Annotated in this window: 30 protein-coding genes, 1 tRNA gene and 1 rRNA gene; 3 read left to right on the forward strand and 29 right to left on the reverse strand. The window is 50.0% G+C overall.

Going from position 1 to position 40,431, the window contains the following annotated elements:
• Positions 1–123 (reverse strand): 16S ribosomal RNA (locus tag OLM33_08990); the annotation flags it as partial.
• Between the two features lie 391 nt (positions 124–514).
• On the opposite strand from OLM33_08990, the gene OLM33_08995 reads away from it, so the two are divergent.
• Entirely contained in the window at positions 515–2,818 is a 2,304-nt protein-coding gene (locus OLM33_08995) for a PBP1A family penicillin-binding protein (GenBank protein ID MCW1713791.1), read from the forward strand.
• A 7-nt stretch (positions 2,819–2,825) separates the two neighbouring features.
• On the opposite strand, the gene OLM33_09000 is transcribed toward OLM33_08995, so the two are convergent.
• From OLM33_09000 to OLM33_09085, 18 genes are all read right to left on the reverse strand, one after another.
• Positions 2,826–3,848, reverse strand: coding sequence for a deoxyguanosinetriphosphate triphosphohydrolase (locus tag OLM33_09000; GenBank protein ID MCW1713792.1), 1,023 nt, complete (start codon positions 3,846–3,848; stop codon positions 2,826–2,828).
• Positions 3,849–4,163: 315 nt separating this feature from the next.
• The gene (gene ppdK, locus OLM33_09005) at positions 4,164–6,800 is read right to left on the reverse strand and encodes a pyruvate, phosphate dikinase (protein ID MCW1713793.1); all 2,637 of its coding nucleotides are present in this window, start codon (positions 6,798–6,800) and stop codon (positions 4,164–4,166) included.
• 59 nt (positions 6,801–6,859) lie between these two features.
• Positions 6,860–8,920, reverse strand: coding sequence for a glycine--tRNA ligase subunit beta (glyS, locus tag OLM33_09010; GenBank protein ID MCW1713794.1), 2,061 nt, complete (start codon positions 8,918–8,920; stop codon positions 6,860–6,862).
• On the reverse strand, positions 8,920–9,825 hold the full coding sequence (glyQ, locus tag OLM33_09015; GenBank protein ID MCW1713795.1) for a glycine--tRNA ligase subunit alpha: 906 nt from the start codon (positions 9,823–9,825) through the stop codon (positions 8,920–8,922). Before glyQ ends, glyS begins: the two co-directional genes overlap by 1 nt.
• Before the next feature lie 47 nt (positions 9,826–9,872).
• On the reverse strand, positions 9,873–10,598 hold the full coding sequence (recO, locus tag OLM33_09020) for a DNA repair protein RecO (GenBank protein ID MCW1713796.1): 726 nt from the start codon (positions 10,596–10,598) through the stop codon (positions 9,873–9,875).
• The gene (gene era, locus OLM33_09025) at positions 10,595–11,524 is read right to left on the reverse strand and encodes a GTPase Era (protein ID MCW1713797.1); all 930 of its coding nucleotides are present in this window, start codon (positions 11,522–11,524) and stop codon (positions 10,595–10,597) included. Before era ends, recO begins: the two co-directional genes overlap by 4 nt.
• On the reverse strand, positions 11,514–11,945 hold the full coding sequence (locus tag OLM33_09030) for a cytidine deaminase (protein MCW1713798.1): 432 nt from the start codon (positions 11,943–11,945) through the stop codon (positions 11,514–11,516). Before OLM33_09030 ends, era begins: the two co-directional genes overlap by 11 nt.
• On the reverse strand, positions 11,935–12,450 hold the full coding sequence (ybeY, locus tag OLM33_09035) for an rRNA maturation RNase YbeY (protein ID MCW1713799.1): 516 nt from the start codon (positions 12,448–12,450) through the stop codon (positions 11,935–11,937). Before ybeY ends, OLM33_09030 begins: the two co-directional genes overlap by 11 nt.
• A complete protein-coding gene (locus tag OLM33_09040; protein ID MCW1713800.1) occupies positions 12,440–14,518 on the reverse strand; it encodes an HDIG domain-containing protein in 2,079 nt (692 codons plus the stop codon). Before OLM33_09040 ends, ybeY begins: the two co-directional genes overlap by 11 nt.
• Positions 14,484–15,497, reverse strand: a complete 1,014-nt coding sequence (locus OLM33_09045) for a PhoH family protein (GenBank protein MCW1713801.1) — start codon at positions 15,495–15,497, stop codon at positions 14,484–14,486. The genes OLM33_09040 and OLM33_09045 overlap by 35 nt, the downstream gene beginning before the upstream one ends.
• Positions 15,498–15,508: 11 nt before the next feature.
• Positions 15,509–15,742 carry a NifU family protein gene (locus OLM33_09050; GenBank protein MCW1713802.1) on the reverse strand — a complete coding sequence of 78 codons (234 nt, stop codon included), beginning with the start codon at positions 15,740–15,742 and terminating at the stop codon, positions 15,509–15,511.
• Between the two features lie 296 nt (positions 15,743–16,038).
• Positions 16,039–16,851 carry a nucleoside triphosphate pyrophosphohydrolase gene (gene mazG, locus OLM33_09055; protein ID MCW1713803.1) on the reverse strand — a complete coding sequence of 271 codons (813 nt, stop codon included), beginning with the start codon at positions 16,849–16,851 and terminating at the stop codon, positions 16,039–16,041.
• A gap of 34 nt (positions 16,852–16,885) precedes the next feature.
• The gene (locus OLM33_09060; GenBank protein ID MCW1713804.1) at positions 16,886–20,017 is read right to left on the reverse strand and encodes a helicase-related protein; all 3,132 of its coding nucleotides are present in this window, start codon (positions 20,015–20,017) and stop codon (positions 16,886–16,888) included.
• Positions 19,998–20,588 (reverse strand): aminoacyl-tRNA hydrolase, encoded by a 591-nt coding sequence (gene pth, locus OLM33_09065; GenBank protein ID MCW1713805.1) that lies wholly within the window; start codon positions 20,586–20,588, stop codon positions 19,998–20,000. The genes OLM33_09060 and pth overlap by 20 nt, the downstream gene beginning before the upstream one ends.
• A 24-nt stretch (positions 20,589–20,612) precedes the next feature.
• Positions 20,613–21,284, reverse strand: coding sequence for a 50S ribosomal protein L25 (locus OLM33_09070; GenBank protein ID MCW1713806.1), 672 nt, complete (start codon positions 21,282–21,284; stop codon positions 20,613–20,615).
• A 97-nt stretch (positions 21,285–21,381) separates the two neighbouring features.
• Positions 21,382–22,341: a ribose-phosphate pyrophosphokinase gene (locus OLM33_09075; GenBank protein MCW1713807.1), complete on the reverse strand. Its 960-nt coding sequence runs from the start codon at positions 22,339–22,341 to the stop codon at positions 21,382–21,384.
• Positions 22,342–22,354: 13 nt separating this feature from the next.
• Positions 22,355–23,752, reverse strand: a complete 1,398-nt coding sequence (gene glmU / locus OLM33_09080; GenBank protein ID MCW1713808.1) for a bifunctional UDP-N-acetylglucosamine diphosphorylase/glucosamine-1-phosphate N-acetyltransferase GlmU — start codon at positions 23,750–23,752, stop codon at positions 22,355–22,357.
• A gap of 92 nt (positions 23,753–23,844) precedes the next feature.
• Positions 23,845–23,918: transfer RNA gene (locus OLM33_09085), tRNA-Gln, on the reverse strand.
• A 166-nt stretch (positions 23,919–24,084) separates the two neighbouring features.
• On the opposite strand from OLM33_09085, the gene OLM33_09090 reads away from it, so the two are divergent.
• Entirely contained in the window at positions 24,085–24,513 is a 429-nt protein-coding gene (locus OLM33_09090) for a transcriptional repressor (protein ID MCW1713809.1), read from the forward strand.
• A 14-nt stretch (positions 24,514–24,527) separates the two neighbouring features.
• Positions 24,528–25,646 carry a hypothetical protein gene (locus OLM33_09095; protein ID MCW1713810.1) on the forward strand — a complete coding sequence of 373 codons (1,119 nt, stop codon included), beginning with the start codon at positions 24,528–24,530 and terminating at the stop codon, positions 25,644–25,646.
• A 58-nt stretch (positions 25,647–25,704) separates the two neighbouring features.
• Here OLM33_09095 and OLM33_09100 read toward each other — a convergent pair whose 3' ends face one another.
• The 10 genes from OLM33_09100 to OLM33_09145 form a co-directional block, all read right to left on the reverse strand.
• The gene (locus OLM33_09100) at positions 25,705–26,586 is read right to left on the reverse strand and encodes a UTP--glucose-1-phosphate uridylyltransferase (GenBank protein MCW1713811.1); all 882 of its coding nucleotides are present in this window, start codon (positions 26,584–26,586) and stop codon (positions 25,705–25,707) included.
• Positions 26,587–27,957: a phosphoglucosamine mutase gene (glmM, locus tag OLM33_09105; protein ID MCW1713812.1), complete on the reverse strand. Its 1,371-nt coding sequence runs from the start codon at positions 27,955–27,957 to the stop codon at positions 26,587–26,589. It lies immediately after the preceding gene.
• A gap of 411 nt (positions 27,958–28,368) precedes the next feature.
• Positions 28,369–29,682, reverse strand: a complete 1,314-nt coding sequence (locus OLM33_09110; GenBank protein ID MCW1713813.1) for a CdaR family protein — start codon at positions 29,680–29,682, stop codon at positions 28,369–28,371.
• The gene (cdaA, locus tag OLM33_09115; GenBank protein MCW1713814.1) at positions 29,672–30,502 is read right to left on the reverse strand and encodes a diadenylate cyclase CdaA; all 831 of its coding nucleotides are present in this window, start codon (positions 30,500–30,502) and stop codon (positions 29,672–29,674) included. The genes OLM33_09110 and cdaA overlap by 11 nt, the downstream gene beginning before the upstream one ends.
• A gap of 95 nt (positions 30,503–30,597) precedes the next feature.
• Positions 30,598–31,440 carry a deoxyribonuclease IV gene (locus OLM33_09120; protein ID MCW1713815.1) on the reverse strand — a complete coding sequence of 281 codons (843 nt, stop codon included), beginning with the start codon at positions 31,438–31,440 and terminating at the stop codon, positions 30,598–30,600.
• Positions 31,440–33,197, reverse strand: coding sequence for a pyruvate kinase (gene pyk / locus OLM33_09125; GenBank protein MCW1713816.1), 1,758 nt, complete (start codon positions 33,195–33,197; stop codon positions 31,440–31,442). Before pyk ends, OLM33_09120 begins: the two co-directional genes overlap by 1 nt.
• Positions 33,194–33,457 carry a trp RNA-binding attenuation protein MtrB gene (gene mtrB / locus OLM33_09130; protein ID MCW1713817.1) on the reverse strand — a complete coding sequence of 88 codons (264 nt, stop codon included), beginning with the start codon at positions 33,455–33,457 and terminating at the stop codon, positions 33,194–33,196. The genes pyk and mtrB overlap by 4 nt, the downstream gene beginning before the upstream one ends.
• A gap of 32 nt (positions 33,458–33,489) precedes the next feature.
• Entirely contained in the window at positions 33,490–36,909 is a 3,420-nt protein-coding gene (locus OLM33_09135; protein MCW1713818.1) for a DNA polymerase III subunit alpha, read from the reverse strand.
• On the reverse strand, positions 36,906–38,606 hold the full coding sequence (dnaX, locus tag OLM33_09140; GenBank protein MCW1713819.1) for a DNA polymerase III subunit gamma/tau: 1,701 nt from the start codon (positions 38,604–38,606) through the stop codon (positions 36,906–36,908). Before dnaX ends, OLM33_09135 begins: the two co-directional genes overlap by 4 nt.
• A gap of 266 nt (positions 38,607–38,872) precedes the next feature.
• Positions 38,873–39,982 (reverse strand): M48 family metalloprotease, encoded by a 1,110-nt coding sequence (locus OLM33_09145; protein MCW1713820.1) that lies wholly within the window; start codon positions 39,980–39,982, stop codon positions 38,873–38,875.
• Between the last annotated feature and the right edge of the window lie 449 nt (positions 39,983–40,431).

The raw sequence follows: 40,431 nt of genomic DNA on the forward strand, positions 1-40,431 counted from the left end.
GTTACTCACCCGTCCGCCACTAAAGTATCTCTAAAGCAAGCTTCTTCAATACTCCCGTTCGACTTGCATGTGTTAAGCACGCCGCCAGCGTTCGTCCTGAGCCAGGATCAAACTCTCCGTTTGATTCCTGATCTCGTTCGCTTATTTCCTTACGTACTGTATTCTATTGGCAAGGTTCAGTATCGCCGTGTGCCGGAAATAACATCTGTTCGCAACGGCGACAGGTGGTAATATACTACGCTTTTGAGGAAAATGCAAGCCTGTTTTTGATTTTTTTTTGGGAAAAGCCGGCCTAAAAGTAAAAAGAACCTCCAAACTTGTTCAAATGGCTGATATTTTCAGTTTTTTTGTCCCGTTCAGATCCCCATCTGTGACAGATACTGTCATTCTTGCCGTCAGATTTGCAAATTTTACCGTGTTATAATTCACATATAAATGGTAGCTTACTCTGACCAAGATCAGTGATCCGCTGAAACCTGCCGGATCCAATTTATGACTGGAGGCCATAATTATTATGCCTTTGATGCAGTTCAATGACAAAAATTTTTCTCTCGACAAGAAAAAGAAACAGGGAAAGAAAAAAAAGTTTTTTTTAAACAGTATATTTTCACACATAGCCCTTATCGCGGCGATGGTCGCGGCTCTGCTGGCCGTTTTTCTTGCCCTGTTTATCAGGGACATATCTCAGTCGCTTCCCTCCACCGAAGAGATACTCGGGCACGAACCCAGCCTGGCAACAATAGTATACGACAGGAACGAGAAGGTCATCACTAGACTTTTCCAGGAGAACCGGAACTGGGTCAAGCTTGATGTTGTCTCGCCTTGGATGGTAAAAGCAATCCTTGCTGCTGAAGATGACAGATTTTATGACCATTCGGGAATAAGACCTGTTTCGATATTCAGGGCAGGAATAGTAGATATTTTCCATCGCGGTGCAAGGCAGGGCGGAAGCACGATAACACAGCAGCTGGCTAGAAATCTTTTCCTGACTAAGGAGAAGACCATCGTGAGGAAGGCAAAAGAGGCCATCCTCGCACTTCGGCTTGAAAGGATATATACCAAGGATCAGCTTCTTGAAATGTATCTGAATACCATCTACATGGGTCACGGCGCTTACGGTATAGACTCAGCATCTAAAAATTATTTCGGCAAATCACCCTCCCAGCTTACGATAACCGAGTCCGCTGTGCTTGCGGGCCTTGTAGCCGCACCTGAAACATACAGCCCTTTCAGAAATTCAGAGATGTCCGCCGGAAGAAGAGAATATGTACTCAAGAGGATGCTCGACCTCGACTGGATATCGAAATCAGACTATGACGCGGGCATTAAGGAACAGCCAAAACTGGTTAAAAGAGAAGCAAACAAAAGCAGCCTCTTCCTCAAAGACTCACCTCACTTCGTTTCCTACATCCTTTTCAACAAACTGCTCCCGAATTATGGTACGGAACAGGTTTACAGAGGCGGACTTCGCGTTTACACCACCATAGACCTGGACCTCCAAAAGAAGGCTGAAGAGCTTGTTTCAAAGATGAAGCACGAGGGAGCCCTCGTAGCGATAGACCCAAACACAGGTGAGATCCTGGCCCTGGTCGGCGGCAGGGACTTTGACGCAAGCAAATTCAACAGGGCTACCCAGGCATTCCGTCAGCCCGGTTCAGCTTTTAAGCCTATAGTATACGCGACCGCGCTGGAAAACGGTTACAGGGCGGTAGACCATCTCCTGGACGCACCGCTTCTCTTCCCCAACGGATGGGAACCCGGAAACTACGGAGACAAGTATGACGGAGAAGTGACCCTTATGGATGCTCTGGCAAGATCAATAAACACAGTGGCTGTGAGGCTTGCACAGATAGACGGCGTAAGCAGGGTGGTAGACATGGCCAGAAGGATCGGAATAAGTACTCCCCACCTTCCGGAAGACCTTTCTCTCGCTCTGGGTACGGCAAGCGTGACTCCTCTTGAAATGTCTGTTGCCTACTCAACGTTCGCAAACAACGGTTACAAAATAGAACCATACGGGATCAAAGAGGTCAGGGGAAAAAACGGTGAGTCGATCGAACAGAACGGCCCCAAGCTTGCAAACGCCATTTCAGTGACAACTGCAGTCGCCACAAGGTCGATGCTTGAGCAGGTGGCCCTCTGGGGAACCGGGGCAAAGGCAAAGGTGGAGGGATATCAGACATTTGGCAAAACCGGAACGACGAATGACTGGACCGATGCATGGTTTGCAGGCGGCATACCCGGGCTCGTCGTTGTGGTTTACGTGGGGAACGACGACCATACGCCGCTCGGAGGCAGGACGACCGGCACAGTAGCTGCCGTGCCTGTCTGGAAGGATTTTGTCTCCTTTGCGGTAAAAAAACTTAAACTCCCCCAGACTTTCATCCTGCCGCCTGACGCGGGCGTCGAGTCTGTGACCGTCTGCAAGAAGACCGGATTCCTGGCTTCGGGCGGCTGTCCTGCGACAAACATACTGCTTCCCGCAGGGCACGCGCCCACATCACACTGTCCGTGGCACGGAGGCAGCCTCTCTGCGGCAAGATCCGATGAAAATGCCCCGCAGCTTATCCTCGCTCCTGTTGATGATGAAATGACGCATTACAAATTCGCGATGAAAGGTCTGCCTCAGGAAACGCCGGCCTCAGAAGTTCCGGGGCCGATTGCTGATACGCCCGTTGCCACTAAGAAGACAAAGGATACAGAGCACGCAAAGGCTCCGGAAAAAAATTCGGATCCCTATAAAAAGGACCCGAGCGAGGCAGCACAGATGGAAGCCAAGTACCAGGAACTCCTCAAGAGGTATAAGATCATCGAATAGATCGTCCTCAGTCCGACTGATGTGTCCTTCCCTTTGGCCAGGGTGATGGAACATAAACATCCTGAAAGAGCTGAAGTGCAAACCTGTCTGTCATGCCTGAAATAAAATCTACTGCTCCCTGAGGGTCTTCTTTGCATTTTTCTACGCGGTATCGGAACAGCGCGGCCAGAACATGCTCCACTCTTGAGTCTTCGATCTGAGCGTTTGCGTGCCGGTAGACACTCCCATAAAGGAATCCCCTCAGTGTCTCTATAGAGGCAAGCATGGAAGGACTGAATGTCGGCCTGCTCTCTTCGCTGTTTTCAATAATGTCCATTATCAGGGAGTTGATCCTCTGCGCATGGGAAGCTCCCATTTTTTTGATAACACTCTCCGGGATGTCGGGATCTGATACGATCCCTGCCCTCAGTGCATCGTCAAGGTCATGGTTTAGGTACGCCACAGAGTCGGATATCCTAACTACCCATGCTTCGAGCGTCGAGGGTTCGGCAAGGCCGAAGCCTGAGCGTACATCGACCTGCCCCTTGGAGTGCTGTATAATCCCCATCCTGACTTCCCATGTGAGATTTAACCCCTTTCCGTCCTTTTCCAGATGATCTACCACCCTGAGACTCTGTGCAGCATGGTGGAACCCGCCAAGCCCATGCTCCTTTGCCAGTGAATCAAGCACTTTTTCGCCCATGTGGCCGAACGGGGTATGACCGAGATCATGACCGAGAGCTATAGCTTCTGTAAGGTCTTCGTTGAGCAAAAGGGCTCTCGATATAGTCCTTGCTATCTGGGATACTTCAAGCGTATGGGTAAGCCTTGTCCTGTAATGGTCTCCCTCAGGGAGCAGAAGGACCTGTGTCTTGTATTTTAGCCTTCTGAATGATTTGCTGTGGATTATCCTGTCCCTGTCCCTCTGAAAGCATGTTCTTACAGAGCACGGGGCTTCCTCTGTTTGTCTGCCTCTGCTCTGCGAAGACAGAGCTGCATGCGGAGAGAGTATTTGTTTTTCGATCTCTTCCCAACGAAGGCGGGTGTTCAAAATGACCATCTCCCAAATAGGGGCTAGCTGCCGAAAAAATCGGCGTTAATATGCGACAAAAAGATGCCGCGTGAAGCTGCCGAAAAAACATCGGCGTGAAACAATGGTGCAGTTGTTAAAACTGGCAAGCTATAGGCGAGCGGTAGGCAAGCAATTGTCAAACCCAGAGGCCTAAGCCTTTTATCGTCTGGATTCCCACTAAGGTCCATACGAGAATGACGGTGATTTTAGTTCTTAGCATTAACTTTTTTACAATTGCTTGCCAATGTTTGCCTATCGCTTGCCAACTGCTTGCCGGCACTTTCTCAGTCCCTACTATTTGAGTATTCCAAGTGCGGAATGCGCGGCCGCAAGCCTCGAGACGGGGACCCTGAAGGGCGAACAGCTTACGTAGTTCAGGCCGAGTTTATGGCAGAAGGACACGCTGGAAGGGTTGCCGCCATGTTCACCGCATATACCCAGTTGTATTGACGGGTTGACTTTACGGCCTCCGGCAACGCCGATCTCCATCAATCCGCCGACTCCGTCACGATCGAGGACTGCGAATGGATTTTGAGGCAGTATTCCTGCAAATACATACTGCCCCAGGAACTTTCCTTCCGCATCATCCCTTGAATAGCCGAAGGTCGTTTGCGTGAGGTCGTTCGTCCCGAAGCTGAAGAACTGCGCATGCTGAGCAAGCTGGTCAGCGACCATTGCCGCCCTGGGAAGCTCTATCATAGTACCTACCATGTATTCCACCTTACAGCCATGTTCCTTCATTATTACGGGAGCGATACTGTCTACCATTTCCCTGAGTATCCTCATTTCCTCTTTTGTTGCTACGAGTGGGATCATGATGTCGGGTACCGGATCTTTGCCCTCTTTTACAAGCCTGCAGGCGGCTGTGAATATGGCCCTTACCTGCATTTCATAAATCTCCGGGTATATGATCCCGAGGCGGCATCCCCTGAAACCGAGCATCGGGTTAGATTCGTGAAGCTCGTGTACCCGCGCTATTGTGATCTTTACAGCCTCTGCTTCGGGGCTTCCCTCGGGAAGGTCCTTCAGTTCCTTCTTAAGGTCAGGAAGCTTCGGAAGGAATTCGTGAAGCGGAGGATCAAGGAGCCTGACCGTTACAGGCAGACCGTCCATTGCATCGAAAATGCCGTAGAAGTCCTCTTCCTGCATCTTTTCAAGTTTTTTAAGGTATTCGAGTCTGTCTTCAAGGGTCGATGCAACTACCATGTCCTGCATGACGGGGAGCCTGTCCTGCGCCATGAACATATGCTCGGTGCGGCAGAGTCCTATGCCTTTTGCCCCGAAACTTCTCGCTCTTCTTGCATCCTCCGGAGTATCTGCGTTTGCCCAGACATCAAGCGTTGAGATCCTGTCCGCCATCTTCAGCAATTCGCGGAAATCATCGTCGAACTGAGGTTCCATGAGTTCAACTTTTCCAAGTATGACTTCTCCTTTGGTGCCGTCTATCGTTATAAAATCATTCTTCTTGACCGTTGTCTTACCGACAGTAAAGGTCTCTGCGGTGAAGTTGATTTTAATACTCTCGGCGCCCGATACACATGGTTTTCCAAGCCCCCTTGCCACAACTGCCGCGTGACTTGTCATACCGCCATGCGCCGTGACTACGCCCTGGGAGGCAAAGAGACCATGGATGTCGTCCGGTGTGGTTTCCGGGCGGACAAGGATGACCTTCTCGCCCTTCTCCCCGCGTTCCGCGGCCTCGTCTGCGTCAAAGACAACAAAACCGGCCGCCGCTCCGGGCGAGGCAGGAAGACCCTTAACGAGCGGGACCACCTTTGCCTTCGGGTCTATCTGCGGATGGAGAAGCTGTTCGACCTGATCGGGAGCGACCCTTTCTACAGCGGTCCTTTCATCTATCAGGCCTTCCCTGTACATGTCCATCGCTACTTTGACCGCTGCCGCAGCTGTTCTTTTCCCGTTTCTTGTCTGCAGTATGTAGAGTTTGCCTCGCTCTACGGTAAACTCTATGTCCTGTGCGTCTTTGTAATGTTCCTCAAGAAGTTTGGCGATCCTGCAGAATTCTATGTAGACATCGGGCATTGCCGTTGCAAGCTGCGAGATCTCAACAGGCGTCCTGATCCCTGCAACGACGTCTTCCCCCTGTGCGTTGATCAGGTATTCGCCAAAAAGCCTGTTTTCGCCGGTCGAAGGGCTCCTCGTGAAGCAGACTCCTGTACCGCAGTCGTTCCCGAGGTTCCCGAAGACCATTGTCACAACGCTCACAGCTGTACCGTATGACTCCGGTATGTTGTTGATCTTTCTGTATGTCACCGCCCTGGGTGTGTTCCAGCTCCTGAATACGGCGTCGATCGCAAGCCTTAGCTGCTGCCAGGGATCGGCAGGGAAGTCTTTCCCCGCTTCCTTCACTATCGTCTTGTATTCCCCGACAAGCTCCTTCAGCGCGTCCGCCGAGAGCTGGTTGTCATCTTTGACGCCGTTTTGGGCCTTTTTTTCGTGAAGTTTTTTCTCAAAACTTGCGTGATCGACCTCCATTACAACGTCAGAGAACATCTGGATAAAACGGCGATAGCTGTCATAAGCGAAACGCTCATCCCCGGCTGCTTCAGCAAGAGCTGTGACTGTTCTGTCGTTGAGGCCTAGATTGAGGATAGTGTCCATCATGCCGGGCATAGATACCGGTGCTCCCGAACGAACTGAGACAAGCAGGGGATCGTTTTCTCCGCCAAATGTCTTTCCGGCAAGAGCTTCGACCCTGGCAATGGCAGCCTTCACATCATCCCATATGTTCAGGATGAAGTCCTGTTCCTTCCAATACTCATGGCATGCTTCAGTCGTAATTATGAAACCCGGAGGCACCGGAAGCCCGATCTTCCACATCTGGGCAAGGTTCGCACCCTTGCCGCCAAGCAGGATCTTCATCCCTGCGTCACCTTCACTGAAATCATAGATATACTTTTTAGCTTCGAGCATCATGTGACCTCCCAAGTTTAAGTATGACGGGCATGTCCCCTATATTAATATCGTTTAAATTATTTTAAAAGACTGAAATCGCCGACCAGCAAGAAGAAATCACTGCACTTGCCAAGAAGGGCAAGCCTGTTGTTCCTCACAGAAAGGTCTTCGTCCATAACAAGGACGTCATTGAAAAAACCGGCAATAACGGGCGCAAGCTCCGCAAGCACTGATGCCAGTTTTTCCCAGTCACAGCGATCAACTGCACTTTTTGCATCTCCCTCAAGCATGAGAAGTTTTTCAAAAAGTTCCTTTTCGGCTCTTTCAGCCAGCATTAAGGGGTCCACCTCTTCGGATATGCTTCCGGCTTTGTTCAGAATATTTTTGACCCTGACAGCAGCTGTGATAAGGTCAGCGAACCAGACCTCATCGCTCCTTTTCTGCAGCGTCTCAGCCATTCTGTAAGCCTGAAGGGGACGGTTTGAAACTGTCTGTAGGACAAGTTCGACGACCTCATGCCTGAATCCCTTTTCCCTGAGCTGGACCTGGAGGCGCTGGCGCACAAAGGTTTTGATCCTGTCAAGAGTCTCCCTCTCCATACCAAATGGTGAAGCTGCCTTTTCCAGCAGGAGGTATATGTCTATATCAAGCGGGAATCCCCATATTATTTCGTTGATGCACCTCGCGGCTCTTCTCAGTCCGTAAGGGTCCTGAGATGATGTCGGTTCGAGTCCGATTTTATAGATAGCAGCGAGGGTGTCCGCACGGTCTGCGATACCTATGAGTGCTCCTGCCGGAGCTGAGGGTATGCTGTCCCCTGCGAATCTCGGCAGATACTGCTCATAAAGCGCCAAAGCGACGGCCTCCGGTTCTCCTGCTTTTCTCGCATACTCGCGTCCCATTACTCCCTGGACATCCGCAAATTCATAGACCATGCTTGTAACAAGGTCCGCCTTTGCGATCTCGGCAGCCCTTTCAACAACAGGTATGCTCTCCCTGAAGAAAAGTTCCTCCGTGAGCCAAAGCGCAAGTTTTTTTGTCCTCTGGACCTTGTCGTAGACAGAACCCAGCTGTTCCTGATAAGTTACTGACTTCAGCTCTGCTGCAAGGTCGTGGAGGGACTTCTGAAGATCCTCTTTCCAGAAGAAGGCGGCATCATAGAGTCTTGCCCTGAGGACTCTCTCGTTTCCCTCCCTTACGACGCTCATATCTTTTGCGATGTTGTTGCTTACCCCTGCAAAGTTGGCCATCAGCCTGCCCTCTTTATCCCTTACGGGGAAGTACCTCTGATTTTTTGCCATCGAAAGTACGAGTACCTCTTCCGGTATTTCAAGGAATGCCTTGTCAAAGCTTCCGTAGAACACTACAGGATATTCGTTGAGGTGAACGTTCTCTTCAAGAAGCTCGGGGTCTATCTCTACCCTCGCGCCAAGTTCTTTTTCAACATAGGCTATGCCCGCGAGGATCATTTCTTTTCTCTCTTCGGGGTCGGTAATGACAAAATTTTCCTTCATATATCTTTTGTATTCTGACGGATCTTTGATCGTCACCGAATCGGATCCCATGAACCTGTGCCCTCTCGACCGGTTCCCGCTTTCAACTTTTCCGAATTCAACTTTAATGGCTGATTCGCCGTAAAGGGCCACCAGCCATCTGACCGGACGGGCGAAACGGACTGAAGGATCGGCCCAGTACATACTCTTCTGGAACGAGAGGCGCCTGATGATCCTGTCCAGTATCTGAGGAAGGACAAGCTCCGTTGCCTGACCTTTTTCCCTCTTTTCCGCAACGACATACTCCGCGCCGTTTATCTCTTTCACTTTAAGGTCCGCTGTCTCCACACCCCTGCTGCGGGCAAATCCCTCAGCCGCCCTGGTAGGCTTTCCGTCGCTGTCAAATGCCTGAGTTTTGAGAGGGCCTTTTGAGACCTCGACACTGTCGCTCTGGGCAGCGGAAAGTTTTTCAACTGTGAGTACGATCCTGCGCGGGGTGCATTCGGTCTTTATACCGGAATGTTCTATATGTGCGGAGGCAAGCTCTTCTTCCGCATATTGGCGGATATCAGCCAGTGCTTTGGGCATAAATCTGGCAGGGATCTCCTCCGTGCCTATTTCAAAAAGAAGGTCTTTTGCGGACATTATCTTGCGCCTCCTTCAGCTTTTTCAAATTTGTCAAACTTTCCCATCAGAGGGTGTCCCATCTTTTCCCTCTGTTCGAGATACGCCTGGCAGCATGCACTGGCAAGCGCCCTGACCCTTCCAATATAGCCGGTGCGCTCCGTTACGCTTATGGCGTTCCTCGCGTCAAGCAGGTTAAAGGAATGAGAGCATTTGAGCACATAATCATAAGCAGGAAGGACAAGTCCTCTTTCAAGGATCTTCCTGGACTCAGCTTCGTACATGTTGAAGAGCTGGAACAGCATATCCGTGCTCGCGACTTCGAAGTTGTATGTTGAATGCTCAACTTCACCCTTGTGGTGAACGTCTCCGTATCTGACATTGCCGACCCATTCGAGGTCATAGACGTTGTCCACCTTCTGGACGAACATTGCGATCCGTTCAATTCCGTACGTCAGCTCCGCAGGCACGACATCCATGTCAAGTGAGCCCATCTGCTGGAAGTAAGTGAACTGAGTCACTTCCATCCCATCAAGCCACACCTCCCACCCGAGGCCCCAGGCTCCGGTGGTCGGATTTTCCCAGTCGTCCTCGACGAATCGTATGTCATGCTCAGCAGGGTCTATCCCAAGCACCTTGAGGCTTTCGAGATACATCTCCTGAATATTGTCGGGAGCGGGCTGGATTATTACCTGATACTGGTAATAGTGCTGAAGTCTGTTCGGGTTCTCACCGTACCTGCCGTCAGTCGGTCTCCTGGATGGTTCCACATAGGCCACGCGCCACGGTTCGGGGCCAAGGACCCTCAGAGTTGTGGCTGGGTTCATCGTTCCGGCCCCGACTTCTATGTCGTAAGGCTGTTGGACGACACATCCCTGTGATGCCCAAAAACTTTCAAGGCGCATTACAATTTCCTGAAAATTCACTATCTGCTGCCTCCTTCAGATATTACAAAAACTATATTCGATGAATTTTAATCCATATCAGTGAAAAAAGTAACCAGTTTTTTTAATTGACCGATAAATAATGACGATTTTTCTCTGCCTTTTGACCAACCGATGAATTTGTCATGGCTCAGCATTGCAGCAAACCTCAGACAGGATAGTTCTTCCCTGCCGATATCCTCTCTGCCGGAAGCAGAACATGAGGAACATATAAGGCCGTCCCTTGTCCATATTGCTCCGCTTTCAAGTTTGGCACCGCACTTGACGCAGTATTGGAGCGACGGTGCAAGGCCGGTCTCTTTCAGAAGCCTCCAAGTAAATCTGTACTCAACAATATCTGCCGGGCAGTTTTCTTTTAGTAATATCATTGCAGACCACAAAAGGGTAAGGATATTGTTGCTTTCATGACTTGTAAGCAGCACACTTGTCAGTCTCTTGTACAGCCTCAGCGCCGTCTTGAGTTTCTCCGCCGAAGACCTGAGTGATATGAAGTCCTCCCTGATCTCAGCCCCCTGAAGGTATAGCCTGGACGGACTCTGATATAGGCTGAACTCTGCCCACACAAGCGGTTCCGTGGCGCCTCCGAACCTGCACTTAGTCTTTGAGGCAGGGGCGCTTACCCAGACCGGCCCCATGTCCCTTAAAAACAACAGAAGGGACTGCCCCTCTCCTGAGGAATCCCTTCTCTGCAAGACGGTCCCTGTTTGTGAATAGTACCCCTGTGGAAGCTTGTCCTTTTCAAATGATGATATCAAAAACTATACCCCAGTCGCCTGAGTTCTTCCTGTGATTTTCTCCACCCCGGTTTTACCTTGACCCAAAGCTGGAGATAAATGGGGTAACCAAACTTCTCTTCGAGGTCCTTCCTTGCTGCCATGCCTATCGTTTTGAGCTTTGCGCCGCCCCTGCCGATAATTATCGCCTTCTGGCCCTCGCGGTCAACTACTATAGTAGCCCTTATCTCGCATGTCTTTAGTTCGGGGTACTCCTCGGGACTCTTAAACTCTTCAACGACTACCGCCGTTCCGTGCGGCACCTCCTGATCCGTGAATGTAAGGATCTTTTCTCTTATCACCTCGGCGGCAAGGAAGCGTTCTGTCGTATCCATGAGCATGTCTGCAGGATATATAGGGGGCTGTACTGGAAGCATCCCGCTCAGTGTATCGATAAAAACATCCATGTTCGTCCCTTTTTTGGCTGAGATCGGGACAACAGCAGCCGGCATTATCCGCGTCTCATACATTTCGACCGTTTTCCAGAAAAACCCGGGATCAGACAGCTTGTCGACCTTATTGACCGCAAGCACTATAGGAAGACCGCACTTTGAAAGTATCTCTATTATCAGCTCTTCCTCCTTCCCTATACGGCTGTCCCCAGCCTCGACCACAAAACATATCAGGTCCACCTGGGCAAGCGCTTTTCCGGCTTCGTTCACCATATAGTCGCCGAGCACGTTCTTCGGTTTGTGTATACCGGGCGTGTCCACAAATATTATCTGTTCCTTTTCTGTGGTCAGTATGCAGCGTATGGCGTTCCGGGTCGTCTGAGGCTTGGATGAGACAGCAGCCACCTTTTCCTTGAGGAGGGTGTTGATCAATGAGGACTTGCCTACATTCGGCCTGCCCAGAAGAGCAACGAACCCGCACCTGTATTCCAGATCTTCGCTTTTTTTATCTGCCATCTTCAGTCTCTCCTTTCCCGGTCAGTCTGAACTGCAGCGGAAGCAAGTCGCTAAGTTTGTAAATAACAGTCTTTCCTCTATCTTCGAGAACAACGTGCATTTCTCCGTTGAATTCCGACAGAAACTGTCTGCAGGCTCCGCACGGAGGACATAATGTGCCTTCTGTTCCGACAACGGCTATAGCTGTCGGCTTGAGGCGGCCTTCGCTTACTGCCGTGGTCATCGCATTTCTTTCTGCGCATATGGAAAGGCCGTAGCTTCCGTTTTCAACGTTGCAGCCTGAGACAACTCTTCCATCTTCGAAAAGGATGGCCGCACCAACGGGAAAATCGGAGTATGGCGCATAGGCGCTTTCCACAGCCTTCTTTGCCTTGCGCAGAAGGGCTTCAGCATCAAAATTGATACTTTCATTATCTGCCATTTCCGTCATCCTCTCCGGCGAAAAACTTATCGACCATTCTATCCTGTAACGCCCACATAGTTCTCTCGGAATCTTCGTCGCAATGGTCATATCCTATCAGGTGCAGGAGACCATGAGAGAGTACGAGTACCAGTTCTTTCATGAAGCTCCTGCTGTTTTCGGATGCGTTTTCCATTATTTTGTCCGGACATATAACTATGTCTCCAAGCGGTATGCTTTCCCAGCCCTCGGGCGGAACAAATATGAAATCCTCTTCCCAGAGCGGGAAGGAGAGCACATCGGTCGGTTTGTCTGATTCCCTGTATCTCAGATTAAGGTCACTGATCCTCTCGGGCGCGACTATGGATAAAGATACCTCTGCGCGCCCACAGCCGGCCGGCAAAGCTTCCTCCTTTTCCAGCAGCCACGCATAAAGACTCTCTGTCCTTCTCAGGAAAACATCCGCCTCTCTAGGGGTAGTTCCGCAGAGAAGCTCTTTTCCCTCTGCTATTATATCAACGATCATTCTGCTTCGACTGTCCCTTCTTTTCGGCGGCAGCACGGATAGACTCGGATATCTCCTTTACTTCGCGGGAGTGGTATGTGGATCTCAGTATCTCAATAAAGGACGACTCGATCACTGCCATCTCACGCATTGTAAAGTCAACGTCCTTAAGCTGCCCTGCTTCCGCCTTCTGTCTTATGACGTTCTGCACGAGGAGCCTGAGGTCACGGATGTTATCAAACGACTTGTTCTTCGCTTTGACTGCGGCCTCGACAGAGTCCGCAAGCATGACAAGGGCTGTCTCCCTGGACTGCGGGCTGGGACCAGGGTACCTGAACTGTTCCTCCGTGGTGTTTTCATCGATCGCACGGGCCTTTTCATAAAAATATTTCTGCACCGTCGTGCCGTGATGCTCAGCTATGAACCTTCTGAGGGTCTTCGGCAGTTTAGTCTCGTCCGCTATCTCCAGACCGTCCCGTACATGGGATATAAGAACAAGTCCGGAGAGCGTAGGAGAGAGATCATCATGTATATTTTCCCCGCTTACCTGGTTTTCAACGAAATATTTTGGGTTTTTAAGTTTGCCTATGTCGTGATAGTATGCTCCGGCCTTGACCAGAAGGCCGTTCATCATAAGCTTGTCCGCAGCGGCTTCCGCCAGTGTGCCTACCATCAGAGTATGGTGATAGGTGCCCGGAGCCTCGATCTGGAGCCTCTTAAGGAGCGGCTGGGAGGGATGGCTGAGCTCAAGCAGGCGCAGCGGCGAAATAACATCGAAAAGGTTTTCCCAAATCGGAAGGAGCGCAATGACCAGAGTGCTCCAGAAAAGGCTGAAAGCGATCGAAAATATCGGCAGCTGATAATTATAAAATAATCCCAGCCCCCAGTGCACAGCAACTGAAACTGCCCCAAGACAAAGTCCTAAGAAAAAGAGGTTTCTCCAAATAGTTACCCTGTGGTTCGGAGGGTCAATGAAGAGGACCCTTCCTATTGCAGCTGAAAAAGCGGCCAGAATGCAGCCGAGCGCAAATATCCCTGGGTTTGTCCCAAACGCGATCATCACGCTGATTATACCTCCGCCGAGCACAACGTGATAGGAGAGCGATACCGGAAGAGTAAGGCAGAGCCAGCCTGTCATGCCAAGGACCGCCATCGAGTACCCGCCGATCCTGGCGAACATGAGTTCCAGCGCCCATCCCAGGGATAGAATTACTGCAATATACACCCACTGACGGAGTGAAAATTTTTCTTTGAGACCGCGCTCTATCCACACGGGCCAGAAACTCCATATTATGATGGCGGCAAGTATGAAGACCAAATGTTTGTAAGGAAACCTTGAATCCGGATATCCCTGGGACTCAAGAAGTTTGGCAAGCGAGGGAGTGACGACTTGTCCCTTCTGCACAAGTACCTCTCCGGGACGTATTTCCCTGACGACCGGAGGGATCTGTACCGCCACATCCTCCCTAAGTCTTGATGCCATCTCCGAGTCGCTGTTCAGCGAAGGGTTGAGTATCTTGTCAAGTATCTGGAAGGCTACGTTTTTATCGGACTGGGAAAGCCTGTACCCGGACAGTTCTTTCCAGAGAAGCGCCGTCTGTTCATCCCTGTTCTCGGCCTTGTTCATGATCTTTTCCGCGATCGCTACTGCTGTATTCACGATATTTGTCTGTGTCAGTTTGGGCAGACCGGAAAAAAGTTCCAGCAGGGGGTTTTCGAGGACACGTGAAAGATCCCCCGACTTAAGGTATCCGATCTTAGCGGAGACCTCGGCCGCTATTTTTTCATCACGGACCATTACGTCAATGATCCTTGACGCAGCTCTTTGACGAAGCTCGAGTGTGGCCGCCCTGTCTTCGTATCTTGATGATGTCAGTGCAAAGTAGGTTTTTGCGGAAGGATATCCTATGCGGTAATTTTCATGCCTGTCAATGGCAAGCCAGTTGCCTGTAATAAGAAAAAAAGCAACAGCAAGCAGTATTACTCTGAAAACCACATGCTGCCTGTCTGATGCTCTGAGTTCAAGATCGGTCTTAAGCTGAGATGTTAATTTTTTAATTGTTGTCTGGCGTCTTTCTCCGTTGTTCATGGTCTTCGTAAGCCCTCACTATCCGCTGAACTATCTCATGCCGCACAACGTCACGGTTGCTCAATCTGACGAAAGCGATGCCGGGGATGTCGTTGAGGATATATTGCACCGTCTTCAATCCGGATTCCTTGTTTGACGGAAGGTCGACCTGGGTTATGTCTCCGGTGACGACAGCTTTGGATCCGAAACCAAGCCTGGTGAGGAACATTTTCATTTGCTCAGGGGTAGTGTTCTGCGCCTCGTCCAGGATGATAAAGCAGTCGTTCAGGGTCCTTCCTCTCATATAAGCAAGCGGTGCAAGTTCAATGATGCCCTTCTCAAAATATCTGTTGAACTTCTCAGTAGGAAGAAGATCGTAAAATGCGTCGTAAAGCGGCCTGAGGTACGGCTCAACCTTGTCCATCAAGTCTCCAGGAAGGTAACCGAGGCGCTCGCCTGCCTCGACAACGGGCCTTACGAGTACGATCCGGCTTACTCTTGCTGACTTAAGGAAGGCGACGGCCTGTGCTACTGCCAGGTATGTCTTGCCTGTCCCCGCAGGTCCGATGGCAAAGGTCACATCGTTCTCCCTTATCGCGCGGGTGTATTCCTTCTGTCCGTTCGTATAGGGACGTATAGGTTTCCCCCTGTTGCTGACGCAGACAACTTCATCGTAAAGGGATTTTAAATTTACGCTTTCCCCAGCGGATATCTGATTCAACCCATACCTTATCTCAGCTGAGGAAAGCTTTTGGCCGTTCAATGCCAGTTCAGCAAACTGGGTAAGCAGGCTTTCAAGCCTTCTGATGAGGTCTTCGTCCTCTCCCTTTATCAAAAGGCTTGCTCCCCTTGCAAAGATCTTGACAGGAAAAGCCTGTTCCACCATACGAAGTATCTCTTCGTGCCCCGCCAGCAACTTCACAATGGACTCGTCGCGGGAGGTAAGCGGAGTCAGGCCGTTTTCCGTCATTTTGATCTCGGTCTCTGTTTTATCTGTCATTCCTGTCCGCGCTATGCTCTTACAACAGATTTTACTTCGGGCACGACCTGCTTTATTGCAGCTTCTACTGTCATGCGAAGGGTCTCCTGCGCATAGGGGCACGTCCCGCATGAGCCTACGAGATCTACATAAAGGGTGCCGCTGTCTTCGTCAAAACTGATGAAAGAGACGTCCCCGCCGTGGCTCTGAAGAGCCGGGGATACCTTCGTACTGATCGCATCCATTATCTTTTCCTGTACTGTCATTGATTATTCCTCCTGTGTAGGTCTGTCTATTTCAAGCGCGATAGACGCTTAAAAGCTTCTTAAAACCATTCGCTGAGCAATGGCTGAGCAGTCATTAAAGACATGTGGAAAAAGCATCCGCCAAGAATTCGCGGCCTTTGCCCTTACAACCGCTTCACCACTGCTTCACTATCGCTTCACGCGACATATTTCTGTCGCACTTCACGCGGCAAAGCCGCACGTCCTTACAACTGCTTGCCATTGCTTGCCAATCGCTTGCCTGTTGTTGACCGCCTTTACAACTGCTCAGCCGTCTTTTATTCTTCTTCCTGCCTCTTCGCCTTTTGCCAGAATCCTTCCAGCTCATCCAGGGTGAAGTCGCTCCACTCTCTTCCGGAAACTGCTACTTCTGCCTCCACTATCCGAAACCTGTCACTGAATTTTACGCATGCCTTGTGAAGCGTTGTCTCGGGGTCTGCCTTCAGATGCCTAGACAGGTTTGCAACTGCAAAGAGAAGGTCGCCCAGCTCTTCTTCTGTCGCTTCCCTGACGGCCCCGTTTGTGATGTTGTCTTTGAGTTCGTTCAGTTCCTCTTCTACCTTCGCAATGACAGGCGAGGGGTCTCCTTTTGGCCAGTCAAAACCCACCTTAGCGGCCCTCTCCTGTATCCTGTAAGCCCTGAGAAGACCCGGGAGGCCTCTTGGGATCCCTGCCAGAAGAGATGAGTCGACTTTTTTAGCCTGTCTCTCCCCGACTTTTATCTGTTCCCAGTTTTTCAGTACATCATCGGAACTGTTAACTATTGTGTCGCCAAATACATGAGGGTGGCGCCTTATCAGTTTTTCTGTCAGATGGTCCATTACATTGCATATGTTAAACTCGCCAATCTCTTCAGCCAGTGCCGAAACAAAAACGACCTGAAGCAACAGATCTCCGCATTCTTCACAGATGTTGTCCCTGTTTTTATTTTCTATTGCCTCTATAAGTTCATATGCCTCTTCAATTATATAGCGCCTGAGTGAAAGATAGTCCTGCTCCCTGTCCCAGGGGCAGCCGTCAGGAGCCCTAAGGCGTTTCATCACATCCACAAGTTTTATAAACTTTTCTCCTATTGCCTGCTTCTGAGTCATTACAGCGCCTCCCAACCAATCTATTCTAGCAGATTTACCCGATTTTTCCTTTTATCAGCTCCGCCAAAATGCACATTCCAACATATCCGCCGGGGCCGACAAAACCATCGAGCCTCCGCATCCATGGCAGCCTGAGATCAAGAGTGGTCCACCTGCCATCGGGATCTCCCTGTATGACAGTTTCATGACTGCTGCATAAAATTTTTGTGATCTGAAGGCCGGGAGCCGCCGATCTGACAAAAGTCAGGTCCATCAGAAAATCAATCACAGGCGGCATCTTCCCGTAACGGTCTGTCGTCTCATCTTTAAGTGCCAGAGCCTCTTCGGGAGAGTCTGTTTTGAGCATCCTCCTGTAAAGAGTTACACGCAGGTTTTCCTGCGGGAGATAGTTTCCTGGTATGGCGGCCGGAAACCCTATCTCCACCTCTGCTGCTTTTTTCTTTTCTCCCTTTATCCTGGCGATCTCGTCGGCAAGCAGGTCACAGTATTTCTGGTATCCGACCCTAGTAGAATTGCCGTGCTGGGCTATACCGATGAGGTCTCCTCCTCCTCTTATCTGAAGGTCCCTCTGCGCAAGACTGTAACCTGCTCCAAGTTCATCCAGCTCCGCTATGGCCTCAAGTCTTTCGCTTGCCTCAACTGACAGATGCGCATCGTGAGGGTAGAAGAGGAACGCGTATGCCTGTTCTTCCCTTCTTCCGACACGGCCCCTCAGCTGGTACATCTGGGCAAGCCCGAGCTCGTGAGCATCGTCAACGATGAGAGTATTTGCCATTGGTATGTCCAGACCGCTTTCGACAATAGTCGTGCATATCAGTATATCTATCTCACCCAGCGAGAATTTCATCATAGTATTCTCCAGCTGGGCTTCCGGTGTCCTGCTGTGTGCGACTGCGATGCTGAGTTTTGGGAATAGCCTTTTAAGCATAACGGTACGTTCATGAATGTCATTGATCCTGTTGTGTACGAAGAAGACCTGCCCTCCCCTGTTCTTCTCCCGCAGGACAGCACTTTTCAAAAGTTCCTCTGACCATGGTCTTACTACAGTAAGGACCGGCAATCTCCTTTGAGGGGGTGTCTGAAGCAGCGAGATGTCCCTGAGTCCGCTGATAGAGAGGGAAAGCGAACGGGGTATGGGAGTGGCTGAAAGCATGAGCACGTCAACTCCCGGCGTCATCTTTTTCAGATGCTCCTTGTGCATGACTCCGAACCGGTGCTCTTCATCCACGACGACAAGCCCCAGGTCTTTGAATAAGACGTCCTGGCTGAGAAGTCTGTGGGTCCCGATTATTATATCTACCTTGCCCTCTTTGAGGTCTTCCAGTATTTTTTTCTGGGCAGCGAACGGGACAAACCTCGAAACGACCTCAACTCTTATCGGAAGGTTGCCGAACCTTGCAGAAAATGTCTCATAATGCTGTTGAGCGAGGAGCGTCGTCGGGGCAAGTATCGCGACCTGGCTGCCGCCGAAGGCAGCCTTACCGGCTGCTCTGATCGCTACCTCTGTCTTGCCGAATCCAACGTCTCCCACAACCAGCCTGTCCATTGGAACAGGCCTTTCCATGTCATTCTCAACATCACGGATGGCCTTTATCTGGTCGTTGGTCTCAGCATAGATGAAACCATCCTCCAGTTCCTTCATCAATTCCCTGTTGGACGGGAAAGATAAGCCTTTTGTGAGTTCTCTTGCGGCATATATGCTGACAAGCTCTTTGGCGGCCTTTTCCGCCATCTCTTTAGCCTTGGCAGAGGCCTTTTTCCACAGTGTTCCCCTGAGGTTGTCAGGAACCGGTTCCTGGCCCTGCAGAGGCGCCCAGGGAGATATTTTGTAAAAATGGAGCACAGGGATAAGAAGACGTCTTTCCTCGGCGAATTCCAGGACCAGATATTCTTCTTCTCCTTCATCTGTCTCTATCGTCTGCGGTCCCATATATCTGGAGACGCCGTAATCATCATGTACGACCCATTGTCCCGGCAACAGACCGACTCCCCAGTCACTGGGAGCTATCACCTCTGTCCTGTGTCTCGAAAGCGAGACTCCGGAGAGCTCAAGATCCGTTAGGACAGCCTTTTTTGTCAGGACATCGACAAAGCCTTCAGAAAGCACTCCTTTGACAGCAGCGTAACCTCTTGATTCGGCCCATGAAAGGTTAAGTTTTGATTCAGAGAAGACTTCGACCGAAACGCCTTCTCTGAGAAGTTCTTCGCAGTAGTGATCGACATCCCTGAGTCTGCCCCTGAAAAGAGGAAACTGTTTGACAGCAAGTCTTAATGATGTATTTTTTACGTCTCTCGTTACCCTTATTCTTTTAAACTTCGTAAAAAAAACGCAGAGTTCCTCCCACTTTTTCCATGGGACAGCGTTTTGCCTGTCGCGTTCGAGGTTTTGCCACAGCCAGACAGAATTTTCTGCGGTCATATCAAGTCCTTTGGGATCGAAGAAAATGACTCTCATATCATAGGGGAGATATTTTTCGAGTTCAGTCTCCTTTTTCGATATGAGGCTTTTAACAGAACATTTATTTAGGGTACGAAGGCTTTTTTGGGTCTCGGGGTCAAAAAACCTTATGCTTTCAATTTCGTCGTCAAAAAATTCAAGCCTTACTGGGTAAGGATCTGAAGGACTGAAGACGTCTATTATGCTGCCCCTTGAGACATATTGTCCAGGGGACCAGACAAGCTCGCTTCTCTCGTATCCCTTTTGTACAAGCCAGCCAAGGAGCCTTTGCCTTGGGTCGTTACTGCCCTTTTCTATCTCAAAATGATCTCCGCCCGCAGAAAACGGAGCAAGAAGAGATGCCGGAGTAGCGGCCATCGTCCCCCCATAGATCCTGAAGTGTTCAAGTATGCCTCCTCTTTGAACTTTGAGCGCCTCTGACCTGGATTCATCTTCCGTAAGGGGCATTTCGGGAAGCTCCGTGACCTTTTTGATCGTACCGAGAGTCTCGCAGTCAGCGGCAAAGTCCCTTACCTGTCTCTGGTCCGGAAGCAAAACAAGCAATGAGGTGTCGGGATCCCTTGCAGCCCAACTCCTCATTGCTCCCTTTGATACAAGATGTACTGATTTATTCCGCAGCCATGCCTCTTCGTCAAGATCAAAGAGACTGCTTACCGGCCTGCCGTCTTTTTCTTTATCCTGCATTCTTTCACGCTTTACCCAAGCCATCAAGCCTGAGTCCGTTGATGGAACTCATAGCTTTTTGGATATCGTCTTTCAGCCAGATATTGAGGGCTTCCCATGCGATATCCTCGAGTTTATGCCACATATCCTTCTGGCCAGGAGGTATCCTGCCAAGGACCCAGTCAGCCATATTAACGGCTCCCTGCGGTTCGCCGACACCTATCCTGAGCCTTGGAACATCGAATGTTTTCAGGGCTCCCAGGATCGACATCATTCCCTTTTGTCCTCCTGCCGAGCCTTTTTCCCTGATCCGGATCCTTCCGAAGGGAAGCGCGGCATCGTCATATATGACAAGGATATCGGACGGTACGATGTTCTGGTAGTTTACAGCCTCAACTACAGCGAGACCGCTTAGGTTCATATATGTATACGGCTTCAGCAGGCAGATCTTCTCACCGTTATGAAACACAGGCCCCCAAAAAGCCCCTCTGAATTTCATTCTGGGTTCGGAGAGTCCCAGCCTTGAAACAAAAGAATCTATCATGAGCCAACCTGCGTTATGCCTGGTCCAGGCATACTCAACACCAGGATTTCCAAGGCCTACGATCAGTTTCATAACGGAGTCACGTTTTCTCCTGTTTTAATCTTTATCTTCTTCCTTTGCTTTGCCCTTTGCAACTACTTCGACTTCGGCCTTTTCTCCCTCAAGTCCCTCTTCTTCGGTCTCCGCAGCAGCTCTGGGCTGGGTTATCTGAAGTATAAGAGTATCCGCAGGAGTATGAAGATCGCAACCCTCGGGCAGGGCAAGATCCCTGACAAAAATTTCGTCTCCTAGTTTGAGCTCGGCAACGTCTATCACAATGTCCTCCGGGATGTCGCGGGGTTTGATATCGACTGAGACAGACCTGGTTATCTGATTGAGGAGACCGCCCTCTTTGACTCCGGGGGCATTTTCTCTGTTTATCACCCTGATCGGTATTTCGACCTTGATCTTATGTCCCCTCAGGACCTGGTAAAAGTCTATGTGACGGATGTTCTGACTGATCGGATGGCGCTGGACATCCCTGATGAGAGCCATGCACTCCTTGCCGTCGGGCATCGTCAGCTCGATAACGGTCGTCTCTCTTGCCTCGCTGTTCGCTATGGGCGCGATAGCTCTTGCGGAAACCGTCCCGGCAAGCCCGAGTTTATGTTCTGGTCCGTAAAGTATGACAGGGACCATGTTTTTTGAACGGATCTTCCTGCATGCTCCGGTACCCGTCGTCTCTCTTACTGTAAATTCGATCTTGTGCTGCTGTTTTTTTGCTGCCATCAGTGTTTCCTCCTCAGAAAATATATGCTTGCTGATATTTTTTTTGCTCTATGCTTTTCAGCGGCAAAACCCGCCGCGGTGATACCCAGGTTCGTTCCTACCTGAAAAGGATGCTTACGGAATGTTCCGAATGGATCCTCCTCAGAGCCTCCGCAAAAAGCGGCGCGATCGGAAGAACAGTCAGTCTGTCGAACTTTTTCTCTTCTTTTAGCGGAATAGTGTCCGTCACGACCACTTCTTTGATAAGAGACGACTTCAGCCTGTCTATTGCAGGCCCGGAGAGAACTCCGTGGGTGGCGCAGGCGTAGATCTCCTTTGCGCCTCTTGCACGGAGAGCTTCAGCTGCCTTGACCATAGTACCGGCAGTGTCGATTATGTCGTCTACGAGGATCGCTGTCCTTCCCTCGATGTTTCCTATTATCTCCATAACTTCGCAGACATTCGTCACTTCGTGTGAGCGCCTCTTGTCGACTATGGCAAGATCGGCGTTTCCTATCTGTTCTGCAAACTTTCTTGCCCTGACGACCCCTCCGATATCAGGGGAGACAACTGTCACAAGTCCCTGATCGATATCTTTCTTAAGAGTCCTGTGAAAGTAGGATGCAAGAAGCGGTACACCGGTCAGATGATCGACTGGGATGTCAAAGAATCCCTGTATCTGTCCCGCGTGAAGATCTGCTGAGATCACTCTGTCTGCTCCTGCCTTTTCAAGAAGGTTGGCGATCAGTTTTGATGTGATGGGCTCCCTCGAGCGCGTCTTCCTGTCCTGCCTCGCATATCCGAAATACGGCATGACCAGATTGACACGGTATACGGATGCTCTCCTCAGAGCATCGACAATGATAAGAAGTTCCATAAGGTGTTCGTTTGCCGGTTCGCATGTAGGCTGTACCACATATACGTCCGCACCCCTTACGCTCTCTTCTATCGAAACGCCTATCTCTCCGTCGGAAAACCTGAAGAGTTTTGACGCCGAAAGGGGAACTCCAAGATTCATGCAAATGCTCTCAGCAAACTGTTGATGAGCGCTCCCCGAAAAAATTTTGACCTCCCTCAAACCTGCAGACATGTCAATTTCCTCCCTTGCGGATCTTCCTGCGGGAACTCCAGCCTTCTATATTTTTCTGTCTTGCCCTCGCGACTCCAAGCGCGCCGTCGGGAATATCCTGCGTTATCACCGAACCTGCCGCTGTCACGACATCGTCCCCGATCGTCACCGGTGCTACAAACATTGTATCACTGCCGACAAAACAATTGTTGCCAATTTTTGTAAAATTCTTTTTTTCTCCGTCATAATTGCAGGTTATCGTACCAGCGCCTATGTTGGTCTTTTCACCGATATCAGCATCCCCGACATAAGAGAGGTGAGGCACTTTTGCCCCGCTTCGCACTGTGCTTTTTTTGATCTCTACGAACCTTCCCACATGAACATCAGAGTGAAGCTCGGCGCCGTCACGAATAAACACAAATGGGCCCACTGTTGACCTTTCGCCAACTCTGCTTTTTTTGATCCTTACCGATCCGACTATCTCGACGCAGTCTTCAAGGACGGAGTCCGAAATGACGGTAAAGCTGCCCACTGTGCATCCGCTTCCTATCGATGTCCTTCCCCACAGCTGAACACTTGGCCAGATCTCGACATCCTCTCCCAGCTCGACTTTTGGACCTATCCACGTTGAGGCCGGGTCATTGCATCTTACGCCGCTGTCCATCCATTTATCGAGTATCCTTTTCTTCATTACCGAGGCTGCCGCGGCAAGCTGGTTGGGGTCGTTTATCCCGAGGAATTCGGTCGCATCGGACGCCTTCACGGCATCAGTGCGCCCTCCGTCTTGCTCTATAAGGGCAACTGCATCCGGCAGGTAGTACTCCTTCTGGCTGTTAACACAGTTCAGCCCGTCAATTACCGAGGATAGCGCGGAGGTTTTGAAAACATACATCCCGCTGTTCACTTCACGGCATTTTCTTTCATCAGGGGTCGCGTCCTTGTGTTCGACTATCCTTACTGAAAGTCCGTCTCTAATGACCCTGCCGTAACCGGCCGGGTCCGGAAGGTCAAAACTCAGAAAGCTGCAGCTGTTATCATTTTCAATGTGGGCATTTATGAATTTACGGAGGGTGTCTGCTTTTATCAGCGGAGTGTCGCCCGGCAGGATAACCACGTTCTCATAATCCTTCCACCAGTCCCGGGCAAGCCTTGCTGCGTGCCCCGTGCCGAGCTGCTCTTTCTGCCATAATACATTTATTTCGGAGAACTCGCCTTTGATCCATTCTTCGACAATCTCTCCCGAAAAGCCTACCATTACGGATATATCTTTGAAACCTGCAGATATCAATTCTGAAAGCGGATAGTAAAGGAGTGGTTCTTCCAGTATTTTATGAAGGACTTTGGGTGTCTTACTGCGCATTCGTGTACCTTTGCCTGCTGCGAGTATCAATACACAGATTTTGTTCTGTCCATGCTGCATGACTCCGGCTCCTTTCATCAAAAAAGATAGTATTATAAAACACAGTAAAACATTGGGAAGGCATTTTGCCTGCCTACCCGGCCACTGATCGGTGGCTGGGGTGGATGGATTCGAACCATCGGTGGCGGATCCAAAGTCCGCTGCCTTTCCTCTTGGCTACACCCCATTAACGTGCAACGGACATTATAGCTTGTATGTAGAAAATTACGCAAGTAGACGCATCTTACAATTATTATCGTTTAAGTATTTTTCCCTTCATATATACATTTTTTTCTATATGATTTATAATTAGTTCTAAGTCGGATTCTATACAAACCGGAGGTAGCAAATTTATGTGGACAGTTAGTGAAGGAATAAACGTTCTCAGGGGACGAGGTGCGAAGATAACGGCTCAGAGGATCGCGATCCTTAAGCAGCTGGAAGGCAGGACTGACCACCCCTCGGCTGACATTCTCTATAAGGAGCTTTCGGTAGATTATCCTACCATGTCAGTCGCAACAGTTTACAGCACGGCACAGCTTCTTGCCGACGCCGGGCTGATCAAGATACTGAGCATAGACGACAAGAGAGTTTATTTTGATCCGACAACGTCGACACACGGACACTTTCTCTGCAGAAACTGCGGCAAGCTGGTGGACCTGAGCATCGACGAAGAGGGATTTTTCAAGTCGGCAAGCACAGCTCAGAACAGCATAGCACAGATAGACAACGCAGAAGTTTTTCTTTACGGCCTTTGCACAGATTGCTTCAGCAAAAAATAAAAGAAGCAGCCGATTTGATCAGAATTGCTGAAAGTCTGCACCATATCGTAACAAAGACCGCGATCACCCTTCTATTTGCAGCGATATCGTTGTCGACAGCTAATGTTGTTTTTTCCCCTGCGATGGCAGGAGAAACTCAGCCCCCTCTCTACAAGATCACTATCCCGATGGAGACAGGTGAAAATGTGACAGTTGTCACATCTGATAGAGATAGCTATGTAGTCGGTCAGGTCACGGCACTGCCACAGACCACCAGGTGGCCGAGCTACAGCGCAAGTGCATGGGGAGACCCGGGAGATGTGTGCGCATCTGCTGTTAACGCCTTACACATGCTTGTTTCGATAGAGAAAGAAAAGGGGAGGACTCTGAGTATCATACCGCGTGAGACAATAGCGCCGGCCGCGGGCCCCGGAGCTTCGATAGTAATATCTTCACAGGCAGGCACAGGCATATTCGGAGCATGGGCTCCCCCGGTAGGATCAAAAATTACAGTCGTAAAAAAAGTGACCGGTCTTGCTGCCCCTCTCTCCGCAGGAAACCTCCCGGCAAGAGGAGACACCCTGCTGATCTCAGTTCAGGAAAGGGACTTTGGTTATATGGCTGAGATCGAAAACAGGCCAGGCGGGAGGGTGATCCAGTGGAGCAAAGAGGGATACCTGGTCATCGCCCGCGTCATTAGACCGCTGGGGGGAACGGGACGCTTTGAAGGGACCTTGTTCCAGAAGACCGGAGCATTGAGGGCAAACCACTGCGGGGTCATCGATTTCAGTTCCTCGCAGAGAGGAAAGATCGGAGGCTTTCAGATAATACCCTGGGATCACGCCCTCCTTTCAAAAGAAATGCAGGGTTCCTGGGATATGACACAGTGGATGATCATAGGTCCGCCTGACGGAAAATCCATGATGGGGGGAACCCCGCCTCTTTTTAAAGAAGTTTTGGTACCGGGCCCGGCCGAAGGAGAAAGCCTCTGGGATATATGGTCGACTTATGGCAGAAGATCTCTCCTGCTTGTCAGAAAAAACGGCGGCGCGTGGCAGAGACTTCCTGATGCAGAGGGAAGGAACGACAACGCCCTGAAAGACATCACCCACCTAAGGATATACTTCCCCACTACCGCCGAACCGGCAAAATAGAATATGCGGGATATTACCATTAAAAAAGTGTGGCAGATGCCACACTTTTTTGCTTTTTTTACAGTTTCTTCCCGGTCTCTTTCTCGATAGTATCCATTATGATCTTTTTAAGATCCGGATCCCTGAGGGCCATTGTGACAGTCGCCTTTATCCACCCTTCCCTCACACCGCAGTCCAGCCTTCTTCCTTTATATATGAGTGCATAGACCGGTTCTTCCCCGAGCATTGAGGCAATGGCGTCGGTAAGCTGATATTCGCCTCCCCTGCCCCTTTTAATGCTTTTAAGATGGCTGAATATAGAAGGAGAGAGAACGTATCTTCCCATTATCGCCAGGTTTGAGGGGGCCTCTTTGGGGTCGGGCTTCTCAACAAGTCCCTTGACCCTGTAGACACCGGGTCCCACCTCTTCTGCATCAACTATCCCATACCTTGAAGTATCCTCCTGATCTACTTCCTCAAGGCTCAGGACTGACCCGCCGTATTTTTCTCTTACCGATTCCAGCTGCGACAGGACTGTAGGATCGGCAAGCATTACGTCATCCGGAAGCAAAAGGCCAAAGTATTCATCCCTGCAGAACTCTTCGGCGCAAAGTACCGCATGTCCGAGTCCCAGGGGCTTTTCCTGGAGTGTGTAATAAAAAACGGCAAGTTCGGGTATCTTTTTCAGATGCTCTGCCAAATCTTTTTTTCCTGTCTGCTCAAGGTGTTTTTCAAGATTCGGCGAGTGCTGGAAATACTGATATATTGTCTCTTTTCCCGTCCCCGTTACGAAGACTATTTCACTGCACCCTGAAGCAACGGCCTCATCCACTCCGTAATGGATCAGCGGCCTGTCGATCAGCGGCATCATTTCCTTTGGAATGTCCTTTGTCAAGGGCAGAAATCTTGTGCCCAGCCCAGCGACCGGAAAGACTGCCTTCTTAATATGCCTGAACCCCATTCAATTACCCCCTGCCGCCGCTATTTCCAGTATCGTCTTTTCAAGCATTGCTGCCGTTTCATTCATAAGCCGGTGGTCCCTTGATTCGACGAAGATCCTGATAAGAGGTTCCGTCCCCGAGGGCCGAAGCAGCATACGTCCCTTGCCTTTAAGGTCATCCAATGCTATTTTTTCAGCTTCTTTTAATTTGGAACTGCCCAAAACACGATCCTTGTTTTCGATCTTGAGATTCCTGAGCACCTGCGGATACCTGTCGAAACGATCTGAGAGTGTCAAGATGTCTTCATCAAGGTCCGAGAGGGCCCTAAGGAAGAGGAGACCTGAACAGAGTCCGTCCCCTGTGTTCGCATAGTCAAGGGCGATCAGGTGACCTGACTGTTCTCCTCCAACCCGGCTATTTTCTTTCCGCATAGTGTCAAGTACATACCTGTCACCGACACCGCATCTGAATACCTTTATGTCCTCTTTGGTAAGCAGATCCTCCAGGACCATGTTGCTCATCACTGTCGCCACCACCCCGGATCCGAGAGTGCCCTTTGATTTCAGCCAGCGGCCTATGACCCAGAGCATGATGTCGCCGTCAATGATCCTCCCCTTTCCGTCACACATTAGGACCCTGTCGGTATCACCGTCATAAGCAATGCCTATTTCCGCTTTTGCGTCCATTGTCTTACGTCTGAGAAAGTCCATATTGGTAACTCCGACCCCGGAGTTTATATTGAGGCCATCAGGCTGGTTGGCTAAGATCGAGACCGGCCCCTTCCAGTTTTTGAACAGCGGCTCTACCAGGGCAGACGCAGCTCCGTTGGCTGCATCGATCAGTATGGAATGATCCCTGTTTTCGACCTTTTCCATTATTCCAAGCAGAAAATTAAGATATTTGCCTGTAAGCTCACCCGCATCATATATCCTGCCGACAGCTCCGTGGGTCGGCCTCTCAGATCTTGCGTCCGTCTCGTAAAGACCTTCGATTTCCAGCTCTTCCTCGTCTGAAAGTTTAAAACCGTCTCCGTCAAGATATTTGATCCCATTGTACTCCGCCGGATTATGGGAGGCGCTGATCACGGCTCCTCCGTCAAAATGTCCCGAAGCTACGGAAAAACTTACTCCCGGCGTTGGGATCTCACCTATGGAATAGACGTTCCCGCCTGCTGAGGTGATGCCGGCAGAGAGAGCAGATTCGATCATCTGTCCCGAACATCTCGTATCCCTTCCGACAGCGATCCTTGGTCCTTCAGCGCCTCTGTTGATAAGAAATACAGTGAAGGCCCTGCCCAGTTTCATTGCAGTCTCGGGTGTCATAAGTCCTATGTTGGCGATATCCCTGACACCGTCTGTCCCGAACATGCGCCGTACCTTATTATTTTCCAATAAAGCCACCCCTTGATCCTATATTAATAAAATAACTGACATAAAGACCGGCGAGCTATTGGCAAGCGTGGGCAAGCAATAGGCAAGCAGTCGTTAATGCTCGCGAAGACTGCCTCCGCGGAGAATTTGCAGCCTTTAGGCTGCGGAGAATTCGCGACATTCGTCGCTGGAGAATTTGCCTGACTGGTCAGGCGATGAATTAAATCTTAAAATCTAAGCTTTTATTCTCCGGTGGGTGAACGCCCGCCAAATTCCACAGCAACTAATGTCGCGAATTCCGCGTCCCTGCCCTTGTGACCTGACAACCGTTTGACTACTGTTTGACGATAGTTTGACCGCCCTACTACAGATTCACCATTGCTTCACTACAGCTTCACGGCGATAATATCGCCGCTTCACTATGCCCTTACCCTAATCCACTGCGGTCACTGTCACCTGTTCAGGCTCTATCCTCAGGACCTTGAATCCGGATTTTAAGTCTCTTACCAGAACGGGGAGCATCAGCTGTTTTGATACAATATTTGAAACATCCACATAAAGTTCACATGGTACCGAGCCGGGATGCAGCGCATCGATATCAGCTTTTGTCCCGCTTATTGTCAGTTTTACGGACTGAGGGGCAAGCTTCCACTCTTTACCCTGTGCAGAACCCTCGGTCATCACCCCTACACCGCTGAACGTCCTCTCAGCTATCTTTTTTCTGATGTAAATTTCCACTCTGGCTCTGTCAGGACCACGTATCTCGACCTCCGGGGTCATTTCAACCGGCTGGAGCGGCAGCATGAGGTTAAGGTTCTGGTCAAGTCCGGATATATCGACCGGAGGAAGCACGAGCGAGGTCATTTTCTTCACAGCTGTGCTTTTTCCCTTTATCGCTACACTGGAGGGTATGACCAGAACAGATTCGAGTTCGTATCCGTCAGCCGGCGTCCCGATGACAGATACCTCTACAGGTATGCTCTCGCCGAGTATTTCATTTTCCAGCGAGACAGTCACTTCAGTCTGATTGGGAGTTATTTTTACTCTTTCGGAGTTTGCCGGCTGGCCTGCAACTTTTACAGGAAGAACCATGCTTTCTCCGTCATTGATCTTTGATGCCGGAATAATGGCCTCAATGGACTGCACTGAGAGGACATCGATCTCCGGCCCGCTTATCACAGCTTCTCTGGGCAAAATGTTTACTGAAGACACTGCCATGCCTTCCGGCAGATTTCCTTCAATGCGGTGTGAGATAGGCACGGTCCTTTCGACATGTCTGTATATCTCGACATCCGCGGTCGATGGCTGCCAGTTCCTCACCCTTACAAAGGGCGGAGTGCTGATGCTTATCGGCAGGCTGTATTTCCCTGGCTGCAGTCCCTGAAGGTCTACCCTTGCAGAAACATCACTCTGCTCGACCCTCGAAAGGGCATTGATCCTCCCAACGATCCTTATCTCGACCTTTCTGGTATTGTCGAACATCGAGTACCCTCTCTGGAGGTTGAGATATTCGATATTTGCGGACATTGAGCGTGTCCCGTCACTGTTGCCGTCCCATGCAACGAATGCCCACACCATAAGCGAGATGACAAGAGAGACGAAAAAGAGTCCCAAATTGGCCCTGAGCCTTCCCGTCCCGCGTATGCTTATCCATCTGTCAAGTTCTTCAAAAAATTTTTTTGTTATTTTGGACATATTCCTAAAATCCTTAGGGCCGCCATTTCCGTTTTCAGCGTTATTCTTCATTGGGTACACTCCCCGGCCACTGCTGGACTATTTCTTCCCTGAGCCTGTCCATAAAGTTGGAGCCCCTTCCCTCGTAGCTGAAATAGTGGCCGCATATACTTCTGAGCTGAGCCTCGCTCAATGGTTTTGAGAGCCGTCCGCCTACCGCGACCGTTATCTCTCCGCGTTCTTCCGAAACGGCTATAGCAAGCGCGTCTGACATCTCTGTAACGCCAAGGGCTGCCCTGTGTCTGGTCCCGTACCATCTTGAGATATCTGTTTTTTCAGTCAGCGGCAAATAACAGCCGGCTGCAATGATATTATGCTGGTCTATTACTACCGCACCATCGTGAAGAGGGGTCCCGGGCCAGAAAATAGATACCATCAATTCTTCCGTGATATCTGCCTTCAGGGATACAGCGGTCCTCCAAACCTCCTTGAGACTGGTGTTCCTTTGAAGGACGCAAAGCGCGCCTATCCTCTGTGATTTGCAGTAAAGCATAGCCTTGGTAAGATTCTCCGCTTTGATATCCACCATCTCTTCGTTCTTGTCTACCTTCCACAGATGGCCCTTGCCAAGCTCCTCAAGCATGTGCCTCAGTTCCGGCTGGAAAAGGATCGGTATTACTATTATGAAGGCGCTCAGGAGTTTTCCGATGATCCAGGAAAGGCTTCTCAGTTCGAGGACATTTGCGAGAGCACCGATAAGTCCGATGATCATGACACCACGTATGAGCTGCATGGCACGAGTCCCGACCAATAGCAAAAGAACTCTGTAAATGATAAAGGCGACAATAAAAATGTCAGGGATATCCTGCCAGCGCAAATCAAAAAACGGCAACGGAACCACCTCCTTTTATCTCAGATCTCTGATAATTCGTTTGCCTGACGGTGATTTAGTATGAAACTGATATAAAAGCTGTCTAATATTATCACTTACTCTCCCCGCAGTTTTCTCAGAAGAGAAAGATTTCCTTCGTCTCCTATGCCCTCTTTCGGCGTTTCAAGTATAGCCGGAACATTATCAAATCTGACGTCGTTTACAAGCATCGAAAATGGTTCGAGTCCGATGGTTCCCTCTCCCAGATGCTGATGCCTGTCCTTTTTGCTTCCCTTATCCATCTTGCTGTCGCTCAAATGCCAGCAGTGTATCCTTTCGAGCCCCACATGCTTCTCCAGCAAACCTACAAGCCTGTTGTATGATTCGTGAGTCCTTATTTCATATCCTGCCGCAAATACATGGCAGATGTCTACACAGAAACCTATCCTCGGATGACCTTCCAAATGGTCCAGTATAGCGGAAAACTCAGAAATATCCCCTCCCAGTACGGACCCCTGTCCGGCCATGGTCTCCAGCAATATCCTTACCTTAATGTCCGAAGTGGCTTCGAGTACTTTCAGAAGAGAGGCGGAGACTCTTGCAAGGGCCGCTTCCCCAGTGCTTTCAAGAGCAAAACCGGGATGCAGCACAACATCGTCTATGCTCAGATGCCTACATCTCTCGAGCTCACTTATCAGGGCTTCTTCACTCTTTCCCCTTACGTGGTCATTCCCTCCCAGATTAATCAGATAGGAGGCATGAGAAACGACCTTCCTTACCGAACTGTCTTTTGAGGCCCTGTAAAATTCCTCTATCTCCCTGAAGCTGAGCGGGTCATTTGACCATTGGCGCTGGTTTCTCGTAAATATCTGCATGGATTCGCAGCCTGCGGCATCTGCTCTCTGGTATGCCCTGTGGAGTCCCCCTGCGACAGATATGTGGGCACCAATGAGAGCCACTACTGGCTCCGTCCCAGATAGACCACTCCGCGCACACCGTCAAGGGTAATAAGCGTTCCGTCTTCTACCAAGTCAAATATCCCGGATACTCCGACTATTCCGGGAAGTCCCATGTTCAACGATGCGACAGCGGTATGGCAGGAAAATCCGTCTTCTTCGCTTACAACACCCGACGCCCTTTCCATTGCGGGAATATAATCCCGGTCTGTCTTCCGCACTACAAGGATCGATCCCTGGGTAATTTTCTGATTTGCCTCTTCCGGAGTTTCAGCCTTGCAGACCACACCTCTTGTCTTCTTCTTTATCAAAGACAGTCCTTTGCCGATAATTTTGCCAACAGTATAAACCTGTACAAGGTTAGTACTGCCCGGAACTCCAAGCGGGATACCTGAGGTGAAGACAACGTTGTCTCCGCCCTTTATCAGCCCTTCTTCCTGAACTATCGACAGGGAGTTCGATACGGACTCTTCAACATCAGTTGTGAAGGGACAAATAAGAGGATATACCCCCCATACGAGTGCAAGTTCGCGCCACGTGGAAAAGGACGGTGTCATGGCAATTATCGGGCAATCAGGCCTGTACTTGCTTACCATCCTTGCAGTCGCCCCGCTTCTCGTTAACGACAGTATGGCAGTCGCACAAACGGTTTCAGAGATGTCACGCGCAGCACGGCTCACGGCATCAGCTATTTCTCCGCAGTTGAAAAAGATCTTCGGAGTCCTTTGCCACTCACTAAGGTTCTCTTCCGTCCTCATCAAGATCTTATGCATCATCTTAACCGATCCTACCGGGTATCTGCCGCCTGCCGTCTCTCCCGAGAGCATAACAGCATCGGCGCCGTCAATGACAGCATTTGCGACATCGCTTGCCTCCGCGCGGGTCGGCTTAGGATTCCGTATCATCGAATCAAGCATCTGGGTCGCAACTATGGCAGGTTTTCCCTGTGAGCGGCACTTTTCTATGATCTCCTTCTGCACCATCGGCACATCTTCAGTCGGCATCTCGACACCAAGGTCTCCCCTTGCCACCATTATTCCATCCACTATTGCAAGGATCTCGTCAATATTTTCTACCGATTGCCTTGTCTCGATCTTTGCAATTATCTTTGCTTCTCCGGAATGTTCTTCAAGGATCTTCCTGACACCGAGGATATCCTCCTTTGTCCTGACGAAAGAGACAGCTATATAATCCACGCTGTGCTCTATGCCCCATCTTATGTCACTGATATCCTTCTCTGTCAGAGTAGGGACGGAAAGATCCGCGCCGGGTACATTCACTCCCTTTTTCTCTCCGAGTTCCCCTCCGACCATGACTCTGCATCTGACGGAATTACTGTCCAATGACTCTGCCAAAAGCAATATTGAACCGTCATCTATGAAGATCTCCTGTCCAACGGAGATCTCTTTGTAGAGACCGGGGTAATCAACATATACACCCATTGAGTTACCTACGGCAGGCGCAAGCAACAGGCTGAATCCATTTCCCGCTTCCAGCATGACTTTCTGATGGCCTTCAAGCATGCCGGTCCTTATCTCTGGGCCCTTCGTGTCGAGCAGTGTGGCCACAGGCCTGCGAAGGGTCTCTTCTACCTTCCGCACATTATTGATGGTCTTTGTATGGGAATCATGGTCACCATGGCTGAAGTTTAGGCGCGCTACGTTCATTCCGGACCGTACAAGTTCGCTTATGGTCTTTTCATCCCAGCACGCCGGCCCCATGGTGCATACTATTTTTACTTTTCTCTCCAGTCTTTTCATTCAGACTCCGGCAGCTTATGCTTTCCGCTCTTTATCTCGCCGTGTTTTGTCAAAATAACGGCAGATCCTCTGATCTTCATCGCGGATATGTGTTCGGTGAACTGGGCAATCCATACTTCTCCCTCGTCCAGCTTCTCAGTGTGAAGGAACCTGTTCTCGGCTCCCCTTGTGACACCGATGACCGTTACTCCGTTCTCAAGCGCTTTCACCGCAATGTAGTCTCCCCCGGCGAGGCGCACTTCGCTGTCGTTCTGAGGCATCTTGACCTCTCCTCTCGTCTTTTCTTCGTCCTTCAGGAACAGAAGGCCCTGCCCTTGGAATGGTCTGTAACATCTCTGCAGAGCTTGTCGTTCAGATCTACCTTCACGGATCTGAGCAGTGATACGACCGTCTGCTCCGAATTTACCAATTTAAGCAATACATCGTATTTGCCCGGATGTTTGCGAAGAAGCCTGCAAAGATCACCATAAAAGTCCTCGGTTAATCCATCGGCTTCTATTGTAATTGTAACATGAGGAGTAAGAAGGGACTTATAGTCCTCTTCAGTAATTATTTCGTCGGCCAGGATCGATAACCCCCTGTCCTGCTTCAGCTGACCCTTGATGAAGTATAGTGATCCGATGTTAAGCAGCGGCTTGTATTTGCTCCACTGTTTTGGGAAGACAACGACCTCTATGGTCGCCTCAGAATCCTCGAAGTCCAGGATCCCCATTGGGTCTCCTTTTTTTGTATAACGTTCCTTGTAAGAGGTAAGCAGGCCGGCTGACACCACCGGCTGATTGCCTGACTGCCATAGCGGCAGGTCAGAGAAAGTGCAGTTGATGTAATTCCTGATCAAAGGAAAGTAGTTATCATAGGGGTGCCCTGAAATATAAAGTCCCATGCTCTCCTTTTCAAAATCCAGCTTCTCCCTCACGGAAAAATCTTCGCACTCCTCCATCACAGGGTCGAGGACAACGTCGTCCACATTGTCGAAAAGTGAGCACTGGTTGCTGTCCGAACACCGCTTTGACGCATACTCAAGGAATGAAGGCAGAGCATTGAGAAGCTTCGCCCTGTTCTTTTCAAGACTGTCGAACGCTCCTGACTTGATCAGGTTTTCTATTACCCCCCTGTTTACAACACGCGAATCTGTCTTAAGGAAAAAATCCCAGAAAGACTCGAACCTTCCTTCCTTCTCCCTTGATTCGATTATGTTTTTGACGGCGCTCTGCCCTACCTTTGCCACTGCTGACAGTCCAAGCCTGATTATATCCCCCGATGCAGAGAAGTCTTCCTTTGACTCATTGATATCGGGAGGTAAGACTGAAAATCCTGCCTCTCTGACACTTCTTATATACTGCCCCAATACACTCATCTTGGATCCTACTATACTTGAAAGGTAGGCCGCCAGAAACTCAGGACCGTAGTTTGCCTTCAGCCAGGCCGTCCTGTAGCTTATCAGGGCGTAGGCGGCGCTGTGGGACTTGTTGAACCCGTAACCTGCAAATTTTTCTATGATGTCATAAATTTCTCCGGCTTTTTTCGGATCAACACTGTTATTGACAGCTCCGCTGATGAACTTTTCGCGCTGTTCTGCCATGACCTCCGCTTTTTTCTTCCCCATTGCTCTTCTAAGCAGGTCAGCCTCTCCAAGCGTGTATCCCGCCAACGCAGATGCGCTCTGCATTACCTGTTCCTGATAGAGGATGACCCCATATGTCTCCTTCATAGATTCCGCGAGCGCGGGGTGGAGGAAGTGGACAGGTTCTTCCTTATGCTTGCACCTTACATACTGGTCGGCCATGCCGCTTTCCAAAGGTCCCGGTCTGTAGAGAGCGACAAGGGCGATGAGGTCTTCGAAGCAGTCAGGCTTCATTCTGACGACAAGTGCAGTCATGCCGCTTGATTCAAGCTGGAATACTCCAAGCGTGTCACCGTGCTGCAGCATCTCATAAGTCTTCTGGTCGTCCATCGGTATCTCATCAAGGTCGATCAGTCCCTTGCCGTTGGCTTTGATGTTTTCCAGAGCCCCCTCGATCACTGAGAGAGTCCTGAGACCAAGGAAGTCCATCTTGACCAGGCCAAGTTTTTCGACAGGCTCCATAGAGTACTGGGTAACGATCTGGCTCTCTCCGAATTTCCTTACAGGCACCATCTCTATTATTGGTCTGGGGGTTATGACTACTCCTGCTGCATGCTGTGAACAGTGCCTTGATATTCCCTCTATGTTCGACGATATGTCCAGGAGTTTCTTCACCGCAGGTTCCTTATCGTAAATTGCCTTCAGGTCAGGTACTCCCGAAAGGGCCTCACCTATGTTGGTTATCCCCGACTTGAGAGAATCGGGGATCAGTTTCGTAACCCTACGGACATCGGCGACTGTCATTCCAAGCGCCCTTCCGACATCCGTTATCGCCCCCTTGCTCTTCATCCGGTCAAAGGTGATTATCTGGGCGACCCTGTCACTGCCGTACTTACAGACGATATACTCTATCAGTTCGTCCCTTCTTTTATCCGAAACATCGGTATCAATATCCGGCATGCTTATACGTTCAGGGTTGAGAAAACGTTCAAAGAGCAGGTTGTATCTTATCGGGTCAAGGTCAGTAATGCCCAGGGACCATGCAACTACCGAACCTGCGGCTGAGCCCCTGCCCGGACCGATCGGGATGCCCCTCTCCTTGGCGGCCGAAATGATGTCCGCGACAATGCAGAAATAACCTGGAAAACCCATCTGTTCTATTACATCTAGCTCATAAAAAAGCCTTTTCATATACTTCTCCGGCGGAGCGTCGCTCTTGAGCCTTTTCTTCAGTCCTGCCTCAGCCGTCCTTCTAAGATAGGTTTCAAGCGTCTCTCCCTCGGGAAGAGGAAATTCCGGAAGATAGTAATGTCCTATGTCCAGATTCACGCTGCATCTGTCCGCGATCTTCTGTGTATTTATAAGACAGTCAGAAACCTCCGCACCAAAAAGATCCCACATCTCCATCGGCGACCTGAAGTAGTAGTCGTTCCCCCTGAACCTGTATCTGTTGGGGTCGTCAACGTTGCTGTTGGTCTGAACGCACAGCAGCACATCATGCCACTCCGCGTCGGTCTTGCGCATGTAATGCACGTCGTTAGTGGCTATCAGCGGGAAATTTTCCTTCCTGGCGATCTCAATAAGCCTCTTATTGACAATAGCCTGTTCAGGGATGCTGTTGTGCTGAAGTTCAAGGAAAAAGTTCCCATCACCGAGGATGTCCCTGTAAAGGGCTGCCCTGGACAACGCTCCCTCGTTGTCGCCCTTCATAATGAGGCTTGGTATCTCCCCTCCAAGACAGGCGGAAGCTCCGATCAGACCCTTGCTGTGTTTCGCGAGAAGTTCATGGTCGATCCTCGGCTTATAATAAAAGCCGTCCGTGTTCGCTACCGATACTATCCTCATCAGGTTGTGATAGCCCTCTTCGTTTTCGGCAAGCAATATCAGATGGTACTGATTTTTGCCCTCTCTGCACGTGTATCCGTTTGGGTCCACGTACACTTCGCACCCCAGTATCGGCTTCACTTCCTGCGATCTGCACCTGTTGTAGAACTCCACGCAGCCGTACATTACCCCGTGGTCTGTAACGGCAATTGAGTCCATACCCATCTCTTTTGCGGCCGATGCCAGACTGTCACATTTATTAGCACCGTCCAGCAGGCTGTATTCACTGTGGACGTGCAGATGAACAAAGGGTTTTTCGCTCATAAGTCAGCGCTCCCAAAATCATCGGTCTCGTTCTCTCCGTTCATGTCTTTAACATAAAGAACTTCTGCCCCGAGCAGTTTGATGATCCTGTCCGTATCGGCAAGGAGAGAACCCTTGGAGTTTTTTTCTTTAATCCCCGGCGCATCTTCGGCCGGACTTTCTTCGAAAGTCAGAGGAGAAGGAACCGCAGATATGTTCTCCCCCTCAGAAGGATCCCTGAGTCCCCAGATCTCTTCCATTGCTTTTGACAGGAGTTTTCGGTTCTGCGGTACAGTAAGATATGTCAAAGAGGGAGACTGCCTGTCTGATCCAAGTCTCCAACCGCATCCATCGGTTACGATACCGCAGTTCAGCAAAGCAGCGCCTATAGCTGTTCCTTTTCTGCCAAGCTTTGAGAGGAGCTGGGCAAAGTCTGGATCTTCGATCTCGTCAAATGACAGATCAGTAGGACAAGATCCGGTCGATGCACCCTCGTTGCCGGCCGGAGATGTCCTGCCTGTAAGAGGTCCGGGGCACTCGTCCCTGCCTGTTTTTGTTTCGGCCCTCAAGACAGCCTCTTCGTCAGCTTCATGTTTATGCAGGTCTGAAACAACTCTTTCGTTTTTGTACCCCATTATTTTTGTCAGTTCAAGCATGATAAGGCCGGAAAAAACCTCCATCCTCATGCCGTACCGTGCCCTTGGCAACAGGCTGCTGCAGAAAATACACGCAGATCTCAGTTTATCCGAGCTCCAGAAAGGTGACTCTTCTTTCAGGAACTGACCCTCTTCTTCTGAGACCTCAAGAGCTTCCATTCCCTTTTCTCCCCAAAGGGAGAAGATCCACATGTCCCTGAATACGGCAAACATCGATTCAGCAAGCCTCTCCGGAGAAATGCCCCTTCCCAGCATTTCGTGAAGCGCCGCATTAGACTCCTTGGGATCTATCCTCAGGTTTTTGACCCATTTTTCCAGTTCCGTCCTGTTGCTTCCTCCAGTGAGAGCCTTGACGCTTTCAAGGGTAAGGTTGCCTTTTCCAAGAGAGACGGCCTGCTCTGTAAGTGAAAGGGCATCCCTGAGGGCTCCGTCTGCCTGTCTTGAAATTTCCCATACAGCTTCCATGTCAGCGCTGATCTTCTCAGAATCGCAGACATAAGCGACACGGTTAACCATATCCGCCATTGATATCCTATGGAAGGGGATGTGCTGACATCTTGACCTTATGGTCACAGGGACCTTGTGTGGCTCGGTGGTCGCCAGCAGAAAGACGACATTTGCAGGGGGTTCCTCCAAAGTCTTAAGTAGGGCGTTGAACGCAGCCTCAGTCAGCATGTGAACCTCGTCGATAATATATATTTTATAAGGTGCGCTCAGTGGCTTGAGATTGACATGGCTTTTCAGGTCCCGTATCTCGTTGATGCCTCTGTTCGACGCTCCGTCTATCTCTATAACATCAAGGTGTTCACCCTGGGCTATCGCTCCGCAGGCTTCGCATTCACCGCAAGGTTCCCCGTCAAATGCGGGGTTTTGGCAGTTGAGTCCTTTTGCGACCAGGCGGGCAGCTGATGTTTTGCCGCACCCCCTTGGCCCTGAAAAAAGATAAGCGTGGCCCAAACGCCCTTCTTTCAGAGATTCGCGCAGAACGCTTACGGCCGCGCCCTGTCCCACCATGTCAGAAAATTTTTGGGGTCTGTATCTGCGATATAGTGAAATGTACATTCTACCCCTCCTATCCGGCTCAATCTATTTTACAGGAAGAAAAAGATATTTGACCTCTCAAAAGCGAAAAAATTATCCCCGTACATCTATGCCAACTTAAATACTTCTGATCATCATGTCCGGCTGACACAATATTAATTAAAAAAAATATTTACTTGTACATAAAAATTGGGAGCAAACTCTGGCATTAAGCTCCCTAGGATATTTTTATTTGCATATCTAAAAAATAACTGCCCTAAGTAAAAAATATAAGAGGGATCCATAATCTACTCGTAGTAATCGGCCAGTGGATTCTCCCTTCTGGCGTCTGAAAGTGCTGCTATGATCCTCTCCCTGATCTCTGGTATGGGAGGCATACCTTCCGGCATTTCTCTTTCGTTCAAAATAGTCCTCCCCCTTATTATTAGCGACCGGTCGCCCGGAGTCCCATACACCGTTACGTCATAAGGGGCCAGTTCCATCGCAAGAGAATCGTCAAGGCGTTTTTTCAGCCCGTTCAAAAACTTGTCGTTTCCCTCACCACACGGAAGATCAATAAAAATGCTGCCGTCGATGGTAAGTGTTGATCTTCCGTCTTTTACTGTGACCTCAGTTTTCAGTCTGTGGACGACACCCTTTCTGTCGACCTCTATGCCATTATCTTTCATGTACTTCAAGGCGGCCTTCACCCTCTCCTCGACCTCGGGATGTGTCTGAAATATCCCAGGATCAACGTAGGCCCTTTTCATCCTCTCGACCTGGAGGCGCTCCATGGTCGTCAGCATTGCCGCAGGGTTGTATCCGGCCTTGTACATTATATCTATTCCCATTGCATCAGCTTCTTTTTCAAGCTCGATGCTGTAAGCTCCCATTATGGCTGTCTGTATCGCACTTGAAAGCATCGCGGCCGCCATCCCCCCTCCCTGGGTAGCCGCGATCATTCCGGCCAGCGAGAGAAGGCTCAGCCTGTTGTTTCTGGCAGCCTGAACTATGCCGTGAGCCCTGTCCGCATGGACGAACTCATGAGCCAGTATAGCCGCGATCTCATCCTCGCTCTTCAAGAAATCGAGCATCCCGGTAGTTATGTAGGTAAAACCGCCAGGAAGGGCAAAAGCGTTGGGATCTTTCATCTCAAGGATCTTAACGCTATATTGGAGTTCGCGTTTCAGATAAGGAGTCATCCTGCCGGCTATCATCGCAAGTTTTGCCTCACGCGAAGGGTCATGGACACGGGGAAATTGTTTCTCAACCTGTTCTGATGTCTTCTTTCCTATCTTTATCTCTCTGGGAATGGTCTTGTCAGTAGGTTCGGGAGATGCCGCCGCAAATGACTGCGCGGCACAAAGGAGGAGCAGCAAAAAGGCTGCCATGATGAAAAAAAATGTTTTTTTCGACATATCATGCCACCTCCCTGAGTGGTCGTAAAGACTGACAAGCAGTCGATTTAAAGATGGCTAAGCAATTGTTTGATCTGCTGTCAAACAATGGTCAAACAATTGTCAAACGATCGTCAAACAGTTGTTTTAACCTTTTTTCTCTCCCCGTTATCTCCGAATGCACTTGGTGTAACTGCCAGCCGATTCGCACAACTCGCAACTCGTTGGCTCTCTGGCCGTGAGCCGGGATCCGGTCTCTTATCTCCGTCATCCCCGAGTGCCTCTGTCGGGGATCCAGTGTCTTTGAGTTTAATCTATGACAGCTTTTTAGGAGCATAAACAAAAGCCGCTCGTATCATAAAATATATTTACCAAAGAGATAACATAAGAATAAAAGTAAGCGTCTTTTCATAATACTGGTCATTTGGGTAGAATTACCCTAATGATATAGAGGTGCCGGGAAGACCGAA

The organism is Synergistaceae bacterium DZ-S4 (genome assembly GCA_025943965.1).
Lineage (GTDB): Bacteria > Synergistota > Synergistia > Synergistales > Synergistaceae > Caenicola > Caenicola nitritireducens.

Excerpts from the sequence above, each read along its gene's own strand:
- OLM33_09110 (MCW1713813.1), bottom strand. The coding sequence starts at position 29,682 with ATGAAGAATAACGCTGAAAACGGAAATGGCGGCCCTAAGGATTTTAGG.
- OLM33_09145 (MCW1713820.1), bottom strand. The coding sequence starts at position 39,982 with ATGTCGAAAAAAACATTTTTTTTCATCATGGCAGCCTTTTTGCTGCTC.
- OLM33_09060 (MCW1713804.1), bottom strand. The coding sequence starts at position 20,017 with ATGGCTTGGGTAAAGCGTGAAAGAATGCAGGATAAAGAAAAAGACGGC.
- OLM33_09070 (MCW1713806.1), bottom strand. The coding sequence starts at position 21,284 with ATGGCAGCAAAAAAACAGCAGCACAAGATCGAATTTACAGTAAGAGAG.
- OLM33_09090 (MCW1713809.1), top strand. The coding sequence starts at position 24,085 with ATGTGGACAGTTAGTGAAGGAATAAACGTTCTCAGGGGACGAGGTGCG.
- OLM33_09050 (MCW1713802.1), bottom strand. The coding sequence starts at position 15,742 with ATGACAGTACAGGAAAAGATAATGGATGCGATCAGTACGAAGGTATCC.
- glmU (MCW1713808.1), bottom strand. The coding sequence starts at position 23,752 with ATGCAGCATGGACAGAACAAAATCTGTGTATTGATACTCGCAGCAGGC.
- dnaX (MCW1713819.1), bottom strand. The coding sequence starts at position 38,606 with ATGTACATTTCACTATATCGCAGATACAGACCCCAAAAATTTTCTGAC.
- ppdK (MCW1713793.1), bottom strand. The coding sequence starts at position 6,800 with ATGCTCGAAGCTAAAAAGTATATCTATGATTTCAGTGAAGGTGACGCA.
- mazG (MCW1713803.1), bottom strand. The coding sequence starts at position 16,851 with ATGACTCAGAAGCAGGCAATAGGAGAAAAGTTTATAAAACTTGTGGAT.
- glyS (MCW1713794.1), bottom strand. The coding sequence starts at position 8,920 with ATGTCCGCAAAAGACCTTCTTTTTGAAATAGGCACGGAGGAGATCCCT.
- pth (MCW1713805.1), bottom strand. The coding sequence starts at position 20,588 with ATGAAACTGATCGTAGGCCTTGGAAATCCTGGTGTTGAGTATGCCTGG.
- ybeY (MCW1713799.1), bottom strand. The coding sequence starts at position 12,450 with ATGATCGTTGATATAATAGCAGAGGGAAAAGAGCTTCTCTGCGGAACT.
- era (MCW1713797.1), bottom strand. The coding sequence starts at position 11,524 with ATGGCAGATAAAAAAAGCGAAGATCTGGAATACAGGTGCGGGTTCGTT.
- pyk (MCW1713816.1), bottom strand. The coding sequence starts at position 33,197 with ATGAAAAGACTGGAGAGAAAAGTAAAAATAGTATGCACCATGGGGCCG.
- OLM33_09040 (MCW1713800.1), bottom strand. The coding sequence starts at position 14,518 with ATGAACAACGGAGAAAGACGCCAGACAACAATTAAAAAATTAACATCT.
- OLM33_09045 (MCW1713801.1), bottom strand. The coding sequence starts at position 15,497 with ATGACAGATAAAACAGAGACCGAGATCAAAATGACGGAAAACGGCCTG.
- OLM33_09135 (MCW1713818.1), bottom strand. The coding sequence starts at position 36,909 with ATGAGCGAAAAACCCTTTGTTCATCTGCACGTCCACAGTGAATACAGC.
- mtrB (MCW1713817.1), bottom strand. The coding sequence starts at position 33,457 with ATGCCTCAGAACGACAGCGAAGTGCGCCTCGCCGGGGGAGACTACATT.
- OLM33_08995 (MCW1713791.1), top strand. The coding sequence starts at position 515 with ATGCCTTTGATGCAGTTCAATGACAAAAATTTTTCTCTCGACAAGAAA.
- OLM33_09030 (MCW1713798.1), bottom strand. The coding sequence starts at position 11,945 with ATGGCAGATAATGAAAGTATCAATTTTGATGCTGAAGCCCTTCTGCGC.
- OLM33_09100 (MCW1713811.1), bottom strand. The coding sequence starts at position 26,586 with ATGGGGTTCAGGCATATTAAGAAGGCAGTCTTTCCGGTCGCTGGGCTG.